Raw genomic sequence first — 57,671 nt, forward strand, 5'->3', positions numbered from 1 at the left:
TGGGACGAGCTGGCGGGCTGGCAGAAGGCGATCAAGGAGGAGCTCGACAAGCTCGACCAGGCCGACGCGCTCGCGCCGCTCGACCTGTGCTCGATGTACTGGTTCGTCATCACCGACGAGCCGAGCGACCAGACCTTCGCCGGCAAGGGCAGCAACATCCTCATCGGCACCAAGCAGCAGATCACCGACAACCTCAAGCGGCTGCGTGACGTCGGCCTGACGATGCCGCTCATCTGGCCGCCCTTCACCGACGTGCCGGTGTCCAAGACGCTCGACGACCTCAAGGTGCTCAAGGAGGAGATCCTGCCTGCGGTCGAGGCCGGCTGACGGGGCGGTCGGCGGGCGGTCGGCGGCGCGGGCGGCGGCGCGGCATACGGCAGGGCGACCTCCACGGTCACGGTCGCGGATAGGGTTGCCCCATGGCTGGTCAGGTGCAGTCGCCCTTCTGGGTCAAGGTCATCGCCACGTTCACCGGGTGTGCGTCGATCGGGGCCCTCGTCGGGCTCCTCGGCGGGGCGCTCACGCAGAACGTCGAGCGGGGGCTGGCCGTCGGCGTCGTCGGAGGCCTCCTCGTCGCACTCGCGCTCGTGGTGCTCAAGCCGGAGCGCATCCGCGGGGAGTGACGGGCGCGAGCAGCCCGCTTTCGGGAGCGTTGTCGGTGCCCTCGAGATAATGAGGTACATGGCCTACGACCACGAGCTTGCCGACAGGATCCGCGAGATCGTTCTCGGCGAGGAGAACCTCACCGAGCAGCGCATGTTCGGGGGTCTGGCGTTCCTCGTCAACGGCAACATGGCGGTCGCCGCCAGCGGCGAGGGTGGTCTCCTCGTTCGCGTGGACCCTGCAACGGCCGACGAGTGGATCGACCAGGACGGCGTGACGCCGATGGTGATGCGCGGGCGCGAGATGCGTGGCTGGCTGCGCGTCCGCGCCGGCCTCGACGCGGAGGGGCTCGACGAGTGGGTCTGGCGGGGCGTGACCTACGCGCGCTCGCTGCCGCCCAAGCGCCCGTAGGGAGTGGGTCAGCCTCGGTCAGCGGGGAGACCGGTCAGCCGCGCCTCGGCCCGCTGTCGCCCGAGGGCAGGGGCGAGCTCAGCCCCTCAGGCGACGGAGCGAGACGGCCAGACCTCCCAGCAGGACGAGAGCGGCCAGCAGTGCCGCCGCGGCGCTGAGGTCGATGTCCTGCTCGGCGACGGTGACATGCTTCGGCAGGTCGGCCAGCACCTTCGTCAGGCCTTGGGCATCCGTCGCAGCGAAGTACTCGCCGCCGGTCCGCTGGGCGACGCCCTTGAGGGCGGCCTCGTCGACGACGAGGAAGTTGCGGCCGCCCATCGTGCCGCCCCCGAAGCCGGAGAGGTCGCGTGCCCGAGGCTGGAAGCCGCCGTACTGGTCGCGTGTGCACGCCATCTGCGTGGGGTTCTTCGTGCCGAAGCCGATCGGGTAGATACGGACCCCGCGGGCAGCAGCCTGGTCAGCGGCCTCGCCCGGCGTCACGCCGCGCGTGTTCGCGCCGTCGGTCAGCAGCACGACGATCTCGGGCGCGACGCCGACCTTTCCCGCCGTCGCTCCACTGCCGGGCCCGGTCCCACCAGTCGGTGTGGGCGTGGGCGACGGTTCGCCCACGCCGGGCCCGTCGGTCGTCGGCTCGTCCACCGCATCCGCCGGGGCGACGTTCGGGTCCAGCTCCGCGATCGCGTCGATCGACCGCAGGATCGCCGCCCCGATCGTCGTCCCGCGGCCCGTCGTCACCGCGTCGAGCGCCGCGAGCAGCTCCTCACGGTCGACCGTCGGTGCGACCGCCAGCTGCGCGAACCCGGAGAAGACGACGAGCCCGACCTTCGTCTGGTCGTCCTGACCCTGCACGAACGACCGCACCGCCGCCTGCGCTGCCGCGAGCCGGTTGGGCACCACGTCCGTCGCGCACATCGATCCCGACACGTCGAGCGCCACGATGACCGTCGAGCTCGACGTCGGAACCTCGGCCCGCACCGTGGGCCGCGCACTCGCCAGCCCCAGCAGACCCAGGGCGCACAGCACCAGCGCCACCGGCACGTGCCGTCGCCACGAGGCCGACCCCGCACCGGCCGCCCGCAGCAGTGCGACGTTCGAGAAGCGCACGGCCTGCCGCCGACGACGACGGAGCTGCCACACGTACACCCCGAGCAGCACCGGCACGCACAGCAACGTCACGAGCAGCAGCGGCACACCGAACGACACGTCAGATCACCCGCCCCTGCCGCAGCACCGACACGGTCGCCCCACCCAGCAGGAGCAGCGCCGCCAGCGCCGCCACCCACGAGGTCACCTCGTGCGGCACCGTCCGCGTCGTCCACTGCAGCTCGATCGCGTCATAGACCGCGGCCAGCGACGCAGCGTCCGAGGCGCGCCGATACGTCCCGCCGGTCGTCTCCGCGACGGCCCGCAGCGGTGCCTCGTCGAGCGCGGTCGCGATGCTGAAGCCGTCCACGGCGATCGTCGTGCCGGCCGGCGTCCCCAGCCCGATCGGCTCGATCCGCACACCCGCTGCCGACGCGAGCTCGGCCGCGCCCGCGGGCCCGTTGTCCGTCGTGTCCTCGCCGTCGGTGAGCAGCACGATCGCGGTGCCGCCGTGGTAGCCGATCGGCGTCTCCTGGTCCGTCCCGCGCTCCGCGTCTCCTGGCGCCTTGACCGGCTTGCCGACGATCGCGCTCAGCCCACCGAGGATCCCGTCCGCGAGCGAGGTGTCGCCGGCGGGCCTGAGGCGCGCCACTGCCGCGAGCACCGCGGCCCGGTCCTCCGTCGGGCGTTGCGTCACGAGCCCCGTGCCGCCGAAGGCGACGACCCCGATGCGCACCGATGACGGTTGCTTCGCGATGAAGGCGCGCGCGGCCGCCTTGGCCGCCTCGAGCCGCGACGGCTTGACGTCAGTCGCGGCCATGCTGTTCGACACGTCGAAGGCGAGCACGACCGTGCCCTCCCGACGTGGCTCCGCGACCGAGGCCACCGGTCGCGTCAGCGACAGCACCATGACGGCGAGAGCAGCGACGAGCAGCACCGGCCCGAGGTGGCGCCACCGCCCGCGCGGGGCCGCCATGACGAGGCCCTGCGCCGCCAGCTCGCGCCGTCGCCGCTCCTGCACCCGCAGCACCCGCCGGTAGCCGGCGACGAGCAGCGGCACGATGAGCAGCCCCGCCAGCGCCCACGGCCAGGTCAGCGACAGCTCACTCATGGCCGCCTCCTCATGGCCGCCACCTCATCGCCGTCTCCGACGCCGTAGCTCGGAGATCCGCAGCAGCGACCGCACGAGGTCCTCGTCGGTCCGCACGGGATAGACGTCGACGCCGGCCCGCCGTGCCCGCGCCTCGAGGTCGGCCTGCCGCGCCTCCGCGGCCGCCGCGAGCCGCGCCCGGAAGGCGACGTCGCTCGTGTCGACGAAGATCTGCTCGCCCGTCTCGACGTCCTCGACGTAGACCCCGCCCGCATCCGGCAGCTCGCTCTCGCGGGGGTCGATCACCTGGATCGCGACGACCTCGTGCCGCCGCGCCAGCCGCGACAGCGGCGCCTCCCACCCGTCCGCGGTGATGAAGTCCGACACGACGAGCAGGAGCGATCGCCTCCGCGCGATGCCGTATGCCGCCGCGAGCATCGTCCCGAGGTCCGTGACCGACCCGGACGGGGCGCGGTCTCCAGCCTGCGACGTCCGCCTGGCGAGGAGGTCGTGGGCGATGCGGAGCACCTGGCCTCGACCCGACGCGGGCGGGATCACCCTGTCGACCCCGGTGTCGAGGACGATCGCCCCGACGCGGCTGCCGCCTCGGGTCAGCACGTGGGCGAGCGTCGTCGCCACCTCGGCGAGCACGAGGTCCTTCTGCCGGTCGACCGGTCCGAAGCCCATCGACGCCGAGTGGTCGAGCAGCAGCCATGCGGTCAGCTCGCGGTCCTCGACGAACTCGCGGACGTAGGGCTCGTCGAGCCGCGCCGTGACGTTCCACTCGATGTGGCGCAGGTCGTCACCCGGCACGTACTCGCGCAGGTCGGTGAAGTCGATCCCCGCCCCACGGAAGAGCGTGCGGTAGTCGCCCTGGAGCCGGCCGTCGAGCCGCCGCACCACCCTCCACTCGAGGCGGCGCAGCAGGCTCTCGGCGCTCAGCCCGGCGGTCGCGCCCACGTCACGTCACCGCCGCCGGCAAACCCACTATCACCGCCACCAGCAAACCCAGCCCCACCACCGAAGCCGCCGGGCCGCTCCCGCAGCGGCGCCGTCGGCACCGGCACCGCCTCGAGGATCGGCGTCAGCAGGGCGTCCGCCGACACGTCTTCGGCAAGAGCCTCGTACGACAGCACGATCCGGTGCCGCAGCACGTCGCGCGCGAGGTCGCGCACGTCGCCCGGCAGCACGTAGTCACGTCCCCGGAGGAAGGCCAGCGCCCGACCCGCCAGCACGAGGTTGATCGAGGCCCGCGGGCTCGCGCCGTAGGTCAGCAGCCGCGCCAGGTCACCCCGGCCCACGCTCGCGGGATCGCGCGTCGCGGTGGCCAGCCGGACGGCATACTCGATGACCGCGGGGTCGACGTAGACGGCGTCCGCCTCGCGCTGGAAGTCGCGCAGCATGTCCGGGTCCAGCACCTTCACCGTCGCCACCGCAGCCGCGATCTGTCGCTCCACGACGACGAACTCCTCAGCGGCAGAGGGGTATCCGATGAGCACCTTGAGCATGAAACGGTCGACCTGCGCCTCCGGCAACGCATACGTCCCCTCCGACTCGATGGGGTTCTGCGTTGCCATGACGAGGAACGGGTCGGGCGCCGGGTAGGTCTCGCGCCCGATCGTCACCTGGCGCTCCTGCATGACCTCGAGCAGCGCGCTCTGCACCTTCGCGGGCGCCCGGTTGATCTCGTCGGCGAGCACGAGGTTGGCGAAGACCGGACCGAGCGAGACCTGGAACTCGCCGTCCTTCTGGTTGTAGATCCGCGTCCCGACGAGGTCGGCCGGCACGAGGTCGGGGGTGAACTGGATGCGCTGGAAGTCGCCCCCGATCGCCTGGGCGAGCGTCCTGATCGCCATCGTCTTCGCAAGCCCCGGCACGCCCTCGACCAGCAGGTGCCCCCGGGCGAGCAGCGCGACGAGCATGCGCTCGACGAGGACGTCCTGCCCGACGATCGTCCGTTTCACCTCGTAGAGCGCCTGCTCGAGCGCGTGACGCCCCGTGGGTGCCTTGCCGTCCATGCCGTCCTCCTGCGTGACCACGCCTGCCGCTCCTGCCGATCCTGCCGATGCTCCTGATTCCGTATGCCGTGTGCTGCGCCCGCGCCGCGGCGCGGGCTCACCGTGGCGGGCTCCCCGCTGCGCCGCCCGCCGTCGCGATCGGAACCGCGAAGCCGATGCCGACGAAGAGGCTCTGGTCGGTGGGGTTGGCCAGTCCCGTGACGATGCCGACGACCTGCCCGGCCTTGTTGAGCAACGGGCCGCCGGAGTTGCCGGGGTTGACCGCGGCGTCGAACTGGATGAGGTGCTCGAGCTTGCGGGTGCCTTCGACGGTGACCGTCCGGTCGAGCGCCGACACGACGCCGGCCGAGAGCGAGTCGGTCAGGCCGAGCGGGTGGCCGACGGCGAAGACGGGCGCCCCCACCTGCACCGCGCCGCCGAGCACCGCCGGCACGACGGTGTCCGGCAGGCGGTGCGGGCGCAGGGTGGCGATGTCGCTCGCCCGGGTGCTCTGGGCGATGTCGGCGCCGGCGTTGGTGCCGTCGCTGAACGAGATCGTGATCGACTCGGCGCCGTCGACGACGTGCAGCGCCGTGAGGACCGTCCCGTCGGCATTGATGACGACGCCCGCACCGGTGCCCTCGCGGTCACCACTCAGCCGCGTCGTGATGAGCACGAGCGAGGGCTCGATGGCCGCGTGGGCGAGGGTCGCGTCGGCCGGCTTGGCCGCGTCCTGCTCGGCCCGGCGCTCGATGCCCGCCTGCACGTCCGCCGCGACGTCGGCCCGGGTCAGCGCCGCAGGAGGTGCTGGGCGGGTCAGCGCGTAGGAGATCGCGAGCGCACCCACTGCGAGGACGGCGATCGAGGTCCACCACAGCCGAGCCGGGATCCGGCGCAGCCGTGCGACCAGCCGGCGCGGGCCGCGGGGCGGCTGCGCGGCCGGTGAGCCTGCGGGGTCCGGTGAGCTCGCGAAGCCTGGTGAGCTCGGTGAGCTCGGTGAGCGAGGACCGACCACGTTGAGCAGCGCCGACGATGCGGGCGCAGGTGGCTGGGAGGCACCGCCCGACGGGGCGGCACCGGGCTCCTGCGGAGCGGTGACCCGTGCCACCTTTTCGACTGTACGTTCCCATCGGCCCGAGCGGCAGTGGTCAGAGAAGGTCTGCCGTCGCAGCGCACCCTTCGGCGCGGGGGTCAGGCAGTGACTCAGCCGCCCGCTTCCTATAGAACTAGGGGGTGCCGACTGCTGCGACCCTGCTTCACGACCGGCTCGTCGAGCAGCAGCGCGCCCTCGTCGAGGCCGAGGCTGCGGTCCGCCGCCGCGAGCCCGAGGGCATCCACGACCTGCGCGTGGCGATGCGACGCATCCGGTCGGCGCTCGCGAGCTTCCGCCCCGTCGTCGACGCCGGCGTCACCGACCCGCTGCGTGACGAGCTGAGGTGGGCGGCGGGCCGGCTGGGGGAGGCACGCGACGCCGAGGTCGTCGCCGAGCGCATCGTCACCCTGCTCGACGAGGTCGCAGCCGACACCCCGCCCGAGGTCCTGGCCCGCCTGCGCGATCGCGTGCACGCCGATGCGGCCGCCGTGCGCGACGTCGTCGACGAGACCCTCGACAGCGCGCGGTATGCCGAGGCCCTCGTCCTGCTCGACAGCGTCGTCGCGCGCCCTCCCTTCACGGACGAGGCACAAGGCAAGGCGCGCCCGCTCGCCCGGCGACGACTGCGCCGCGAGGCCGACCGGGTCCTCGGTCTCGCCGAGGAGGCCTGGGCCACCACCGAGCCCGAGCAGCGAGCCGCGCAGCTGCACGACGTGCGCAAGCGCGCCAAGCGACTGCGGTATGCCGCCGAGGCCTGTGAGCCCGTGCTGGGCGACCGCGCCACGAAGGTCGCCGGTGCGGCCCAGCAGATCCAGACGACGCTGGGCACCCACCACGACGAGATCGTCACGCGGGCAGCGCTACGCCGCATCGCCGAGGCCGACGACGGCGACGAGGCGGGCGCCTTCCTCCTCGGTCGCCTCGACGCCCTCGAGGAGCTGGCCGAGGCGCGTGTCGAGCACCAGGCCGCGAAGGACATCGCGAAGCTCGAGCGCGTCGCCGCCAGGCAGCTCGGCTGACAGCTGCTCGGCCGACAGCGGCTCCTAGGTCGCGCTGCCGGCCTCGCGGATGTGGCGTGGCACCTGCTGCTCCGGGTGCGGCTCGTCGCCGACCTCCTTCTGCGCCAGCCACATCCGAGCCTCGAGGTCGTCGCGCACCGCGGCGTAGGCCGGGTCGTCGGCCACGTTGACGAGCTCTTCGGGGTCGGCCTCGAGGTCGTAGAGCTCCCACTCCTGCGCGAAGCGCCGGTCCGAGCAGCCCGGCAGCCCCAGCCCGTCGTTGTAGAAGAAGATCAGGGTGTAGCGGTGCGTGCGGTAGCCGTAGTGCGCCCCGACCTGGTGGCTGCGGTCGTCGTGCATCCAGTAGCGGTAGTAGAAGCCCTCGGACTCCCCTCGCCTGTCTCCATCCCGGTCCCGGTCGCTCTCTCGATCGGCTTGCGCCTCAGCCGTGCCCGTGAGCTCGCCCCAGAACGACCGCCCCTGCATGCGGTCCGGCACCTCGACCCCGGCGGCCTCGAGGAGGGTCGGTGCGATGTCGACGTTCGTCACGATGCGGTTCGTCGCCTGCCCGGCCGGGACGGCTCGGGGATAGGACAGCACGAAGGGCATCCGGATCGACTCCTCGTACATGAAGCGCTTGTCGAACCAGCCGTGGTCGCCGAGGAAGAAGCCCTGGTCGGAGGAGTAGATGACGATCGTGTCGTCGAGCTCGCCCCGGTCGGCGAGCCATGAGGTCAGTCGCCCGACGTTGTCGTCGACGGAGGCGACGCACGCGAGGTAGTCCTCCATGTAGCGCTGGTACTTCCACAGCGCCTCCTCGTCCGGTGAGAGGCCTTGCGGCACAGGCTGCTTGAGGTCCTCGGCCGTGAGGTGGTCGGCGACACGCATGGCTGCCCGGCGCGCGGTGTCCGAGCGGCCCGCGAGGTCGTCGGTGAACGTCGCGGGCACGGGGATCGGAGCGCCCCCGAGAGGGCCGTCGGCGGCATACAGCCCGGCGTGGGCGGCGTCGGGCTCCCACGGACGGTGCGGCGCCTTGTGCCAGACGAGCACGCACCAGGGATCACCACCGCCGAGCGACTCCACCCAGTCGATGGCGAGGTCGGTGATGAGGTCGGTCGCGTAGCCGGGCTCGACGCGCAGCCCGTCGGGCGAGCGGAAGCGCGGGTCGTGGTACTCGCCCTGGTCGATGAGGGCGTCCCACCGGTCGAAGCCCTGCGGGTCGTGCTCGACGCCGTCGGTCGATCCCTGGCCCATGTGCCACTTGCCGACGAAGGCCGTGCGGTAGCCCGCCTCGCGCAGCGCCGTGACGAAGGTCGGCTGCGAGGCGTCGATGAAGGTGTCGAGGGTCGTCACGCCGTTGACGTGGCTGTAGGTGCCGGTGAGGATGGACGCCCGGCTCGGCGCGCACAACGAGTTCGTCGCGAAGAGGTTGTCGAGGCGCGCGCCGGCCGTCGCGATGGCGTCGATGTGCGGCGTGCGGTTGACGACCGACCCGTAGGTGCCGATGGCGTGAGCCGCGTGGTCGTCGCTCAGGAGGAAGACGATGTTGGGCCCGCGCGGCGGGTCCACCGCCGTCGGCTCCGTCGATCGGGATGGCTCGCCTGTCGTCGCGCTCACCCCGCCACGCTAGACGCCACCCCCGCAGCGGGTCGAGGTATGCCGCCCGGCCCGGTCGCCCGGCACGCGCACTCCCCGGTCGCCCGGCACGCGCACTCCCCGGTCGCCCGGCACGCACACTCCCCGGTCACCCGGCGCGCGCACCTCCCGCACGGCCCCCATCCCCAATCGAAAGAGCACTCCGTCGGGTCCTTGAAGATTTGAACACCCGACGGAGTGCTCTTTCGATTGGGGGGCAGGGTGATCGCGGCGCGCCTATTGTTCGAGGCGAGGGCCGTCGGCCGAGTCGCAGCGAGGAGGGCACGCGATGGTGGAGGACGAGGGTTCCGGTGCATCGGAGCACTCCACGCGTGCCGATCCTCGCGGTCGCACGGGCGGGCTGGGCAGGATGTTCCACGACCCGCCGAGGATGCTCGACCGGTTCGAGCTCGTGCTGCTCTTCGTCCTGGCGACGATCGCCGTGCAGGGTCTCGTCGACGTGCGCGGGTCGGTCTTCGCCGAGCTCTTCGCGCACGCGATCACCGGTCTCGCCCTCGTCGCTGCCGTGCGCGCCTCCGGCACGCGCCGTCGGTGGCGTCGCGCAGCCGACGTGCTCGTCGTCGTCATCCTCGTCATCAGCGTCGCGACGGTGACGTGGCGCCGTGAGGAAGGCACTCTGGCCGTGCCGCCCGAGACGACCTGGCTCATCGCAGCGGCGATCACGCCGGTGCTCATCGCCCGACGAGTGCTCCAGCACACCGTCGTCACCCTGCAGACGATCATGGGCTCGGTTGCGGCCTACCTGCAGATCGCCGTCGCCTACGCGTTCCTCTTCCAGACCATCGACGCCTTCACGTCCTCGCAGCCCTTCTTCGGCAAGGAGGTGTCGACGACGGTCTACATGTACTTCAGCCTCGTCACCATCTCCACGGTCGGCTTCGGCGACTTCGTCGCGGTGACGAGCCTCGGTCGGCTCGCCTCCGGCAGCGAGGCGGTCATCGGGCAGGTCTTCCTCGTGACCTTCGTCGCCCTCATCGTGTCGCGCTTCGCAGCCGCCATGCCGCTGGGGCGCGGCGCTCGGGGGCAGGCGCAGCCGGACGAGCCCGAGCCACCGCGCACGCTGCAGGAGGCGATGAGCCCCACCCAGTCCGAACCACCCCCACCTCCCGACCCCGACCGCCCCGAACACGCAAACCGCCCCGACCCGTCGGACCGGCCGGGCTCCGGAGCTCTCGGAGGCGGCTGAGCATCAGGTCGTCGTGCCGACCTCGATGCGCTCACCCACCGAGCGCTCCACGACGATGTCGATGTTGGGGGGCAGCTGGGCGCTGAGGTCTGCCATCAGGCTCGAGATGGGCGGCAGGTCGCCCGGCGCGGACACGTGGATGATCGCGGTGAAGCCCTGGTTGTCGACCTCGACGACCTCGGCTCCGGGCACCGACGAGATCCACCGCTCTGACACCTTCGCGACCCGGTCGTCCAGCTGCGCGTAGGCGTAGCCGAGCGTGGTGTTGACGACGAGCGGCACGATCACGAGCAGGACGAGCAAGCCCAGGGTCACCTGCGTCGAGCGCCGCGACCGGCCTGCGCGCTCGCCTGCCTCGGTCGTGTAGCCGAGGCCCGTGAAGACGATGCTGCCGGCGAAGACGAGCGCGAGGAAGTTCGAGAGGAAGAGCACGAGCGCCCCGAAGGCGAGGCCGAGCTCACCCTCGCCCAGGCTGATGCCGACGACCCCGAGGGGCGGCACGAGGGAGATCGAGATCGCCACGCCCGGCAGGATCGCGGCGACGTCACGGCGCGCGAGCGCGATGGCCCCGGCGAGGCCCGTGGCGAGCGCGGCCACGAGGTCGACGAGTCGCGGGCTCGTGCGGCCGGCGATCTGGCTGTTCTCGAGCAGCACGGTCGTGCTCGGGACGACGAGCGAGAAGAGCAGCCCGATGGCGATGACTGCAAGGGCACCGAGGACGACGAACTTCACGCCGCCGGTTCTCTCGCGCTTCACGAGGGCGAGCGCTGTGCCCATGATCGGGGTCGAGAGCGGGGCGATGATCATCGCCCCGATGACGGTCGCGGTGGAGTCGGCGATGATGCCGGCGCAGGCGATGCACGCTGCGAGCACGAGCATCGTCCAGAAGGCCGAACGCTTGGCCCGGACGTCGCCCTCGTTGAGGTCGAGCTCGGAGGTCAGCTCGTCGAGGGTCCGCCGCTGGTTGTCCGGGAGCACCCGTGCCCTGAGTCCGATGTCCATGGCGTCAGTGTGTCGGAGCGGGGTCGGCCCGGCATGGGGTTCACGCGGTGGCGCCGATCCGTCCTAGCATCCGGGAATGCCCGTTCGCCAGGTCCGTGACGCCACCGCCGCCGATGCGCGGGCGTGCACGGGCATCTACGCCCCCTACGTCACCGACACCGCCGTCACCTTCGAGGCGGACCCGCCGAGCGTGCCGGAGATGGCGCTGCGTATCGAGGGCGCCCAGCGTCGCCACGCCTGGCTCGTCCTCGAGGAGGACGGCGAGGTCGTCGGCTACGCGTACGCCGGGCCGTTCAAGGAGCGAGCAGCCTACCGCTGGTCGTGCGAGGTGTCGGTCTACCTCGCGCCCACCCGGCACGGCACCGGCGGCGGGCGCGCGCTCTACGAGGCCCTGCTCGCACGGCTGACCGAGCGCGGCTATCGCATGGCGGCCGCTGGGATGACACAGCCCAACGAGGCCAGCGCCCGGTTGCACGCGGCGCTGGGCTTCGAGCCGGTCGGCACCTTCCGCGCCGTGGGCTGGAAGCACGGCGCCTGGCGTGACGTCACGTGGGTCCAGCGGCCCCTCCGCGACGCGACCGCCGCCCCGGGCGCCGACCCCACCTGACGCATACGCCAAGAAGTGGCCACTCGAAGTCGAGTGGCCACTTCTGGTCGGGTCCTCGAAGTCGAATGGCCAGTTCTCGTCGGGTCATCCCTGTCGAGTGGCCACTTCTCGTCGGGTCCTGCCTGTCGAGTGGCCACTTCTCGACGGGTCAGGTGAGGGTGGGGTAGTCCGTGTAGCCCTCGGCGCCGCCGCCGTAGAAGGTCGCCTGGTTCGGCTCGTTGAGCGGGGCGCCCTCTCGCCACCGGCGCACGAGGTCGGGGTTGGCGAGGAACTCGCGACCCACCGCGACGAGGTCGCCGAGGTCGCGCTCGAGGATGTCCTCGACGTCGGCCAGCTGGGTCACCGAGCCGAAGCCCGTGTTGAGGATGACCGGGCCGTCGAAGCGCTTGCGCAGGTGGCGGACGAGGTCGGACTCCGGGTCGCCGAGGATGCTGAGGTAGGCGAGCCCGAGCGGAGCAATGCCCTCGACGAGCGCCTCGTAGGTCGCGGCGGTGTCGGCCTCGTCCTGCTCGAGCACGCCCTGGATGTTGTGCGACGGCGAGATGCGGATGCCGACGCGGTCTGCGCCGATCGCCTCTGCGACGGCCGTGGTGATCTCGACCGTGAGGCGCGCCCGGTTCTCCGGGGAGCCGCCGTAGGCGTCGGTGCGCTGGTTGCTCGACGGGGCGAGGAACTGGTGGGGGAGGTAGCCGTTGGCCGCGTGCACCTCGACGCCGTCGAGGCCCGCAGCCACGGCCTGGCGAGCAGCGTGCACGAACTCGGCGACGAGGGAGGGGATCTCGTCGGTCTCAAGCGCGCGCGGCGTGGCGAAGTCCTGCTGCCCGCTCGGCGTGACGATCTGGCCCGCCGCGGCGATGGCGCTCGGGGCGACGCTCTCGAGACCGTTCTTGTTGTCAGGGTGCGCGATGCGGCCCGCGTGCATCAGCTGCACGACGACGTGCCCGCCGCCCGCGTGCACGGCGTCCGCCACGAGGCGCCACCCGGCGACCTGCTCGTCGGAGTGGACGCCGGGGGTGTCGAGGTAGCCCTGGCCGACAGCGCTCGGCTGCGTTCCCTCGGTGATGATGAGACCGGCGCTCGCGCGCTGGCCGTAGTACGTCGCGTTCAGCTCGGTCGGCGCCTGGCCCTCGCCCGCGCGGTTGCGCGTCAGGGGGGCCATGACGAACCGCTGGGGAAGGTCCCAGCGGCCGATGCGGATGCTCTCGAAGGCCTTGGACACGGGCCAGCTCCTTGGGGGTCGGAAGTTCTTGGTGATGCTTCAACTACCCAATGGACAAGCGAGGGCCACGGCCGCGCATTCCCGAACGTTCGCGAGGTGGGCGGGCGATGAGCGCGCGGTGGGTCCGGACGGAGGGGACGGCATACGCCGACGGCCGCCGACGCGGGAGGCCTGGAAGGACCACCTGCGTCGGTGAGGGCCCGCCGTTCTCGGGGGACGACGAAGGGCGGGGGATGGCAACCATCCCCCGCCCTCGCGAGAACGCCGCGTCAGATCACGGAGCGTAGATGTAGCGCATGCCTGGACCGTTGGTCAGCGTGCGCGTGTTGTAGTTGTACGGGCCGGCAAGGGCGTTCATCTCGATGATGGTGACCTTGTTGCCGCTGACGCCCGTCACCCAGGCGACGTGGCCGACGCTGGAGGAGCCCTGCACGCCGGGCTGCATCACGAGGATGGAGCGCGTGCGCGGGACGCTGCTCACGGTGTAGCCGGCAGCAGCGGCACCGGAGCCCCAGACCATCGCGTTGCCGGTCCAGCCGCCGGGGTAGTACCCCTCGGACTGGTACCACTTCGCGAGGGCGCCCCACGTGCACTGGCCCGGGGTGGCCCAGTTGTGCGAGGAGCGGGTGCCCGAGGAGGCGCTCGGCGCGGAGGCGTTGGTCGTCGACTTCGTCGCCGAGGTGCTCGAGGTGAGCGAACGACGGGTCAGGTCACGCGACGCCTTGGCGGCGGCGGCCTTGCGAGTGGCGGCAGCCTTGGCCGCAGCGCGCTCGGTCTTGACCTGGATGTCCTCGATGACGACCGGCTTGGCCGGAGCCTTGCGAGCCGCGATCGCGGCCTGCGGCTGGGCGGAGAAGCCGATGGTCGTCAGGGCCGAGGCCGCTGCCGGAGCAGCTGTGGTGGCCGGGCCCACGACGGCGGGGGAGGCCTCGGTGGCCGCCTGGGGGGCGGTGCCGATGTTGGCGACGTTGGCAGCGACCGGGCTGGAGCCGCTCACGGTCTCGGCGCTGGCCGAGCCTGCGAAGCTGGCCACGAGGCCACCGGTGGCCGCGACGACAGCCGCGCCCTTCATGGCCGGCTGGGCCGACTCACGGGCGAGAAGCTTGAGTTCGTTCAGGGGGTTGTGACGCCCGGGCGCACGGTGGCGTCCGCGGATGTTCTCGATGCTCACACTTGCTACCTCTCCGCGCCTACGAAGTTAGCTGTCGGGTTCGGGCGGGGAGGTTGATGCCCGGTTCTCGCCCCGTTCGTGCTGCGCACGATCTGGGTAGGAACTTCACCCCAAGGGAGTCCGAAGTCGTTGCGTCGGACACCCGGAGAAACCTGTGGTTCCTCCGCTCCTGTCACAAGGTCTGCTGTGCCCCGCGAGGTGGTGACAGGACTAGGCGGTCCACCTCACGAGTGTCCGAACCGGATGGCCGGACGATGGAACGATAGACGAGTCAACTGCCCAATGTCACGTCGCGGTAACGGCGACGCGCGGAGTTGGCGAGTGATATCCCTTTTCTTCCGCGTGACCTGCCCTTTGCCAACGCTTTACTGAGACGCAGGTCACAGTGTGGCCCGGGTGTGGGGCGCGCGCGGGAGCCCCCCGATGCGGTATGCCGTCCCGCTCGGTCACCGGGTCCGGTGCGGGGAGCGCTGGCCCGCCCCCGCGGCCTCCAGCGTGCCTCGCAAGGGCGCCGGGCGGCATACCTGCGTGGCGTGGCGGGGGTGGACGGGGTGGCGCGCGGCGACTCCCCTCCTGTCGCCGCGCGCCACCTGTCTGGGGGAGTCCGTCGGAGCGGCTGCTAGCTCGTGCTCGTCAGGTGCCCGAAGACCACGACGTTGTCGCGGTACTCGTTGCGGCTGTCGACCGGCCCGCCGCACGTGACGAGACGGATCTCGCTCCGCGTGAAGTCGCCTTTGTAGACGAGGTCGGTCGGGAACGCAGCCTTCGGGTAGGCCTTGACGCGGTCGACGGTGAACGTCGCCGTCGTGCGGTCCTTGCGGGTGATGGCGACGGTGTCGCCGGGGCGAACCTTGCCCAGGCTCCAGAAGATGCCCTTGCGGCCCTCCGGTGAGTCCACGTGTGCCCCGAGGACGGCGGGGCCGAGCTGTCCCGGCGTGGGACCTGCTTGGTAGAGGCCGACCTCGTCCTCGGTGCCGGGCACCGAGAGGGCCCCGTTCTCCTGCACGGCCAGGTCGACGAAGGTCGTGGACGTCAGCCTGATTGAGGGGATCACGATCTTCGTCGGCTGCGAGGCGGGCAGGAAGTCGCCGAACGATGCCTCGCCGGTGGGTGTATCGGTGGGTGTATCGGTGGGTGTGGTCGTGGGAGACGGCGACGAATTCGCCTCGTGCTCAGTGCTCGTCGACGACAAGCCCCCTGTCGTCTCGGGCGACCGACCCGTCGACGCGGCGGCGACGGGCCCGGGAGGGAAGTCGTGTCCGCGGTCGCCACGGAAGCCCAGGAGGAGGGCGACCCCGGCGACGACGAGCAGGACCAGCGTGGCCGCCGCGGCGACGATGACGCCGCGGCGGCCTCCGGTCGTGCCGGTCGTGCTGGTCGTGCTGGTCGGGCTGGGACTCATCAGCCCCGGGCGCGCTGACGGCGCGCGGCAATGGCTCCGGAGCCGGCGGCGGCCACGAGGGCGGCTCCGCCGACTGCGAGGAGCATGCCGTTCGTGTTCGTGGTGCCGGCCATGCCGCCACCGGTGTGCATGCCGCCGGTGGGGGCGGCGACGAGGACGCCACAGAGAGCCGGGTCGGTCGCCTCGGTGGGCAGGCTCGGGTCGAGGTCGCTCTTGGTGCTGCCGGAGTACTTGCCGTCCTTGTTGTAGTCGACACCGTGGATCACGATGGCTGCCTCACCGGAGGCGACCTCCTTGGCGACTGCAGGGGTGACGTTGATGCTGCCGCGCTCGTAGCTGATCTTCCCGCCGGGGGCGGTGTCGAAACGGTCGACCGCGAGACCGCTCTTGGGGCTCGTGTCACCCGTCTTGGTCAGGGACACGACGATGTCGCCGTAGGCGGGACCACCCTCGGTCGTGTTGAGGTGGTGGTCGCCGTTCGTGTCGTCGCCGAGGGTCGGGCACTCGTGCCGGGCGGTCTCGCCGTAGTGGATGTGAGCGGCGTGGGGCTGGTCGGGCAGGAGGCCGGTCGCAGCCATCTCGACCTTGATCTGGGTGCCGGAGACCGTGACCTGGGCGGTGCCGCTGCCCTGCACTCCGTTGCCGGCGACGGGCTTGAGGTTCGCGCTGACCCATGAGTCGGCGGCGAAGGCGGGGCCGACTGCGAGAGCCATCGCGGCGGCGGCCGCAATGCTGGCGCCTGCGATTCGGGTGGTGGTGCGCATCTGTGTGCTCCTTGAGGCAGGAGACGAACCGTCGCGCGACCGCTGCTTGATCACCGTGATGACGGGGTCCGTTGACCATCTCCGGGCAGTGGTTCGGAGGCCGAAGGCAGGCAGATTGGACCATCCGTCCGCAAGGGCTCCCCATGACCCCCGGTTCGAGGTGATGCCGGGAGCCACGTGGGGTCCGCGATCACCTCGAACCAGGAGTGGGGTGCGCGGCGAATCGGCGCGGGGACTCTCCCCATCCACCCTTCGGTTCGAGGTGATGCCGGGAGCCACGTGGGATCCGCGATCACCTCGAACCGGGAGTGGCGTGCGCGGCGAATCGGCGCGCGGGCTCCCCATTCACCCCGATTCGAGGTGATGCCGGGAGCCACGTGGGGTCCGCGATCACCTCGAACCGGCAGTGGGTTCGGTGGGCGCGGGGTGAGTGGTGGGTCAGCCGCGGGAGCGGAGGCGGAGGCCCGGCAGCTCCGGGGCTGGGAGCGTCTTCTCCCAGGCGTCCGGGAACGGCCCGAAGTCGTCGTGCTCGCCACCGCCTCGCGTCTCGCGGGCCTGCTGCCACCGCTCGCGGTAGTCGACGATGTCGTCGTGGCTGCGCCCGATGAAGTTCCACCACATGACGATCTGCTCGCCGAGCGGTGCGCCGCCGAGGAGCAGCAGCCGGGTCGGCTCATCGCCCGCCTCCACGGTGATGGACGAGACGCCGGTCGGCACGAAGACGATCTCGCCGGGCTTCGCAGTAGCGGACCCGACGCTGACCGTTCCGGTGTCGCAGAGGAAGCCGTGCTCGTGCCCCGCGTCGACCCCGATGTCGAGCGAGCCACCGGCGGGCAGCGTCACCTCGGCCCCGACGAGCTCGGTGTGCATCGACACCGGTGAGACCTGACCGAGGAGGCTGCCGAGGAAGACGAGCACCCGGGCGCCGTCGACGTCGACGACGGGCGGGGCGTAGTGCTCGAAGCCCGGCTCGGCGAAGCGGTGGGCCTCGGGCAGCGCCACCCACAGCTGCGCACCGTGCAGCGTCGTCGTCTCCGGAGTGGAGTACTCGGAGTGCGCAATTCCTCGACCGGCGGTCATGAGATTCACCTCGCCCGGTCGGACAACGGCATGAGCGCCGGTCGTGTCGCGGTGTTCTATCTCTCCGGAGAAGAGCCACGAGACGGTCTGCAGGCCGGTGTGCGGATGGCCCGGCACGACCATTCCCCCGGTGGTCGACACATCGGCCGGGCCGTAGTGGTCGACGAAGCACCAGGCCCCGATGAGGGAGCGTTCGCGTTGGGGCAGGCTCCGCCGCACGAGCATCGCCCGTGGACCGCCCAGCGGCACATCGCGGCTCGGCAGCACGACCGGACCGTGCCGGCCGTCCTCTCGTCCGTCGCAGGTCACCTCGGTGGGCTGGCGGTCGGGGTTGCTCACCCTCGCGAGCGTAGTCTCCGACCCTCTCTCGCACCCGGACGAAGGGCACGGTCTCCCTGGCGGCCGGGCCGCATCCGCCCGGTCGCCACAAGATCGCCAGCCATTCACCCGGTTGTCCAGACAATTGCAGCCCGTACCCATTTCAACGCGCGCATTCTTCGTGGCCGTCTTAGCATCGAGCCACTATTGGTCGGGGGAAGACAGGGAAGGTCAGTGCATGTATTTGACGCACCGACGGGGGCGCTCGGCGCTCGCCGTCAGCTCGATCGCGACGGCTTCGGTCGTCGCCGCGATGGCGGCGGTCCCGCTCTCGCTTGTCTCCCCGGCGGCCGCCACCGCGGCCGGCTCGGGCACCCAGGGCTACATCGTCCAGATCGCGGCCGCTCCGCTTGCCAGCTACACCGGCGGCACGAAGGGACTGGCCGCGACGAAGCCGCAGGCCGGCAAGAAGGTCGACACGACCGGTCCCGCGGCCCGCGCCTACGAGGCCCACCTCAAGGCTGCCAGGGAGGCCGCCATGCGCTCGGCGGGCGTGACGCCCTCCCGCGCGACCAAGACCTACGACGTGGCCTTCAGCGGCTTCACCGCCTCGCTGACTGCCGACGAGGCGGCCCGGCTCGAGAAGACCCCGGGCGTGCTCAACGTCTGGAAGGACGAGATGCGCACGGCCGACACGGTGTCGACCCCGAAGTTCCTCGGGCTCGACGGCGCGACCGGTGTCTGGCAGGGGAAGTTCGGCGGCAGCAACCACGCCGGCGAGGGCATGATCATCGGCGTCATCGACTCGGGCATCTGGCCCGAGAGCGCCTCCTTCGCCGCACTGTCCGAGCCTCGGCCCGACGCCGCGACGATCGCGGCGAAGTGGAAGGGCACCTGCCAGGCCGGGGTCGCGACCAACGGCGCGCCCGTCACCTGCAACAACAAGCTCATCGGCGCGCGCTACTACGACACCGGCGCCGCGGTGGAGCCCTTCGAGTTCCGCTCCCCCCGCGACTACAACGGCCACGGCAGCCACACCGCCTCGACGGCCGGTGGCAACCACGGCGTCCCGGCCACCATCAACGGCGGGGCGGTCGGCGACATCAGCGGCATGGCCCCCCAGGCCCGCATCGCGGCCTACAAGGCGCTCTGGGCGACCCCGACCGGCACGGCGTCGGGCTCGACGTCGAACCTCGTGGCCGCCATCGACGATGCCGTCTCGGACGGCGTCGACGTCATCAACTACTCGGTCTCCGGCTCGAGCTCCTACATCGTGACGGCCGACGAGCTCGCCTTCCTCGGCGCAGCCGACGCAGGCGTCTTCGTCTCGACGTCCGCGGGCAACAGCGGTGACACCGTTGGCGCCTCGAGCGTCGCCCACAACTCGCCGTGGACGATGACGGTCGCGGCGAGCACCCACGACCGCGGCGCCACGAAGACGCTGACCCTCGGCAACGGCGCGAAGTACACCGGTCTCGGTGTCGGCGCCGGCGCCGGTCCGGCACCACTGGTGCTCTCCTCGTCGGTGGGCCTCGCCGGCCAGAGCTCGACCGCGGTCGTGCTCTGCGCCCCGGGCAGCCTCGACCCGGCCAAGGCGACGGGCAAGATCGTCGTCTGTGACCGTGGCGTCTACGACCGCGTCGCCAAGAGCGCGGCCGTCAAGCAGGCCGGTGGCATCGGCATGGTCCTGGCGAACACCTCGGCTGCGCAGTCGCTCAACGCGGACTTCCACTCGGTGCCCACCATCCACGTCGACAACGTGGCGGGCGCCGCGACGAAGGCCTACGTCGCCGCCGCGGGAACCGGTGCGACGGCCACCATCTCGGCCGCCGACACGACTCCGGTTCGTGCACCGGAGATGGCGGGCTTCAGCTCCTACGGTCCGGCCATCGCCGGCGGTGGTGACCTGCTCAAGCCCGACATCACGGCTCCCGGCGTCGACGTCATCGCGGCGGTCTCGCCGGCGGGTGACGCCAACGGCAACTCCTTCAACGCCGAGTCCGGCACGTCGATGTCCGCCCCGCACATCGCCGGCATCGCCGCGCTCGTCATGCAGGCACACCCGACGTGGTCGCCGATGTGGGTCAAGTCGGCCCTCATGACGACGGCGACGACGCTCGACAACCAGGGCAAGCCGATCCAGCGTGCCGGCAAGGCCGCGACTCCGCTCGACTACGGCTCCGGCCACGTCCGCCCGGCCGAGGCGTTCAACCCCGGTGTCGTCTTCGACTCCGACGTCAGCGACTGGATCGCCTACGGCTGCTCCATCGGCCAGATCCAGCTCATCACGGAGGCCGGCTACTGCGACCAGCTGCCGGCCATGGACCCGAGCGACCTCAACTACCCGAGCATCTCGGTGGGCCAGCTCGCGGGTTCGCAGACCGTCACCCGCACGCTGACCAACGTCGAGGGCCGCGCCTCGCAGTACGCCCTCTCCGTCGACGCTCCCGCCGGCTTCACGGCGTCGGTCAGCCCGTCGAAGGTCACCATCCCGCCGGGTCAGTCGCGCTCCTTCAAGGTCACGCTGACCCGGACGGCGGCACCCTTCGGCACGTGGGCCTTCGGCTCGCTCACCGCGAGCGGCAACCGTGGCCAGGAGGCCAGGAGCCCGATCGCGGTCAAGCCGGTCGCCGCCGCGGCTCCGGCTGAGGTGACGATCCCGCAGTCCGGTGGCTCGATCACCGTGACGCCGGGCTACGCCGGCACCCTGTCGACCTCGGTCAAGGGGCTCGCCCAGGGTGACGTGCAGACGGTGCCGACGACGAAGCCGGTCAACACGACCGCGACCGTGACCATCCCTGCAGGCACGACGGTGGCCCGCTTCGCGACCTACGACGCCGACTACCCCGCCGGCACGGACGTCGACATCGAGGTGCGTCGTGGGACGACCGTCGTCGGCTCCAGCGCCGGTGGCACGGCCGAGGAGTCGGTGACGCTCGACAGCCCGACCGCTGGCACCTACACAGTGACGATCGACTACTTCGACGGCGCCCCGGCAACCCTGCCGGTCAAGCTCGTGTCGTATGCCGTCCCGTCCAGTGCCGTCGGCAACCTCACTGTCGACCCTGCGAGCCAGGCGGTGTCGGCAGGTCAGCCCGCGACCGTCCAGCTCGTGACGTCCGGTCTCACGGCGGGCACCCGCTACCTCGGCCGGGTCGACTTCTCCGACGGCACGTCGGACGTCGCCCGCACCCTGGTGGCCGTCAGCCCCTGACGCCACAGCGGCACAGCACCACCAGCACGACCAGCACGATGGCGGGGCCGACCCACGAGGGTCGGCCCCGTCGCTGGCGTCCGGAGTGTCTCCTTGAGGGCTGAAAGGGCCAGCAAGGAGGCCGCCAGGGGGCAGGCTGGGTAGGTTGACCGGAGTGACAGACCCCCAGGCCCCCGGCGACGGCGCCCCGACCACGCAGGACGCCGCCACTCCTGCAGCCGCCCCCGCCTCAGCCGCAAGCCACCCCGCCACTACCAGCGGGGAATGGTCCGCCTGGCGGGTCGTCTGGTGGTTCGGCTTCGTCAGCCTCGCGGCCGACATGGTCTACGAGGGGGCGCGCTCGGTCTACGGCCCGCTGCTCGCCTCGCTCGGTGCGACGGCCACGGTCGTCGGGCTCGTCACCGGCGCGGGCGAGGCGATGGCACTCGTCCTCCGGCTCGTCTTCGGCCCCCTCGCCGACCGGACCGGCCGCTACTGGAGCCTCACCGTCGTCGGCTACGGCATGACGGCCGTCTGCGTGCCGCTCCTCGCCGTCACCCCCTTCGTCGGCGCGGCCGGGCTCGTGCTGGCCTCGGTCCTCATCCTGCTCGAGCGCGCCGGCAAGGCCGTGCGCAGCCCCTCGAAGTCGGCCCTGCTCGCGCACGTCGCGACGGCGGTGGGCCGTGGCCGTGGCTTCGGCGTGCACAAGGCGCTCGACCAGGTCGGCGCCCTCGCGGGCCCGCTGCTCGTCGCCGCGGTCATCGCCGCTGCCGCGGGAGCGATCTGGCCCGCCATGGCCGTCCTCGCAATCCCGGGAGCCGCCGCGATGCTCCTCCTCGCCGTGATCCGCTCCCGGGTGCCTGATCCCTCGGTCTACGACGGCACAGAGCCCAGGCCGGAATCGCCTGCAGCACAGACGAACACGCGTGGTCCTGGCCTCCGAGGATGGTTCGCCGACGCCGTCGGTGCGCACCTTCCGCGCACGTTCTTCGGTTACGCGCTCGCCGCGGGCCTCACCACCGGCGGCCTGGTGACCTTCGGCATCATCGGCTTCCACCTCACCGTGGCCGGGCTCGTCCCCGTGGCCGGCGTCCCCCTCGTGTATGCCGCCGCGATGGGTGTCGAGGCCCTCGCCGCGCTCGGCGTGGGCCTCGTCTACGACCGTCACGGGGCCGCGATCCTCTATGCCGTTCCCGTGCTCGTCGCGCTCGTGCCGCCGCTCGCGCTCGCGGGCCAGCTGTGGGTCGTGCTGATCGGCGTCGCGGTCTGGGCGCTGGCCTACGGCGTGCAGGACTCGACGGTCAAGGCACTGGTCGCGGAGGTCGTCGAGGCACCGAGGCGGGCGACGGCATACGGCGTCTTCGCGGGCATCCAGGGCGCCTTCGCCATCGTGGGCGGCGTGTCGGCGGGCTGGCTCTACGAGCGGTCGCTCATCGCGCTCGTCATCGTCGTCGCGGTCACGCAGCTCGTGGCCCTCGTGCTGCTCGCGCGCACGATCGGCTCCCTGCGGCGGCGCCCCACCCCCGTCTGACAACTCGAGTGGCCTCGTCGTCACAGTCGATCTGGCCCGGCAACAGTCGAGTGGCCCCGTCGTCACGTGACGACGAGGCCACTCGAGTGGGTGGTGGTGGTGCGGGGCTGGTCAGCTCACGGCGTCGAGGGCGTCGACGACACCCTCACCGAAGAAGCTGTTGTTCTCGATCGGCCCGACGCAGAGACGACCGCTGCCGGTCGTCGTTCCGCACGCCTTGTCGTCGGCCTGCTGGCGCAGCTTCTCGATCATCTGGGTGGGCGTCCACGTCGGGTGCACCGACTTCATGAGCGCGAGCACCCCGGCGACGTGCGGCGACGCCATCGACGTGCCGCTCTTCGTGCCGTAGCCGTTGTTGGCGACGACCGTCGAGAGGATCGACGATCCGGGAGCGGCGACGTCGATCTTGCCGAGGCCGCGGTTGCTGAACGACGACAGGCGGCTGTCCATGGTGCCGGCCGGGAAGCGCTGCATCGAGCTCACCGTCACGACGCCGTCGAGCTCGGTCGGGATGTCCTCACACCCGCTGTTGAGCGTGCGCTTGACGTAACCGGCCGACGTCGGCTGGTCGTCGGGGCTCGTCTCGTCGAGGAACGACGACTTGTCCGACAGGTCGCGAGCCGAGTTGCCCGCCGCGGCCGCGTGGACGACGCCCTGCTTCGTCGACCAGGTGACCGCGCGACGCACGGCCTCCTTTGCGGCGTACTGGTCGGGCTGGTCCTCGCAGTAGAACTCGAACGGGTCGACGTAGTAGCTGTTGTTCGTCACGTCCATGTGCTTGAGGCCGGCCTCGACGAAGCCGCACACGGCGTACTCCGGGTAGATGAACCCGTCGTCGTTGACGACCTTGACCGAGGCGATCCGCACGTTGGGCGCGACGCCGACGATGCCGACCTTGTTGCGGGCGGCCGCGATGGTGCCGGCGACGTGGGTGCCGTGGTCGCTCGTGGTCGGCTCCCAACCGGTCGTGCTGGGTCGGCCGGCGTCGCTGCAGTTCACCGAGTTCGCGACGTCGAGGTTGGCCACGAGGTCGGGGTGGTCGGCGTCGATCCCGCTGTCGAGCACGCCGACGAGCACGTTGCGCGAGCCGTCGGTGATCGCGTGGGCCTGGTCGGCCTTGATCATCTTCATGTCCCACTGCTCGGCCTCGCGCGGGTCGGTCCCGTCGGCGGGCGTCGTGTCGGCCTCGACGTCACCGTTCCATGCCTTCTTGGCGCCCTTCATGTAGCCGGAGGCCCCGCGGCCCCACGTCGCACCGGCGGCCTCGGGGGTGCCTTCGGTGACGGCGACCGTGCGGCTCGCGCCGACCGACTCGACGGCGTTGCCGCCCTTCGCGACGACATCGGTGCGGAACGTCGCCACCTTCGAGTGGGCGACGACGACGCCGATCTGCGGCCAGGACTGCACGACGACGCCGCCGGCAGCCTTGACCGCGGTCTCGACCAGGCGCGTCTGGCCCGGGTTCGCGATCCGGGCGTTGACGATGTAGCTCATCAGCAGCCCGTCGGGAGTGCTGATCGTCACCGGCGTCGAGACGGGCTCGGAGCTGGTGGCGGCAGAAGCCGCCTGACCGCCGCAGACGGCCGCGGTGGCCAGTGCGACGGCTGCCACGGCGATGGTGCCGCGGCGGCGGATGAAGGTGTTCGGCATAGGTCTACTCCATGGATGGTGTGAGTGATCCCGTGCAGCGATGGGCCGCACCTGCACATCCTTGGCCACAATCGCCCGTCCTGCGCGCCGGAGCACCCACCATTTTCACGCCGGCCACTTCGCGCCGGCCCCTCCCAGAACGGGCTCAGGGTGTGTGCTGCGGCTCCCGGGTCGAGTGGGTGAGCGGTGCGAGGGCGATGAGCAGCACGAGCGCGCCCAGCGGCTCGAGGCCTAGGGGAAGGGCCAGCATCGCACCCGCCGCACCCGCGAGCGCGAGGGAACCGGACGGCATACGCCCCTCGGCGGTGTGCACCACGAGAGCGAGCCCGAGGGCGAGGGCCGTCACCACGGCCCCACCGGTCGCGAGCCCCGAGGGCAGCGGGTCGACGAGCCAGCCGGTCGATCGGAGGGCCCAGACGGCGGCAGCAGCCCCGGCACCGAAAGCGCCCAGCAGGGTCACCAGTACCGCGAGCTCCGACCGGCCGCTGCGCGACGCGAGCGTCCCTGCGAGAGAGGCGAACCCAGCCACACCAAGCACGAGTATGCCGCCCGCGACGACCGCGAGCACGCTGCCTCGCGCCTCGGCGGGGTCGGCGGGGTCGGGGACGCCGATGGTGTCGACCCACACGAGGATGCCGTGGGTGAAGAGCAGGAGCGGGGCGACGAGCGCGAGCTGCGGGACTCGATCCGTGGCCACCGCGGCGCGAGCTGCCACCACGGGGGAGTCGACGCGCGGAGCAGTGGCTCGGGTCGGGAGGGTGCTCGTCGTCATGTCTCCAGCGTGGCGACCGGGGGCGCTGATGCCCATCGGGGTCGACCCGGAGCGACCCCCGAGTCACCCCTGAGTGCAGCGACGCCAGCGCCGATCAGGTCGGGAGGTTGCAGGGCGCCTGCTGGCCCTGCAGTGCGACGGCGCTCCACGGCGGCAGGGTGGCGAGGCCCTTCTGCCAGAGCACGCGCCACGCCGCCTCGGCCGCGGCGGGTGTCATGCCGCCCGCCTTGAAGTGCGACTGGTCCTTGAGGTGGGTCTCCCACGGAGCGATCGCGACGCGCGCCTTGGCGAGCACGCCGTCGACGGTCTTCATCGAGGCCGCGCACTGGCGCACCGCGTCGGCCTTGGGCCCCGCGGCCGCGGCGTCGACCGCGCACTTCTCCTGGGAGGCGGCGAGCGCCTTGTCGGCGTTGCGGAAGGCGACGATGTTCTCTGCCGCCTGCTCTGTCGTCTTGGGCCACGCGGCCTTGGCCTGCGCGAGCGTGATCTTGTTGGCCTGCAGGTCGTTCATGATCTTCAGGTGCGCGTCCCACTGGCTCAGGGAGCGGTAGGCGTCGTTGCGCGCGGTGGCCTGGGTCGTCCAGGCGGTGCGGCACGACGCGACGGCGGCGGCGAGCGAGTCGGTCTCGGTGGTCGGCGGCGCCGTCGTCCCGGTGTCCGAGCTGGCCGAGGGTGTCGGGAGCGAGGTCGACGGGACCGCTGAGCTCGTCGCGCCGGCGATGGCGGAGGGCGACCCGGTCGGCTCGCTCGAGGTCAGCAGGCCCTTGCCGAACCACACCGCGGCGGCGATCACCGCGATCGCGAGCAGGCCGATGACGGCAGGGACGAGCCACCCCCGAGGTCGCTGTGCCTCTTTCACCTCACGCCGCGTCTGCGGTTGCTGGCCCATGGGCCCCCCTCGCTGTGACCGTCGCGCAGACGTCACGGCCCCCACCGCCCTGCGTGACTCGGCTCAACGATATCCGCAGGTCGTGCACAGTGTGACCGATCTGCGGCCTTGATCCGGGTGCACTCTGTGGTCACTCCGGGTGCGGCATGCCGGTTCGGCGCTATTCTCCGAGCGAATCCAGTTGGGTCCTGGTGACGGTGACTCTCGGGGAGTTTGGGCTGGTGATCGCCATGGGCGTGCTGCCTTCCGGCGACGAGCCCGCGTCAGCGGGTCGCGCCGCCCGCTCGCCGCGCCGCTACGACGACTCCCTCAGGCGGTATGCCGTCAAGCGGGCCCAGGAGCCCGACGCCCGGCTCGCCGACGTGGCGAGTGAGCTCGGGGTCAGCGCCAGCACGTTGCGCCGGTGGGTGCGGACCGCCGATGCAGACGACCCGGGGGCTGCCGCCGTGGGCACAGCGAAAACCACCGATGCCGACGATGAGCAGACCGCCGACGCGGCAGGTGCCGAGACCGTCGCCGGCGATCCGGTCGTCGTCGGGTCGGCGCGGGCCGGTCCGGAGGTGCCCGCACTGCTCGTGGCAACTCCGTCGGCGGCGCCGGTTGCAGTGCCGGGTGCACTGTCCGAGGCGGCGGCGAGCACGGCCAAGGCCACGGGTCACGACGAGCGCCACGTGCTCGCCATGCTCGACGCGATCCTCGACATGTTCCCCCGACCGGGGGCGCTGCCGCTCGAGGTCGACCTCTCGGAGCCGGGCCCGGAAGCCCATCGCCAGGTCGAGGCGCCGGCCGACCGCATCCCGTTGCACCCGGGCGACGACATCTTCCCGTCGATGTCCGCGTTGCTGCCGGCCTACCGGTTCCCGATCATCCTCGCCGGGCTCGTCGCCGCGCTCTGGGTGTCGACGATCGTGCCGGCCACCTACGAGCTGCGCCCGGTCGCGCAGTCGCTCCACGTGCTCTCGCTCGTCGTGGCGTTCGGTGCGGTGCTCGTCATCGACTGGCACGGCCTGCTCTGGCTCGCCGGGCGTCGAGGTCTCACCGAGTCGACCCGTCTCGCGGCCGGTGCGGGCCCGCTCATCTGGGGCGGGCTCGCCGGCCTCATCGTGACGGGCGCCCTCCTGCACCCGAACCTCCACTCACCCCTGACCGTGACCAAGCTCGTGCTCGTGCTCGCCGTCGCCTGGAACGGCGCCGCGATGTCAGCGCTGCGGCGACGGATGGCCCAGCTGCCGGCATACGTCAAGCCTGCCGACCTGCCGCGTCGCGACTGGCGCCTCATGATGACGGCGACCGTGATCTCGCAGCTCGGCTGGTGGGGAGCGATCATCATCGGCTTCGTGAACTCCTCGAGATGACGAGCCGCTCGCACCGCACGCGCGGGCTGTCGCCGTCGCTCACGCCGTGGGTCGCGGTGATCACCGGGGTGCTCGCGTGCGTCGTCGCAGCCCGGTCGACCGGGGCGATGGACCCCCTCGTCTTCGTCGAGGACGCCGGGCCGCTCGTGCGCTGGTCGGTGCCGATCGTGCGGGTCGGTCACGACGTGGCGGCGGCCGTGACGCTGGGCGCGCTCGTCTTCGCCGCGTCGCTGGTCCCCGACGCCGGACCGACCCGCCGCGGTGGCCGGGCCGGCGACAGCGGCCCCGACGTGTCGGCGACCACGGCACCCGCCATGCGCCTCGCGACGATCGCAGGCGTCGTCTGGACGCTCACCGCGCTCGCCGGGGTCGTGCTGACCTTCGCCGACGCTGCTGGCCTGCCCCTGACGAGCCCGGCCCTCGGCGCGCAGCTCACGAGCCTCGTCTGGCAGATCGATGCGACCCGGGTCGGACTCATCAGCGCTGCCTGCGCGCTCGTCGTCACGAGCGGGGCGGCGCTGGCCCGCAGCCGCGTCACGGCGGCGTGGCTGGCGGCGCTCGCGGCTGCCGGAATCGTCGTGCTCGGGCTCGCCAGCCACACCGGCACCTCCGACGACCACGAGACGTCGGTCAACGCGATGGGGCTGCACCTCATCGGAGCCACGATGTGGGTCGGCGGGCTCATCGTCCTCGTCACGCTGCACCGCACCTTCGCCCGCACCCTCGCCGTCGTGGCGGCTCGCTACTCGACACTCGCGCTGTGGTCCTACGTCGCCGTTGGCGCCTCGGGCGTCATCGCCACGACGACCCGGCTCGGCGCGTGGTCCGACCTCGGCACGCCCTACGGCCTGCTCATCGTCGCCAAGGTCGTGCTCTTCGTCGTGCTCGGAGCCGCGGGCTGGTGGCACCGGCGCTCGACCATCGCCGAGCTCGGGGCGGGCGTGCGAGGCCGCCCGTTCCTGAGGCTCGCCGTCGCCGAGGTCGCGCTCATGGGGATGGCCTTCGGCATCGCGACCGCCCTCTCGCGCAGCGCCCCGCCGGTGCCGGAGGACTTCCCGGACCCGACCCCGACCCTGCAGATCACCGGCTTCCCCGCGCCGCCCGACCCTGCCACCACCGCCTGGTGGGAGGTGTGGCGCGCCGACTGGCTCGTGCTCGTCGCCGTCGTCGTCGCCCTCGGCCTGTATGCCGGTGGCGTCGTCGCTGCCCGCCTGGCCTCCGCGCAGGCCCTCCGCGCGTCCCGCGATGCACCCGAGGCTGCCGCCGCGGGCCGGGAGCCGGGGGCGGTGTCGACGGCCGCCGAGCTGCGCTGGCCGCGGCGGCGCACCGCCTCCTGGGTCCTCGGCTGGCTGCTGCTCGCGTGGGTGACGGGCGGGCCGATGGGTGTCTATGCCCGAGTGTCGATCTCGTGGCACCTCGCGCTGCAGCTCGTGCTCGTCTTCGTCGTCGCTCCGCTTATCGTGGCCGGCAGCCCCGTCACCCTGGCGGAGCGTGCGCTCGCCGCCCGCGACGACGGCACGCTCGGGCCGCGCGAGCTCGTCCTGGGAGTGGTTCGCTCCCGAGCCGCGCTGCGGCTGCGCCGGCCGGTCGTGGCGACGGTGCTGCTGCTCGTGACGCTCGTGCTCCTCACCGCGACCGGGATGCTCGAACTGGCCCTCACCACCCACCCCGGGCACCTGACGATGCTCGGCGGTTCGCTCCTCATCGGGATCGTCTGGTCGGCCGCGATCCTCGCCCCGACCGAGGCGGCTCCCCGCCAGGCGCTGATCTGCCTCGGGGTCGTCGTCGCAGCGGCCTTCGCGGCGGCGCTGTGGCTCGCACGCACGTCGGTGCTCCTCGCGGGAGACGTGTTCGCCCGTCTCGACCTGCCGTGGCTCACGGCCCTTGCCGCGGAGCAGGCCCGGGCGGGCGCCGTCGCACTCTTCGTCGTCGTGCCGGCCTGCGCGGTTCTCGCCCTCGTCGTCAGCCTCCGTTCCCGGGTTCGCGAGCCCTGACTCCACTCCGCAACCCTGCGATCGAGGGAGCACTCCACAGCCACGGGGGCTGCTCCTCCGATGGGGATGGGGCTCGGCCACGCGCGAAACCCGCGTTACGCACCAGCCGGGCCGGACGGCATACCGGCGCACTCTTGCGGAGGTGAGGGGACGAAGGGCACGTTACGCTGCACCCACGCTGTGTGACCGGGGCCAGCCGGGCCCGCGCCACGCCGCGGCTGATGCGCGATGATGCCCGCGGGGGTGGGCCACGAGGCGTGGCGAGGGGACCTGCCGTGACCATTCGTTTCAACCCGCCGCCGGGGTGGCCCGTGCCCCCGGCGACGTGGCTGCCCAGCGACGACTGGCTCCCCGACCCCGCCTGGCCCGCGCCGCCCGAGGGCTGGTCGTGGTGGACCGTGACCGCGCGCCCGGCGACGCGCACCGACCAGCCGGCGGGCAGCCGCTCGTCGCGCCCGTCGTTCCCGGTCGCGACCCGCGCCGCGCAGTCGACGGTGTCGCTCGCGGCGCTCTTCCCGGAGCGCGCTCGCGAGGGCGCGTCCTACGGCACCGGCCCGACGGGGTATGCCGCCGAGCCGGCCCACGCGCCCGAGCTGCGCACCAAGGCGGGCCGGGAGTACTACGTGCCCGCATCGGCGCGCGCGGAGTCCAAGCTCGACGAGTCGGGGCCGCACCAGCTGGCGGCCGGGGCGCTCGACGAGGGAACGGTTGCGCATGCTGCGGCCGATGTCGCCGCGGCGAGCGACGAAGCGGCTGCTGCGCCACCCGGCATCCGGCTCTCACCCCTGCTGCGGCTCGTCGGCGACGGGTCCGGTGTGCGGGCGCAGTTCAGGATCGGCGGAGCGGCTGCGCTCGCGCTGTCGGAGGTTCTCGCGCCCTCGGTCGAGGCTGCTGTCGGGCACTCCGGCGGTGGCGACGTCGGTGCCGGTGGTGGCGGCGGGACGGGATCGGGCGGGGGGTCTGGTGCCGGGCGGCGGGGGCTCTTCCGGTGGCGCGGTGCTCGCGGCGGGAGCAGTGGCTCGGCTGGCGGCGGTGGCGCAGCCGGTGAACGGGTCGTCGGAGTCGAGGTGGCGAGCCTGACCAAGCGCGCCCTCGATGCCCGGCGGGACCAGGATCTCGACGCCGGCGCGTCCGTCGAGAGCGATCTGTTGTCGCTGCACCAGCGGTCGTTCCCCTCGATCCGTCGTCCGGTCGTGCCGCCGCTGCCCCCGCTCGACCCGGCCGAGGAGGCCGCCGTCCGCCAGCGCTGCCTCGAGTCCGCGCTCGGGGGTGTCGAGCGGCCGTCGCGGGGAGAGCTCGCAGCGGCCAAGGCGGCCGCGGCCGAGCCCGCCGAGAAGCTCCTGCAGGCGAGCCGGGTGGCGCGCGATGTGCACTCGCAGCGGCGCCAGGCGCTCGCCGATGCGGCGTGGCTCCTGCTGTCGGCCCACGACCCCGCGACGGTGGTCTCGGTCGTCGACGAGGCGCTGCGACTCAGCCGCGCCGATCTCACCTGCCTCGACGCCGGCACCGATGCGACGACGCAGCGCGCCTACGTCACGGTGCTGCTGCGCTTCGCGCCGATGGTCGTCGTCACCGACGAGGTTGTGGAGGGCGGCAACGGGCGCCGGACTCGCCGCCCACGCACTCCGCGCGAGCGCCAGCAGGTGTATGCCGCCGGGCTGGCCTCGGCGGTGCTCGCGGCCACGAAGCAGGTCGACAGCGTCGCGCCGGGGGCCGATGACGTGAACGTCGTCGTGGTGCGGCCGACGCGCAACAACGCCGGAGTCGAGCCGATCTACGTCGGCACGCTCGACCGCGAGGACGTCGCCCTGCGGCACCCGGAGGCCGACCCGGTGCCGCTGCTCGTGGGCTCGGCGGCACCGGACGGCATACGGCTGCTCGGGCCGGACCGCGAGGTCACTGCGCTCGACCCGGCCCGCGACGTCGACCGCTCGCTGCACGAGATCGTCGCGGCCTGCCGGTCGGCCCTGACGCCGGCGACGTCCTGAGGATCAGGCCGACCCGAGCATCGAGCCCGACGTCAACTGGGCGATCAACTCGTCGTTGCTGCTGTCAGGGCAGCACCTCACACCAGTTGATCCACCCGTTGATCGGCCAGTAATCCGCCGGTTGATGTGGAGCGGGGATGAGGGCGGATCAAGCGGTGTGAGGCAGCGTTTGGGGCGGGTGTCAGGGGCGGACGAGGCGGGTCAGGGCGAAGCGCGCGACCGGGGCGTAGCCGACCACGAGCGGCACCGGGCCGATGATCGTCAGGTCGGTGCGGCACCCTCCGCCCTCGGGAGTGACCGAGTGCTCCAGCGTCAGCTCCGCGAGAACCGCCCGCACCCGCCAGGTCCACGTCATCGCTGCCTCGTCCACCTCGAGCACCTCGAAGGGCACCTGCACGCCGACCGGTCCGATGACGACGCCGCGAAGGCCGGGCGTGATGCGGCGCGGAGCCGGGTCGGTGCCCGGTGGGGGCGGAGCCGGCGCACCCTCGTCGAGGGCCTCCTGCTCGCCGTCCGTGTCGTCGTCCGCATCGTCCGAGCCACCCACGTCGCGCACCGGCCCGGTGTCGACGCGCTGGATCTGCGGCGACCACTGCGTCCAGGCGTCGAGGTCGGCATAGCGCTCCCACGCGGTCGCAGGATCGGCGTCGCCGGAGACGTGCAGCGAGAGGTGCACCGGTCAGCCCGCCGCGGGCGCGGGGCCGTCGACGTTGACGGTCGGCGTGCCCGACCCGCAGCGCACGACGACGGCCCGGGACGCCTCGTCACCGGGGTTGGACTCGCGGTGCACCGCCCCGGCAGGCACCCGGAGGAAGTCGCCCGGGCCGGCCTCGACGACGTGCTCGCCGCCCGGCCCCGACTCGAGGCGCATCCGACCCGAGACGATGTAGAGCGTCGTGTCGTGGTCGCCGTGGTGGTGCCAGCCGGTGACCGCCCCCGACTCCGTGTCGACCGTGCCCGACCACATCGCCTCGGTGTGCAGGGCGACCTGCCGGCTCATTCCCGGGGTGGGGTCGGCGGGGGTCAGCGCATCGGCGGCCACGCGGGTGCACGGCTGGGCCGGGTCAGGGCTCTCGGTCATGTCCCCATCCAACCCCCACGCGGCGGTCCGTGGGGCAGGCGACACTGCTGAGCACACGTCGACCCCGAGTGACGTCGCGATGGCGATCGAGAGCGTGCCCTCCACCGTGGCACGCGACCGGGCGGTGGATGGACTGCTCCCTCGATTGCGAGCCACGGGATCGCGGGTCGTTCTAGCCTCTTTGGTGGGACCCATCCGAGCGGCGTCGTGAGGCGAGGGGGCGGCATGTCAGCACAGCGTCAGGGGCGGGTCGTCGTCGTGGGCGGCAGCGTGGCCGGGTTGCTCACGGCCCGGGCGATCGCCCCATACGCCGAGTCGGTGGTCGTGCTCGAGCGAGATCGGCTGCCCGACAGCCCGGCGCCGCGGGGGCGTGTGCCGCAGGGCCGCCACCTCCATCTCCTGCTGTCGGCGGGGCTCGACCGGCTGCGCGACTGGTTCCCCGGCATCGAGGCGGAGCTGGAGAGCCGCGGAGCCGTTCGCGTCGACGGCACGGGCGCCTGGATCCACCAGGGCGGTGCCTATCGGGCGCGTGGTGACTGGGGCCGGCCGGCACTCTCCCAGACCCGGCCGCTGCTCGAGCACGTCGTGCGCTCGCGGGTCGCGGCGCTGCCCGGGGTCACGGTGGAGCGCGGCGTGACCGTCACGGGAGTGACGAGGTCGGGGCGACGCGTGACGGGCGTCGTCGCCGACGGGAGGGAGCGACCCGCTGACCTCGTCGTCGACTGCTCGGGTCGCAGCTCGCGCATCGCCCACGACCTCGCGCAGTCGCACGTCCTGGAGCCGCCCGTGACCCACGTCGGCATCGACATCGGCTACACGTCGTTCACGATGCGCCGCGCGGCGGATGACTTCGAGGGCCAGTTCCTCGTCTGCAGCGACAACCCCGGCTCGTTCCGCGGCGGCGCCGTGCTGCCCGTCGAGGACGACCGGTGGCAGGTCACGCTCGCGGGGGTCCACGGCGACGTGCCGCCGGCCACCGACGACGGCATCGCCGACTTTGCGGCCAGCCTGCCGACGCCCGCCGTCGCCCAGCTTATCGAGCGGTGCGAGCGTCGTCTCCGACGTCGCCACCTACCGGTTCCCGTCGAGCCAGCGGCGGCACTACGAGAAACTACGCGACCTTCTCCCCGGGCTCGTGACCCTCGGGGACGCGTCGAGCAGCTTCGACCCCATCTACGGGCAGGGGATGACGTCGTCTGCGCTGCAGGCAGCCGCCCTGGGTGATGTCGCATCGCGGGTGGGCATCCTGTCGCCGGATCTGCCGAGACGCTTTCACCGCAGGGCAGCTCGCATCATCGACGCACCGTGGCGGATCGCAGTCGGAGGAGACTTCGGGCATCCCGAAACGGTCGGGCCGAGGCCGCTCGGAACAGCCGAGCTCAACGGCTACCTCCAGCGGGTGATGCGGGCCTCGCACGTGTCGGTGCCCGTGGCGCGGGCCTTCAACCGCGTGCTCAACCTCGCAGACCCGCCGACCGCACTCGTTCACCCTGCGCTGGTCGTGGCCGTGCTGCGTGCATCGCGGCACTCTCCGGTCTCGACCGGCGCCGAGGTGCGTCACCCCCGAGTCGGACCGGCGCGACCCATCTGAGACGGTCCACCGCGCTCTGCTGCGGGCACGAGCGGCCGATGGGCTGGGGATGAGGGTGACCGCATCGTGGGTACGACGGACTGAGGGGCGCGCGAGCCATGCCGGACGGCATACGTTGGTGGGCGCCGCCACCGACCCCCGAGCGAGGACATCGATGCTGAGGACCGACCACTTCATCCGCTTCGAGCGCGTCACGAGCGTGCGCGAGACCGACCGCGGCATCGAGGCCGACGTGCACGGCGAGCGCTTCCGCGTCGAGGTGTGCCGTCCTGACGTCGTGCGCCTGCGGATGAGCCGCGGCGGCGCCTTCGACGACATGCCGACGTATGCCGTGTGCGTCGACCCGCTCGCCGCCGACGTCACGTGGTCGGCTGAGCCGGGCGAGCAGGTGTGGCGCGTCGTCACCGACGAGCTCACGGTGTCGGTGTGGCTCGACCCGTTCCGCGTCGACGTGCACCGGGCCGACGGCTCCGTGGTGCTGGAGACGGCCGCCGACGACGAGGGGCGCTACTGGACCTACGCGACGCTCAACGACTCGTGGACGACGCGGCGCGTGTGCGGGCCCGACGACGCGTTCTTCGGGCTGGGAGAGAAGGGTGGCCGCCTCGACCGGCGCGGCCGCGACTTCACGATGTGGAACACCGACGTCCTCAACGAGCACGCCACTGCTGAGTTCCGGGCCGGCCTCGAGCAGGCCGACCCCAGGTCCGACATGTCGAGCACCGAGTTCGACCCCTACTACGTCAACATCCCGTTCCTCTACCACCAGAGCAATCCCTCTGCGGCCATGGGCGGTTCGTTCGTCGACAACGGCTACCGCGGCTACTACGAGCTGAGCCGCGAGGTCGACTTCGGCATCGCCTTCGCCGGGGGTCAGTGGACGGAGTACGTCCTCGCCGGGCCCGCGATGCCGGCGGTGCTCGAGGCCTACACCTGGCTCACAGGACGCGCCTCGATGCCGCCGCTGTGGGCACTCGGCTACCACCAGTGCCGCTGGCACGCCTACTCGCAGGACGGGCTCGAGACTCTCGGCGACCGCCTCCGCGCGGAGGACTTCCCGTGCGACGCGCTGTGGCTCGACATCGACTACATGGACGGCTACCGCGTCTTCACGTGGAACGAGGACCTCTTCCCCGACCCCGCAAAGATGCTGGATCGCCTGGGAGACAAGGGATTCAAGGTCGTCACCATCGTCGACCCCGGGGTCAAGCACGACCCCGGGTATGCCGTCTACGACGACGGTCTCGAGCGCGACGTCTTCTGTCGCACCGAGGGCGGAGACACCTACATCGGTCAGGTCTGGCCGGGCAACACGGCCTTCCCCGACTTCGCAACGCCCGAGGCGCGGGAGTGGTGGGGAGAGCTCAACGCCGCGCATGTCGAGTCGGGTCTCGCCGGCATCTGGAACGACATGAACGAGCCCGCGACCGGTGAGATCCCTCCTGGGGCAATGCGATTCGATCGTGGTCGGGCGTCACACGAGCGCTACCACAACCAGTACGCGCTGCTCATGGCGATGGGGACGCACGAGGGGCTGACCCGGGCTCGGCCTGGCGAGCCGACCTTCATCCTGTCGCGGGCCGGCTTCGCGGGCATCCAGCGCTATGCCGCCAACTGGATGGGCGACAACCAGGCGCGCTGGGACCACCTGTGGCTCAGCGTCCCCATGGCGTGCGGCTTCGGCCTGTCGGGTCAGCCCTTCGTCGGGGCCGACATCGGCGGTTTCCAGGGCGACAGCAACCCCGAGCTCTTCGCCCGGTGGATGCAGGCCGGCACGCTGACTCCCTTCTGCCGCAACCACGCCGAGACGGGGAAGATCGACCAGTACCCGTGGTCGTTCGGCCCTGAGGTGCTCGCCATCGCGCGCGAGGCCGTGCAGCTGCGCTACCGGCTCATGCCCTACATCCACGCTGCCTTCGAGCATGCCGTCGCGACGGGGGAGCCGGTGCAGCGGCCGCTCGTGCTCGACCACCAGGACGACCCGGATGCCGTTGCTGCGGACGACGAGTACCTCTTCGGCCGCGACCTGCTCGTCGCGCCGGTCTACGAGCCCGGTGTGACCTCGCGGGAGGTCTACCTGCCACGAGGCCACTGGTACGACTGGCACACCGACGAGCTCCACGAGGGCGGTCGGACGATCACGGCGGCGGCCCCGCTCGACCGGATCCCGATCTTTGCCCGGGCCGGCTCGCGGATCCCGATGTGGCGCCAGGCTCCCGCCTCGACGGGGGACGCGGACCTGACTGACGTCGAGTGGCGCGAGTTCGCGGAGGTGCAGGGCTGATGTCCACGTCTGAGCAGGGCGAGAAAGGCGAGCAGGGTGGTGGCAGCGAGAGCGTGCTCACCGTCGTCGTCGCGCTCGTCGCCAACGCCCTCATCGCCGTCGCGAAGTCGATCGTGGCCGTCATCACCGGCTCGGCCTCGATGGTCGCCGAGGCCGCGCACTCGTGGGCCGACGCCGGCAACGAGATCTTCCTGCTCATCGCCGAGCGCCGGGCCGCGAAGCCGCGTGATGCAGGGCACCCCTTCGGCTACGGGCGCGAGGCCTACGTGTGGTCGATGTTCGCCGCCTTCGGGCTCTTCGGAGCCGGTGCGGTCGTCTCGGTGTGGCACGGCATCACGGCGCTCGGCCACGAGGAGCCGGAGACGTCGTACTTCTGGGCGTATGCCGTGCTCGCCATCGCCTTCGTGCTCGAGAGCGTCTCCTTCGTCCAGGCGACCCGGCAGACCCGGGCCGAAGCGCGGCGGCTCGGGCTGCGGCCCCTGAAGTTCATCGCCAACACGTCGAACCCGACCCTGCGCGCCGTCTTCGCGGAGGACGCTGCGGCGCTCGTCGGTCTCGTCATCGCCGGGCTCGGCATCTTCCTGCACCAGATCACGGGCAACGCGGTCTACGACGCCATCGGCTCGATCCTCGTCGGGCTGCTGCTCGGTGTCGTCGCGATCTTCCTCATCGGTCGCAACCGTGATTTCCTCGTGGGAGAGACGGTGCGCCCGGAGCTGTGGCGCCGGGCCTACGACGAGCTGCACGAGAGTGGTGAGGTCGAGCGTGTCACCTTCCTGCACCTCGAGTTCGTCGGGCCGAGCAAGGTCTTCCTCGTGGCGGCCGTCGACCTCACCGGTGACGAGACGGAGACGCAGGTCGCGAGCCGTCTCGCGGAGCTCGGTCGCCGACTGGAGCGCAGCGAGCTCATCGAACGAGCGATGATCACGCTGTCGCGCAGCGACGCCCCGGAGCTCGACCTCGGTGACGGCCCGCTGACGCACGGGGGAAGGGTCAGCGCCGACCCCGCCTGACGGCGCCCCACCTCGGGTCGCCACCCCGAGGCGGCGTCCTCGGCCGCGGTGCAGGCCGAGACCCAGATGGTGGCGACGTGGACGAAGGCCGCCGTGCGGCGTGGCCTGGCTACAGGTCGCCTTCGAGGAACTGGGCGCGGCCGAGGCCGAAGGACCAGTCGGCGGGTGTGTTCCCGACGACGGAGATGACGAGGTCGGTCGGGGCGAGGCCGCAGCGCGTCTCGAGCTGCTCGGCGAGGGCGGCGTAGACCGCCTTCTTCTGCTCCTCGTCGCGGCCCTGCTGCGTAATCTGAATGACGACCACCTCGTCGGTGCGCTCGAAGCCGAGGCCAGTGTCGAGGGCGATGATGCGACCGGGCCGGTGCTCGTGGATGACCTGGTAGCGGTCGCGCTCCGGTGCGGCGAAATGCTCGACGAGGACGTCCTGGACGGTGTCGGCGAGGCGGCGGAGGTCGTCGTCGGACCGTCCTTCGATGACGTCGATGCGCACGAGAGGCATGGCGGCTCCTTGGATGGGTGGGGTCGCCTCCATTCGTACCCGACGACCCTGCGAACGGCTCCCAGTCCGATGAGAGCCTGACGGGGGCATGCCGATGTCCCCGCCGGTGCCGGCGGGGATTCGGGGCGGGTGAGTCAGGTGTGCCAGGTGACGCCGGTGTCGGTCACGGTGGCGGTGAGGATGCGGTCGTGGACCACGGTGTGGTGTCTGGGGCAGAGCAGGGCGGCGTTGAGCAGGTTGGTCGGGCCGCCGGAGGCCCAGTGGGTCACGTGGTGGGCGTCGCACCAGCTCGGTGGCATGGTGCAGCCCTCCCAGCTGCAGCCCTTGTCGCGGACGGCGAGGGCCAGGCGTTGGGATCGGGTGAAGAGGCGTCTGCGCCGAGCCACGTCGAGCGGCTTGCTGTCGCCGCCGAGGACGAGGGGGATGATCTGGGCGTCGCAGGCCATCCGGCGCACGACGCCGGGGGACAGGACGTCGCCGGACAAGGTGGTGCCGGTGCCCGCTCCGGCGCGGTGGCCGGCACGGCCGCGGCCACCCGCACCCGAGCCGGTCGCGGCCCCGGGCTTGCGCCGGAACGCGTCGGGGATGTCGTCGCCCAGGTCGGTGAGGAGGGTGTCGAGGTCGATGAGGACGACGACCTTGGCCTTGTCCGTGGTCGGGACGCCGTCGCCTGATGCGACTGCGCGCTGGAGCATGGCGAGCAGCGCGTCCATCCGGCGGTGTGCCGGGGTGCGGTCGTCCGGCGCGGTGGTGTGACCGTGCTTGTCTTTCTCGGGCCGCGGGAGGGAGAGCGGGTCGATCGCGGACTTGATGATGGCTGCGCCCTCGGGGTCGAGTACTCCTCGCATGCCGACCATGCCGGTGGCGTTGGGTGGGGTGAACCACAGCCCGCGCGCGTTGCGGCGACCCTTGTCCAGCGCGTCCTCGTCACGAGGCGGCTTGATCTGCTCCGTGTGGTGACGGACGAGCCGGGCGAGCTCTTCGGGCCGTAGCTGGCGGGCCTGGTCGAGCAGGTCGCCCAGGGCGGTGGCGAGGTCGTCGGGGTCGGCGACGGGTGCGGTGCGTCCGTGGAAGTCGATGATCTGGGCGGCGTTGCCGACGGTGACCTGCTGGGTGGCGACGAGCACGCGAAGCCTGGCCCACCTCGGATCAGCCAGTGCTGTGCCGACCGTGACGAAGGCCTTCGCCTGCCCGGCCGTCAGCGAGGCGTCGTGGTGGCGCAGCCAGTCGGCGCGCGACAGCCCGTGGGGTGCGTCGACACCCCGGACCACGAGCTCGGAGACGATGGTGACGAGCGTGACCTCGTGGGTGCGTCGCTCGAGGGCGGCGCGTTCGGCGGCCGCAGTGAGGGCTTCGGTCGGGTGCCGGAAGAGCGGAAGACCGGTGACGGCGTCGACCATGATCGCCTGCTGGAGGTCGCTCTCGCCGCAGTCGCTCGGCGCTGCTGCAGCGCGAGCCGCGGTGGCCTCGATCCACTCCGGGTCATCGATCATCGCGAGCCACTCGGCCTCGCTCAGCGGCTCGACCTCGTAAGGGTCGAGGGCCTCCAGCTCGTCCGCTGACAGCTCGGACCACGGCCCGCACGGCGAGCTGACCGGCCGTGCGTCAGGCGCAACCCGGCGGCTCGCCCGCCGTCGCCTCTGCCCGGACGGTGCTCCAGGCGCGGACGACTCGTCGGACGCGGACGAGCCGGATGCGGACGTGCCAGACGCGGACGAGCCGGATGCGGACGTGCCAGTCGGCGTACCTCGGGCGATGCGCTGCCAGAAGTCACTCGCGGACGTGCCGCCGCTGGAGCGCTGCCGCGTCTCCATGTCGGCGAGCCGGCTCCTGAGGAGCTCGAGCACGTCTGCGTTCTCTGCCATGAAACGACACTAGAGGCGACCACCGACAGTGCCCTTCCTCGCGGACTCGCACCGAGACCCTCCTCTGGACAAGCCCCGACGCGCCCAGGCGAAAGCCGCTCAGCCCAGAGGGCGGATCGACTCCCGCACCTGCAGCGGCATCTCGACAAGGTGCTCCCCCGGAGAGTCCTCAGGTCGCAGCAGCAGCTCCATGGCCTGACGGCCCATCTCCTCGTAAGGCAGACGTGCCGTCGTGAGCGCAGGCCGCATGTAGGAGGCGATCTCGTCGTCGTCGAAGGAGGCGATGGAGACGTCGTCGGGCACGCGCAGCCCGCGCTCTGTCAGCGCCTGCTGCGCACCGAAGGCAACGCGGTCGTTGAGGCAGATGAGCCCGGTCACAGGAGCACCCGACTCCAGCACTCGCTTCGTCGCGTCGTAGCCGTGCCACGGCTCCCAGATCTCGAACTCCTCGACGGCCACGGGTGTGACACCGGCTTCCAGAAGCGCGCGGTGAATCCCGTTGAAGCGACGGTCGATCGTCACCGAAATGTGCGGATCCGACTGCGCCACAGGCGCATTGCCGATGATCGCCAGCCCCGCGCCATGGCCGGCGTCGAGCAGCTGGCGGGTGACGGCATACCCCGCTTGCTCCTCGGAGGGGAGGACCGCGGTGGGCACGGTGGGGCTCACGCAGTTGACGGTGACGGCGCGCATCGACTCGGGGAGGGTCGGCAGTTCGAGCAGTCGGGCGGTGAGGGCGCCGAAAACCAGGCCGTCGACCTGGCGGTCGACCATGAACTCCAGCGCCTTGGCGAGCTGCTTGGGGTGGTTGCCGGTCTCGGCGATGAGCACGCCGGTCTCCTGCTCGTCGGCGATGTCGAGCAGGCCGCGGATCATGGCGGACGCAAAGCGGGTGATCGTCACCTCGTCGGAGATGAAGCCGACGGTGCCGGTGCGGCCGAGGCGCAGCGACCGCGCGGCGGCATTCGGCCGGTAGTTGAGCTCGCGCGCGGCCTCGTGGATGCGCGCGACGGCATCGGCCGACAGCCGCGAGCCCGGCCGGTCGTTGAGCACGAGGCTCACCGCCGTCTTCGACAGCCCTGCGCGCGCGGCGACGTCGGCGAGCGTCGGTCGCTTGGTCACGTCCACCCCTTCGTGCGGGCCCGAGAGCAGCCCGTATGCCGTGGGGCGTCCGTTCGCGACGCCCGTCGTCACCCTAACCCACCGCGAAACGGACATCACCACGTCGTCGCAGGTGAAAAGGTTTTAGCAACCTCTTGTGGACGCGGTCAGAAGCCGCTACGGTCTCGTGCTGAAAGGTTTTAGCACTGGCGCTGACCTTCCCATCACGGAGGAACCGATGAAGCTCACCTCGACCACCAAGCGCGTTGCCGTCGGCCTGCTCGCGGCCGCGCTCCCTCTCTCCATGGCCGCCTGCACCAAGGGCAGCAGCAGTGGCTCGTCCGACGCCGCCGGCGGCGAGCTGACGATGTGGACGCACAACGCCGGCAACAAGGCCGAGCTCGGCGCGATCACGGCGATCGTCAACGACTACAACGCGAGCCAGAGCAAGTACAAGGTCAAGATCCAGGCCTTCCCGCAGGACTCCTACAACCAGTCCGTCGTGGCGGCAGCCGCGAGCAAGAAGCTTCCCTGCATCCTCGACATCGACGGCCCCAACGTGCCGAACTGGGCCTGGGCCGGCTACCTCGCACCGCTCGAGGGCCTCGACAGCACGCTGGCGAAGTACCTCCCGACCGTGCTCGGCAAGGTCGACAACAAGATCTACTCCTACGGCTACTACGACGTCGCGCTCGTCATGGTCACCCGCAAGACCATCCTCGACAAGTACGGCATCCGCATCCCGACGGCCGACCAGCCCTGGACCAAGGACGAGTTCGACGCGGCGCTGAAGAAGATCAAGGCCTCCGGCGACTTCCAGAACCCGCTCGACATCGCGACGAGCTTCACCGGTGAGTGGTGGCCCTACGCCTACTCGCCGATGCTCCAGAGCTTCGGCGGCGACCTCATCGATCGCAAGGAGTACAAGAGCGCCGAGGGTGTCCTCAACGGCCCGCAGGCAGTCGCCTGGGCGACGTGGTTCCGCAGCCTCGTCACCGACGGCCTCGTGCCGCTCAAGTCCGGCGCCGACCCTGCCAAGGACTTCATCAACGGCAAGTCCGCGATCCTCTACAACGGCACGTGGACGGCCGTCGACACGCGCAAGGCCTTCGGCAAGGACACCCTCTTCCTCCCGCCGCCGGACCTCGGCAACGGCCCCAAGATCGGTGGCGGCTCGTGGCAGTGGGGCGTCTCGACGAACTGCGCCAACACCGCCGGCGCGATGGACTACATGAAGTTCGCGGCCCAGGACAAGTACGTCGCGAGCGTCGCCCGTGACACGAACAACATCCCGGCGACCGACGCCGCGGCGGCCCAGGTCAAGGGCTACGAGCAGGGCGGGGAGAACCAGATCTTCCTCGACTACGCGAAGAAGTTCGCGGTGCTCCGCCCCGTGACCGCTGGATACCCCTTCATCGCAACGGAGTTCACGAAGACCGCGCAGGACATCCTCAACGGCGCCGACCCCAAGCAGGCGCTCGACGCGGCGGTCAAGAACATCGACGCGAACCAGAAGTCCAACGGCTACTTCCAGTGAGCATCTGACATGACGACCATCACTGCGGCGGAGCACGCGAATGCTCCGGTGGCCTCGACGCGGAAGCGCAAGCCCATCAAGGGCTCTCGCTCATCGACGACGACGGCGCTGCTCATGCTGGCGCCGGCGGCGGTCCTGCTCATCACCTTCCTGCTCATCCCGATCGGCCTGACGTTCGGGCTGGCCTTCACCAATGCACGGCTCATCTCGCCGCGCCCGGCGGAGTTCGTCGGTGTCGACAACTTCACGCGGCTCTTCGACGACGAGACCTTCTGGGCGTCGCTGCGAAACACGATCATCTTCGCGGTGGTCATCGTGCCGGTGCAGTCGGCGTGCGCCCTCGGGCTGGCGCTGCTCGTCAACGTGAAGATGCGCGGCGTCAACTTCTTCCGCACCGTCTACTTCCTGCCGGTCGTGACGTCGATGGTCGTCGTGTCGATGCTCTGGCTCTTCCTCTACCAGCCGAACGGCCTCATCAACCAGGCGCTGGCCCGCTTCGGCATCCAGGGCCCGGACTGGCTCGGCGACCCGAAGACGGCACTGCTCGCCATCATCCTCATGTCGGCGTGGCAGGCGATGGGCTTCCACATGGTCATCTGGCTGTCGGGGCTCCAGACGATCCCCGGCGAGCTCTACGAGGCGGCCGAGCTCGACGGCGCGGATCGGTGGCAGCAGTTCCGCTACGTCACGTGGCCCGGCCTGCGGGCGACGAGGACCTTCATCCTCATCACCATCACGATCTCGGCCTTCGCGCTCTTCACCCAGGTCAACATCATGACCCAGGGCGGGCCGCTCGACTCGACCTCGACCCTGGTGCTCATGGCGGTCCGTACCGGCTTCCAGCAGCAGCAGACCGGCTACGCGTCGGCGATCTCACTCGCGTTCTTCGTCCTCGTGCTCGCCGTCACCTTGGTCAACCGTCACTTCACCCGAGACAAGGACGTCGTCCGATGAGCGCCACGACCGCACCCGGGCTCGGCTCGGACCACCTCGCCCACATCGCGGACGCACCACCTGCGGAACCGCGGCGGGGCGGGGAGGGGCGACACGGCATACGCCATCTGCTCGGGATCCTCCTGCGCATCGCGCTCTGCCTCGTCTTCGGGCTGCCGCTGCTCTTCATGATCGTGTCCAGCTTCAAGCCGGACCTGCAGATCTTCGATGACCTCGGCAGCATCAAGGCGTTCCTGCCCACCGGCAGCATCTCGGCCGACAACTACACCGGCGTCTTCGGCCGAGTCCCGTTCGCGCAGTTCATGATGAACTCGGTCATCATCACCGTGGTCACCGTCGTGCTGGGCATTGTCGTCAACTCGATGGCCGCGTTCGCCCTGGCTCGGATCGGGTTCAAGGGCGGTGGCATCGTCCTCGGGATCATCCTCGCGACGCTCATCGTCCCGTTCGAGACGCTCGCGCTGCCGCTGCTGTGGTGGTCGAACAAGCTGCCCTTCATCGGGCCCGACGGGATCTCCGAGGGGTGGCTCGACACCTACCAGGTGCAGATCATCCCCTTCATCGCCAACGCCTTCTCGATCTTCCTCTTCTACCAGTACTTCGACTCCATCCCGAAGGAGCTCGACGAGGCGGCGAAGGTCGACGGCGCGGGGTGGTTCCGCATCTACCGCAGCATCGTCATGCCGCTGTCGGGGCCGGCCATCGCCACCGTGGCCATCCTCACCTTCCTGCCCATGTGGAACCAGTACCTCTGGCCCCTCATGGCTGTGCAGACCGAGGAGCTGCGCCCGGTCATGGTCGGCATCGACTACTTCAAGCAGCTCAACACCTCGTGGGGGCAGATCATGGCGTACGCGACGATGATCACCGCGCCCGTGCTGATCCTCTTTATCGCCTTCCAGCGATCGTTCATCAACTCCATCGCCTCATCCGGCGTGAAAGGCTGATCCGTGTTCAAGCTTCCTGAGGCATGGGTCTGGGACTTCTGGCTCGTCGACGACGGTTCTGACTACCACCTCTTCTTCCTGTATGCGTCTCGCGCGCTTCGCGACCCGCACGCCCGGCACTACCGCGCCTCCGTCGGGCACGCTGTGTCGTCTGACCTCGTGCACTGGGAGCGGGTGGTCGATGCGCTCGTGCGCTCGGACGCGCCGGCGTTCGACGACCTCGCGACGTGGACCGGCTCGGTCGTGCGGCACCCGGACGGGCGGTGGTTCATGTTCTACACGGGCGCGTCGCTCACCGCCGACGGGGCCAACGTCCAGAGCATCGGGTATGCCGTCTCGTCTGACCTCTACGTGTGGGACAAGGCGCCCGGGCCTGTGCTTCGGGCGGACGGCGAGTGGTACGAGAAGTACGCGCCTGCGCCGCAAGGGAACTGGCACGACGAGGCGTTCCGCGACCCGTGGGTGGTGGCCGACCCCGAGGGGGACGGGTGGCACATGCTGATCACGGCCCGGTCGGCTGTCGGGCCGGCCGGCGACCCGGGGGATCGGGTCGACCGCGGCGTCGTGGGGCACGCGTGGTCGGCCGACCTGGAGAGCTGGGAGCTGCGCGAGCCGCTGTCGGCGCCGGGCGCTGGCTTCGGGCAGCTCGAGGTGTTCCAGACGCACGTCGTGGACGGTCGCCAGGTGCTCCTCTTCAACTGCGCGGTCGGGGACATGCCCGAGGCAGCGCGGAGGGCCGGCATCACGGGTGGCGTGTGGATCGCCTCGGCCGAGTCGGTGGTGGGGCCCTATGACCTCGCCGGCGCTCGAGAGATCGACGACCCGAGCCTCTACGTCGGCAAGTTCATCGACGACCGCGAGACGGGCGAGACGAAGTTCATGGCCTTCCGCAACGAGACCGGTGGCTCTTTCATCGGCGAGATCACCGACCCCTATGTCGCGAGCTGGGCGGGCGACCGCCTCGTGCTGACGCCTGCGGCCAGCGAGACGTCCAGCGAGGCGGCGCTCGAGGACAGCCTGACGAGCTGAGGGGCTGAGGGGCTGAGGGGCGCCGTCGACGGGGTCAGGGCTGGGCGGCGCGGAGGGCCAGGCCCTCGTCTCGTCGGCGAGCGAGGTCCTGGCGGTTGGCGCTCGTCAGCCACTCCGGGTGCTCGAGGGAGTCGGTGAGGGCATAGGGGTCGAGCCCGACCGCCCGACGGAGCACCTGGGCCCGACTCGAGGCGCTGGCAGTGACGCCGAAGTACGTCCAGACCTCGCCCGCGAGCATGCCGTCACCGCCCCGAGCGACGACGCCGTTGAAGCGACCGACGAGCCACACGATGGCCGCCGCCGCGCTCGCCGTGGAGCCGCGGCGTCGGAAGAGGCCGGGGTCACCTGCCACGACGGCGGCGAGGAAGCGGCGGCAGGCGGTGCGGAACTCGACGTCGAAGCGCTCCGTGGCGAGCTCGTCGATGGGCTGCAGGGTCTCGGACACGGGTCCGTGGATGTCGGACGGGACTGTGCTCCAGTCGAACTCCTCGTCAGGCAGCGGCTCGAGGTCGAGAGCCGAGAGAGCCTCGCGCCCGCCGACCTGCTCGGCGGCGCGGTCGATCATGAACTCCGCCCAGGCGAAGTCGCTCTGTGACTCCATGACCGGGAGGATCCCTACAGGATCGCCGAGGAGGGCCGCATAGTCCTGGACTGCCTGGCGGAGGCGGGTGGCCTCGAAGGAGGTCACGATGGCGATGTAGTCGGGGCCACTGCGGTCGACGGCATCGCGGACGGCGGCGATCTGTTTGGGCGACGCCCCAACTTCGGCCAGGCACCACGCGGCAAACACCTTGAGCAGCTGTGGAACTCGCTTGGCAACGGTTCGGTCCACGAGCGTCGTGCGCGGGAGCAGCCCGAAGAGGAGCAACTCGACGCGCTCGGGGGACCACTTGAGGAAAGCCTTGTCGTTCATGGACTCGCTGGCGCAGAGAGTGAGGGCCAGCGCCATCCGGTCCGTGCCGTCGGGCCTGAGGTCGAGGCCCGCGGCGGTGGCCTCGGGGGATGCGGCGAAGCGGTCGACGAGCTCGCGCCGCGACGAGAGCAGCTCCTCGGCGAGTCGTGAGCTGACGGACCGGGAGTCGGTGTCGAGGTCGTCGAAGTCCTCAAAGTCCTCGAAGTCTTCGTGCTCGGCCCAGCCCAGGCCGCCCTCCGGCATCGTCTGCAGCAGCCACCGCAGAATCGGGCGGCTGGCTGGCCAGGTGTCCGACTCCGGGTCCCAGTCCTCTTCGTCGCTCTCGTCGAGAGCCTCCTCGACGAGGCTTCGGGCCTCGGCCAGGTCGAGCTCCTCGATGTCGAAGTCAGGGGCGCCGGGCCCTTCCTGGCCTGCCGTGTCGTCGAGCCGGCTGAGGACCTCCTCGATCGGGGCGGGCACCGGGAACGCGTCGCGCACGACCGTGCCACGCGCGTGGTCGACGTAGACGAGGAAGGTCGCCCCATGGCCGCCGGACCAGTCGAGGCCGAGGACGACGTTGGCGCCGCGGTCGCCGTCGGCCGCCATCAGATGGGCCTTGGTCACTCGCGTGTCGCGAAGGTCCCTCAGCCACAGCGGCATCGGCTGACGGCGGTGGGCCAGCTCGGCGTCGATGTCGCCGACCATCTCCGCGTCGCGCACGAGCACGGCGAGGGCGTTCAGTGCCGCGGTCGTCTCGGCGAGGTCGATGCCGATGAACGACTCGACGACCGGGGCCAGGGCGGCGGCTCCACCCCCTTCCGGCCAGCCGCCGGTGTCGGGGATGTCGTCGGCGGGGCCAGGACCGCTCTCCGCGACCTCGACCAGGGTCGACACGAAGGCGAGGAACGACCACGGGTTGTCATCGCGCAGTCTGCGTCGCAGATCGACGACCATCGGCTGAATCGCGTCGCCGGGCACCGTCGTGCCGCGCTTCGGCTGGGCAGCCCCGCCGTGCACGATGCGCAGCCGCGCGTCACCCCTGCCCCGCTTGCCTGCTCGCCTGCTCACGTGCCTCGTTCTCCCGATGCCGTATGCCGTCCGGTGCGTCTTGGCGCGCATCCTCCCATTGCCGGCCGGAGCGTTGGGGCAGGCGTGGGCGCGATCGTCCTGAGCGCCGGCGAGCGCTTCGGCTGGAGGGTGTCGCGGCGGCCTCGCCAGGTGCACGCGCGGATAGAGTGGGCCGGTCATTGCGGACCGACGGGCTTCCCTCCGGACATGCCCCCACACCGCACGAGTCACTTCGTGCTGCCAGGGGACCTGTTCGTGCACCTTCTTCGCACCTCCGTTCGCGGATTTTCCGCGTTGGAGGCCCACCTCGTCGACCGCCTCACTGAGCAGATGAGCATCCAGACCGGTCATCGCCCTGCGGCCAGCGAGTCGCGTTCTTGGGAGCGAAGCCTGCCGGCCCTTCGCGCTGACCTTGTCTCGGCCGGGCTGGACGATGTCGAGATGCTCATCGAGTACCAGTTGCCGTTGACCAGCAAGCGCGCGGACGTCGTCCTCGCAGGCACCCATCCGAAGACTGGGCTCCCGTCCTACGTCGTGGTGGAGCTGAAGCAGTGGAGTGCCGCCGAGAGCTTTGAGGGAAGCGACACCCTGGTGACAGTCGAGCAGTACGGCCGCCGCGCGGTCACTCACCCCGCGCTGCAGGTCGCGGACTACGGTGACTACCTCTCGTCCTTCACCGCGATGCTGGCAGAGCAGCCACACTCGCTCGCCGGTGTCGCCTACTTGCACAACGCCACCGACCTCGGGGTCGCAGACCTCCTGGACAGGCCGAGCACGAAAGAGGGGTCGCTCTTCACCGGCCAGCGCCGGGGAGCGTTTGTCGACTATCTGCGATCGCTCCTCGCCCCGGGAGAGGGTGGAGCGGCCGCTGCGGACGCCCTTCTGAGAAGCAAGATTCAACCGAGCAAGCAGTTGTTGGCCGTGGCTGCCGAAGAGGTCCAGAACAGGGAGCAGTTCGTGCTCCTCGACGAGCAACGTGACGCCTACGAGCACGTCGTGCATGCCGTCGAACGAGCTCGGCGGTCCAACACCAAGACTGCCGTTGTGGTCAGCGGCGGGCCGGGCAGCGGCAAGTCCGTGATTGCACTGTCGCTCGTGGGCGAGCTTTCGCGGCAGGGGCGCTCCGTCATGCATGCGACAGGATCGCGTTCCTTCACCATGACCCTGCGCAAGGTGGCAGGTAAGCGAGCTCCCCGCGTGCAGAAGCTCTTCACCTACTTCAACTCGTTCATGACGGCCGAGCCAAACGACCTCGACTGTCTCATCCTCGATGAGGCACACCGTATCCGCGAGACCTCCGTGAGTCGCTACACCCGGAAGGAGTTGCGGAGCGTCGGACGGCCCCAGATTCACGAGCTCCTCTCTGCCGCGAAGGTGCCGGTGTTCCTCCTGGATGAGCATCAGGTCGTGCGGCCCGGGGAGATGGGAACGGTTGAGGACATCGAGGCTCATGCCGAGGCCATGGGTCTCAAAGTCGAACACATCAACCTCAACGACCAGTTCCGTTGCGGCGGCTCCGAGGTTTTCGTGGACTGGGTATTGCGCCTGCTTGGTCTGAAGCCAGGCGGCCCAGTCGAGTGGCGAGGCGATGACGGCTTTAGCGTCTCAGTGGCCGACACCCCGGAGGAGCTCGAGCACGTTCTCAGGACGAGGCAGGACGACGGCTATTCGGCGCGGATGGCGGCCGGCTACTGCTGGCCGTGGAGCGATCCCCACGCCGACGGGACCTTGGTCGACGATGTGCAGATCGATGGCTGGTCTCATCCGTGGAATCTGCGCGGCGATCGATCCGTCGGCGGCGCTCCGCCTGCTGCCCTGTGGGCAAGCGACCCCGCTGGCTTCGGCCAGGTCGGGTGCGTCTACACAGCCCAGGGCTTCGAATACGACCACGCGGGCGTCATCATCGGGCCGGACTTCATTTGGCGAGAGGGAAGGTGGCTCTCCGTGCGAGAGGCCAACCGAGACCCCGACTTCAAGAACCGCACGAAGGTGCCTGACGCGCACTTCGACCGCCTGGTGCGCAACGTGTACAAGGTCCTCCTCACGCGTGGCATGCAAAGCGTCACCATCTACTCAACGGATCCGCAGACGCGCGAGTTCCTGCGAGACCTGGTTAACCACTGAGAGCTCGAGACCGGCACCGCCAAGGCCGTTCGCTGTCCTGTGGCAAACGCGTCGAAGTGGGTCACTCTCTGCGCCGATCGGTTGACCGTATGACGGCCATACTTCTCAGATGAATAACCCCAACGGTCGGCGTACCCCGCTCGTGGTCACGTTGAGGGACTCTGCCGACGCGCGCCTGTTTGTAGAGCTGTCGAGCTACGGGTCGGACCTCACCGAGGCTCGCCACGCCTTGGACCTCGCGGTGCAAGGTAAGGAGGAAGGCTCCCCGTTGGCAGAGGCTGCGCCGTACTTGGTCGGGTTCGCCGTGGTGGCCTATTGCCGCACGATCCTGCACTCGAACGTGCGGGGCCGGCTGACGGATCACGTGACTGTCCCTGCAGAGCTCAGCGTGGTCCACGACCAAGTCCGGGCTTTCCGCAACGCCACGATCGCGCACTCACAGTCTGAACTCGCCGTCACGTACCCGACCGCTCTTCTGGACGCTGACACGCTGGAAGTGCAATACGTAGGTGCAGCAACAATGATCAGCTCGCTTCCCTCGCCCTTGGTGGGGAGGTTCCGAACGTTGGTGGCGGTCATGGAGGAACTGCTTGATGTCGCCATCCAGCCCGTGCGAGCGCGGCTTGAAGCTGCACTCCGAGCGATGGACCCTCGGGAGCGTGCTACAGGTGCGCTCCCTACCGTGCAAGAAAAGCTCGCCAATGAGTTTGAGCCCCGGACGAAGCGTCCGCCCTACCCGACGTCCCACACGATCTATTGGGAGCCGGGCGCAAGTACCGACGATAGCGACGGCGCCCAACCTCGGACAGCTCCTTGAGGCGCCGCCGCTTGGTACCAACGCGGCGAAGTGGGTCACGTAATACCTCGTCCGCTCAAGCGGACCTCGGCGAGAACTCATACGGGGGACGACGAAGGTGTGTGTTGGATTTCGCGAGGTGTCCCGATTGTGACGCGTCGGGTGCGGTGTTCGTAGATACTCGTCACTCGGACATGGGAGACGGGTTTCGGGGGCCGCATGCAAGAACACGTGGAGATGGTCCGCGTCGGCCAGGCCGCCCGGTGTTCGTGTGGCGAAGGTTTGCGCCCGGGTGAACGCGCTGGACGGCTCGGGGGCGGCTCTGAGCTGTTGTGTCTGTGGTGCCTTGCCGACCTGCAGGCAGGACGACGGCGACCTCGCCCAAGGCGCACGCAGACACCGTGGCCCGAACCGGTTGTCTCGCCGCGAGCCGCAGCTTCGACGACGCGCCGAGCCGCTACCACTGCACGACGCCGCGGCTCCACGGTGGTGCCGGTGGTGATCGCGCTGCTTGTCGTAGCGGCCGTTCTCTATGGGCGATTGGCAGTGTTCGAAACGGGCGGGGATGGTGCCGCCCTTGGCGGGGTGCCCATCTTGGGGCGTGACGTCACCAGTTGGGGCTACGGCACGCGGCTCACGGGTGGTGATCCTAGGGACACCAGTGGCATCTGGCCCCCTGCACCGCCGGACGCTCGAGCGGAGCCGCTTGGCACGCCGCCGCCGAGTGCCTCGTCGTCCACCGACTACGCCTTCATGCACACGATTCCCGAACTCGGCGGTCAGCCGGTGCGGTGGGACCCGTGCCGCCCGATCCATCTGGTCCTCCACAACGCACAGGCGCCTGCGGGGGCTGAGCAGCTGCTTCGTGAAGCGGTCGCCTTGGTGTCCTCTGCCACTGGACTGCAGTTCGTCATCGACGGTGTGACTACGGAGACACCGACAAGCAAACGGGCGCCGATGGTGCCTCGGTATGGCGACCGATGGTCGCCAGTGCTTGTCGCGTGGACCGACCCCTCGGTCATGCCTGATCTCCACGGCCCAGTAGCTGGGGTCGCCGGGCCGGCCGGGGCCCCGCACTACACCTCTGATCAGCAACACTGGGTGAGCGGAACCGTCTACCTCGACGGGCCCCAGTTCCGGGCGCTTCTCCAGTCGGTCGACGGCTCGGCCGCGGCTCGCGCCATCGTCATGCACGAGTTCGGTCATCTCGTCGGCCTCGCGCACGTGCCCGCGCAGGACCAGCTCATGTATGAAAGCAACATAGGCCAGCGTGGATTCGGCCCCGGCGACAAGGAAGGCCTCAGACAGCTCGGCCTCGGCCCATGCTTCACCGGCTAGCACCCCGAGGCCGCGGCCAGCTGCGCCATGCAGACGAAAGGCCCGACTGGCTGCGAAGTGGGGCGCCCAGTTAGAGACGGCAGCGGTCGGCGATTACCCCGGCTTGAACGCGGTTGTCGACGCCGAGCTTGGTGAAGGCGCTCTGCAGGTGCGTCTTGACCGTCGTCTCGCTGACGTAGAGTTCGCGCGCCAGATCGGCGTTTGTCAGCCCGCGCGTCAGACCCGAGACCACGTTGCGTTCCCGTGTCGTCAACGTCGCCATCAACCGTCTGGCCGCATCGCGTCGCGTCGCCGCTGGGTCATCTCGCACCTGTGTGAAGAGCTGGGCGGCAGTCTTCGGTGACACGGCGCCGAGCCCCTCGGCGACGTTGCGTATCCCGCCGCAGATCTCCTCGGGCGAGGCGGTCTTGAGGAGGAAGCCGTCGGCGCCGGCGCGGATCGCCCGCTGAGCCACGTCGTCGTGATCGAAGACGGTGAACATCAGCACCTTCGGCGCTTCCGGCCGCGCCTTGACCGCCGCAATGGTTTCGATGCCACCCATGCGGGCCATGCGAACGTCGAGGACGATGACGTCGGGCCGGTGAGCCTGCACCGCCGCGACGACTTTGTCGCCGTCACTCACCTCGGCCACGACCTCGAGGTCCGACGCCGCACCGAGCATGTGCCGCAGGCCCATCCGCACCATCGGATCGTCGTCGACGAGCATCACGCGAACCCTCTGCACAGAGGTGCCGCCACTCATGTTGTCCATGGGGCTCCCTTCGTCGACTCAGTGGCGGGGGCACGCCACGGCAGGCGGATCGACACCCTGAACGCGGCATCGTCTCCGACTCCCGACTCCATGTCCCCGCCGTAGCGTTCGACTCTCTCCCGGATGCCGATCAGACCCATCCCCGCTCGCCGCTCGACGGTCACACCTGAATCAGACTGCGAACCGACAGGTGGCGAGAGGTGGTTTGCCGTGGCGATCACGAGGTGTCCTTCCTCGGCTCCGCCGGTAACCGAGAGCCGAACGCTCACGGATGGCGCGTGTTTGCGAGCATTGGTCAACAGCTCCTGCACGATCCGATAGGCCGCTCGTGCAATGTGCGGATCCAAGGTCTCGCCATCCTCGACGAAGACCGTGGCCACCAAGGGCATGCCAGCGCTCACCGAGTCATCGATGAGCTCACGGACGTGGCGCAGCGTCGTCGTCGGCGCCGCGACGTCGGGGTCGCCGGCGTTGCGGAGCAGGTCCAGCAGGCTGTGCAGCTCGGCAACCGACCGAGCGGCGGTCTCACGAACCACCTGCGCCGATTCCCTCATCTGCAGTGTCGCGGGACCGCCGGGCGTGGCACCCGCGGACGTGTCAGCCATGGCCTGAAGTGCCCCTGCATGCACCGACAGAATCGAGAGGTTGTGGCCCAGGCCGTCATGGATCTCGCGGGCGAGGCGCTCGCGCTCGGCCTGGCGAGACAGCTGATCGGTGAGCGACGAGACCGCGGAACGCTCCTCGGCCACGACCACCTGAGCGGTCTGAAGGTCCGCTCTGGTCCGCATCCAAACGCCAATGCCGACGAAGGCCCCGAAGACGAGGATGGTCAACACAATCGGCACGTACCACGCGATCGGCTCGACCCCCGGGCTGAGAAGGCTCCCCCAGAACGACATCGACCGCGGCTCCATGTGCACATCGCGCCAGGTCGCGAGTGCGGTGGCAACAAATACGAGGGGACCCAGACGCCACAGGTCTGAGCGTGGTCGCCACATGATGACTGAGGTGAGGCCGATCAGGGCCACAGTGGGGCCGAGGACGAGAACGGCCGCGAGCGCACCGGAGATGGTGAGAGCCACGGGGAGTCGGCGGCGCCAGATGACAGCCACGGACAGTCCTACAGCCACGAGGGACAGCAGGCCGGCCAGATTGCCCATCGACCGAGCTGGCATCGTCGAGGTGCCGTCGGCGAGCGCCTGCCGCATGTCGAAGGCGGTCACGGTGAAGGCCATGTCCACGAGGGCGAGGCAGACGAGGCCCAAACTGCGCAACCGGCGCGCCGCAAGGTCGCGGCGCGCAAGATCGCGCATCCACGAGGGCAGACCGGACGGCATACCCCAGAAGGTATGGCATTGCCCCGACGGGACTGTCACCCACCCGGTCAGTCCTGTCACCGGCTTCTCATCCTTTCGGTCGGCGGATCGGGCTGCCCGACCGAGGCGCGGTGGCACACGCTCGCGAGACGGTCTCCCTCATCACGTCAGCACTACCGAGGAGATCCACCATGAGCACCAACAGCCCGCAGCCGCCCGCCCCGGACGCGTGGCAGCCCCCTCACGTGCCGGCTCCGCCGGCGCCGTCCGGACCTGCAGCGCCGGAGCCGCCGCGCAAGAACTGGTTCGCGCGCCACAAGATCCTCACTGGACTGCTGGCTCTCGTCCTCTTCGGTGCGATCGCATCTGCTGTCAACGGGGGAGGCAGCACGCCTGCAGCCACGAGTTCCCCCGCGGCAGGTCTGGCTTCCGCCGAGGACGCCGGCACCGCCCCCAGCGAGCAGCCGAAGGAGGAGACGAAGCAGGAGGCGCCGTCTGAGGCGAAGATGGGCCAGAAGGTCCGCGATGGACAGTTCGAGTTCACCGTGACCAAGGTCAAGTCCGGCGTCAAGAGCGTCGGTGACGAGTACGTCAACCAGAAGGCACAAGGGCAGTACGTCCTCGTCAGCATCACCGTGAGCAACATCGGCGACAAGGCGCAGATGCTGGCCGACTCGTCGCAGAAGGTGCGCGACGCCAAGGGTCGCGAGTTCTCCACCGACACGGCCGCGGCGATCTACATCAAGGACAACCAGGTCTTCATCAACGAGATCAATCCGGGCAACTCCGTCAAGGGCACGCTCGTCTTCGACATGCCGAAGGGCACCGCCCCGGCCAGCATCGAGCTGCACGACTCGCCGTTCTCCGGTGGCGTCACCGTCAAGCTGAGCTGAGCCGAGCTGAGCCGAGCTCTCGTATGCCGGTGGTGGGCGTCACGCTGTGACGCGGGGCGCGGCGCCCACGACCGCGCTTGGGACTGGGGGTAGCTCCGCGGCCCTCGTCGCGGGACCTGGACTTCGTCGCCAGGGCGCGAATCGGACCAGCGGCTCAGGCGCAGTTTACGCAGACGCCCGAGAGTGGCATCTCCATGAAGCACGTCGGACACACGGCTCCGCGCCGCACCTCTGCAGCCGCGACGCGTGGCTGGCGCTCCCGGACCTCACGCGTCCGAGCGCTCAGCGTGGGCTGGGCGTCCGCCGGGACGTCGGCTCCCCAGTGCCGGTAGCACTCCAGCCGCGAGGCCGCCGCGTGCATCTCCCGCTCGAGCTGGTCGCCGATCGGCTTCTGGCCGTAGACGCGCAGCACCTCGTCGTAGGCCGAGCCCACCTGGCCGTCATCCTTGTGGACGACGAGAGACATGAGCGGCGGCTCGTTGCGCACATGGTTGACCTTGACGAGGTCGGCCAGCAGGCCGCCGATCCAGTTGCGCATCGCGGAGTGTGTCCACAGTGATGAGCGGCGTTGCACCTCCTCCGCGAGCTCGGAGTAGGTGATGACGGCGTTGTAGCGACCCGCGGTCTCCACCAGCACCTCGTAGGCATGCTTCGCCCAGTAGGGCTGTGCCACCTTGGGCGTCACATAGGTCTCGCTGTCAGACACGGCTGGCCGTTCCCTTCCTCGACGCTCGACACAGACAGTCTCCACCGTCGCAGGTGCGCCGCCGCCGCGACCCCTGCTGCCAGCCCCGATGACGTATGCCGTGTCACCGGCCCACGTCGCACCTGGGCTGGGGACAACGCGGAGGCCGATTGCCGGATCTGCGGTTGAGTCATCGGAGACGTCACCGAGGAACGGAGTCTCCCTTGTCAGCCGCCCGCAGGCTCGTGTCGCTACTCGGTGCAACAGCGGTGACCGCCGCCGCAGCCGCCGGCTGCTCCATGACAGGGGACTTCACGTCGCCCACGTCGAGCGCAGTCTCGCGTCCGGTGACCGCTGCTCCCCAGCCGACGTCGACCGGCACGGACACGGCGGCGGCCTCACCGGGCCGGGCGGCCTCGACGGTCGCCTGGCGTTCGCGAGAGCCCGGCCCCGACCTCCTGCACGACCACACGTGGGCCGGTGCGGAGGCCTACGTCGAGGACTACCTGGTGCGTCTCAACGACGCCTGGACCACGCCACAGCCGTCACTGCTCGACAACCGTGCGAGCAAGTCCTGTGGCACGTGCGCCAACTTCCGCGAGGCTGCGGCGTACCTCGCTCGGAAGGGTCAGCGGCACGAGGCGCCCATGCTCGTCATCTCCGACGTCTCCGTGACGATCTGGCGGCCCACCGTCCGCATCACCGCGGACCTGCGCCAGCCTCGTCACCACATCGTCGACAAGCGCGGCCGCAAGGTTCAGCGCATCGAGCATGCTCGTGCCTACTTCTACGTGGAGCTCGCCTACCGTGGGCGGTGGTGGATCGAGAAGGTCGGCATCGAAGCGGTCAACGATGACGGAACCTATCTCGAGCGGTAGCAGGCCGCTGCCTCGGGCAGGCCGTCTCAGGCGCTGGCCGCGTCGGCCTCCGTCAACCAGTCGATCATCTGGTCGGTGGTGGTGACCTGTGCGAAGAGCGCACCGACCGTCGCGAGCGACGCCCGCTGGACCTCCTCGATGCTGAGGCCCGGCACGCCACCCGTCGTCATCGCGTCGCTGATGAAGAACGCACGGACATCGCGGACCATCGCCTCACGAGCTGTGGTCTCGCAGCAGACGTTGGTCTCGATGCCGGTGATGATGATCGTGTCGACTCCGAGCCTCTCGAGCCGATCGAGCAGGTCGGTGTCGTGGAAGGCGCCGAAGTGCGGCTTCTCGAGGAACTGGTCGCCGGGCTCGATGACGAGGGACTCGTGGAAGGCCGCCGTCTGCGAGGTGCGCTCGAGCATTCCGTCACGCCCCGACGGGAACAGCTCGCCGAGCAGGCCGGTGTCGGCGCCGGCAGGGTGGGCGTGGCGCACGTGGATGACCGGGATGCCGACCGAACGACACACAGCAGCAAGGCGGTTGATCCGATCGACGACCTCGAGTGAGTTGGCCGCCATCTCGACGAAGACGTTCTGGATGTCGACGTTGAGCAGGGCCATGCGCCGCGGGTCGACCTCGAGCTCGATCATGGGCCGGCCTCCTCAGGTGCTGACGCGACCACGCTACTCAGGACGGCGCTCCCGCGTGAGCGGATGCGCAGGGCATACGGAAGCGTCGTCAGGACCACACGCCATCGATGGCGGCAACGACCCGATCGAAGGTGACACGCTCCTGCTCGAGACGGATCGACGTGCCGAGCTCGTGGTCGCGCAGGGTGCGATAGACCTCCGACTCGGGCGCCGTGAGCCGCTCGAGCGTGGCACGTGACGGGCTGGGGTCGATGGTCCACTGGCTCGCGTGAGCGGTGAGGGTGTCGAGGTCCATGAGAATGCTCCGCACCTCTGGGAGCTGGCCGCGCAGCCGGTCGAGGATGACGAAGCCGTGCGTGTCGAGGTCGCCCCAGTAGACGACGTCGCGGTCGCGCAGCCAGGGGAGCCGCCCGAGGCGTAGCACGTCGAAGCCGGCCCCGAAGAACGCGACGGCGTCAGGCACTGGCGGCAGAGCGAGGAAGGTGATCTCGTTCTCCACGACCAGCACCCGCCGGGCCGCCAGCTCGAGACGGGCCAGCTCGTCGACCCGGACGACGGCATCCGTGAAGCCGCCGACGACCGGCCTGCCGTCGAGCGACCGCACGCGGGTCATGGCCGGCTTGTCGCTGAAGCCGTAGCGCCGCGCGAAATCCTTGCTGGCAGAACGTGATTCATCAGCCACGCCGAGAGCCAGGACGTCGAGCAGCTCGGCCAGGAGCGTCCGATGGCCCTCGATGAACTTCGTGTCGACGCCCGGCACGTCGATCTCGCGCAGGTATGCCGCCGTCCCCACCTTGTCGCGCAGCCACAGGGCCGTCGCGGTGACCTCGCGCCACAGTGCGGCGTGAGCGAGCGCTCGCAGGGGGTGCTCGGCCACCCACGTGGCGATTGCCGGGTCGGCAGCGAGCGACACGGCATACAGGCCCTCGGCCGTCGAGACCTCTCCGGCCACGCGGAGGAGGCGCCACGCCTGGGCCGGCTCGTCGATCCATGCGGCGACGGGGAGGGCGTTGGTGCCGACGAGGCGACCGCCGACGTTCCTGCTCTCGAGGCGGAAGCCGGGCCGGGCGCCGCCGGCGTCGCGGTGCAGCTGTGCCGCCCAGTCCTGCACGGCCCCGAAGTCGGAGGCCAGCTCACGTGCCGTCGGGGCCTTGAGGGGCACCCGGATCGGCTCCCACACCTCCTTGTCGAGGTGCGCGCGGAGAAGCTCGCCGCGGTCCCAGCGTCGGCGCAGTGCCGCGCGCACGTCGTCGGTCGTCGACCAGGCGAGCCGCCCCGACGCCCGGCCCGACGTCCGGCCCCGCGTCTTGGGTGATGCGCCGGTCGACTTTGCGGGTGA

50 protein-coding genes and 1 riboswitch (2 of these 51 cut by a window edge) are annotated in these 57,671 nt (G+C 70.6%); of the genes, 24 read left to right on the plus strand and 26 right to left on the minus strand.

Annotation, left to right across the window (positions count from 1 at the left end):
* The 3 genes from FHX52_RS11595 to FHX52_RS11605 all read left to right on the plus strand — a co-directional run.
* Positions 1-327 carry the final stretch of an LLM class flavin-dependent oxidoreductase gene (locus tag FHX52_RS11595; protein ID WP_141822256.1) on the plus strand. The gene continues 666 nt to the left of window position 1, outside the view, so 327 of the gene's 993 nt are visible here — the last part of the coding sequence; its start codon lies beyond the left edge, outside the window; the stop codon is at positions 325-327.
* Positions 328-419: 92 nt separating this feature from the next.
* Positions 420-623, plus strand: coding sequence for a hypothetical protein (locus tag FHX52_RS11600; RefSeq protein WP_141822257.1), 204 nt, complete (start codon positions 420-422; stop codon positions 621-623).
* 58 nt (positions 624-681) lie between these two features.
* Entirely contained in the window at positions 682-1,014 is a 333-nt protein-coding gene (locus tag FHX52_RS11605; RefSeq protein ID WP_141822258.1) for a TfoX/Sxy family protein, read from the plus strand.
* 78 nt (positions 1,015-1,092) lie between these two features.
* Here the strand turns inward: FHX52_RS11605 and FHX52_RS11610 are convergent, their stop codons facing one another.
* From FHX52_RS11610 to FHX52_RS11630, 5 genes are all read right to left on the minus strand, one after another.
* The gene (locus FHX52_RS11610) at positions 1,093-2,217 is read right to left on the minus strand and encodes a VWA domain-containing protein (RefSeq protein ID WP_141822259.1); all 1,125 of its coding nucleotides are present in this window, start codon (positions 2,215-2,217) and stop codon (positions 1,093-1,095) included.
* A gap of 1 nt (position 2,218) precedes the next feature.
* The gene (locus tag FHX52_RS11615) at positions 2,219-3,208 is read right to left on the minus strand and encodes a VWA domain-containing protein (RefSeq protein WP_141822260.1); all 990 of its coding nucleotides are present in this window, start codon (positions 3,206-3,208) and stop codon (positions 2,219-2,221) included.
* A 24-nt stretch (positions 3,209-3,232) separates the two neighbouring features.
* Entirely contained in the window at positions 3,233-4,147 is a 915-nt protein-coding gene (locus FHX52_RS11620; protein ID WP_141822261.1) for a DUF58 domain-containing protein, read from the minus strand.
* Positions 4,126-5,226 carry an AAA family ATPase gene (locus FHX52_RS11625; RefSeq protein WP_246069937.1) on the minus strand — a complete coding sequence of 367 codons (1,101 nt, stop codon included), beginning with the start codon at positions 5,224-5,226 and terminating at the stop codon, positions 4,126-4,128. Before FHX52_RS11625 ends, FHX52_RS11620 begins: the two co-directional genes overlap by 22 nt.
* A 76-nt stretch (positions 5,227-5,302) precedes the next feature.
* Complete coding sequence (locus FHX52_RS11630; RefSeq protein WP_246069938.1) at positions 5,303-6,292, minus strand: S1C family serine protease; 990 nt, start codon at positions 6,290-6,292, stop codon at positions 5,303-5,305.
* Positions 6,293-6,417: 125 nt separating this feature from the next.
* Between FHX52_RS11630 and FHX52_RS11635 the strand changes: the two genes are divergently transcribed.
* On the plus strand, positions 6,418-7,296 hold the full coding sequence (locus tag FHX52_RS11635; RefSeq protein ID WP_141822262.1) for a CHAD domain-containing protein: 879 nt from the start codon (positions 6,418-6,420) through the stop codon (positions 7,294-7,296).
* A 24-nt stretch (positions 7,297-7,320) separates the two neighbouring features.
* Here FHX52_RS11635 and FHX52_RS11640 read toward each other — a convergent pair whose 3' ends face one another.
* Entirely contained in the window at positions 7,321-8,892 is a 1,572-nt protein-coding gene (locus FHX52_RS11640; protein WP_246069939.1) for a sulfatase family protein, read from the minus strand.
* 307 nt (positions 8,893-9,199) lie between these two features.
* On the opposite strand from FHX52_RS11640, the gene FHX52_RS11645 reads away from it, so the two are divergent.
* Entirely contained in the window at positions 9,200-10,117 is a 918-nt protein-coding gene (locus FHX52_RS11645) for a potassium channel family protein (protein ID WP_141822263.1), read from the plus strand.
* 3 nt (positions 10,118-10,120) lie between these two features.
* On the opposite strand, the gene FHX52_RS11650 is transcribed toward FHX52_RS11645, so the two are convergent.
* On the minus strand, positions 10,121-11,119 hold the full coding sequence (locus FHX52_RS11650) for a TIGR00341 family protein (RefSeq protein ID WP_141822264.1): 999 nt from the start codon (positions 11,117-11,119) through the stop codon (positions 10,121-10,123).
* 76 nt (positions 11,120-11,195) lie between these two features.
* Between FHX52_RS11650 and FHX52_RS11655 the strand changes: the two genes are divergently transcribed.
* Positions 11,196-11,726: a GNAT family N-acetyltransferase gene (locus tag FHX52_RS11655; RefSeq protein ID WP_141822265.1), complete on the plus strand. Its 531-nt coding sequence runs from the start codon at positions 11,196-11,198 to the stop codon at positions 11,724-11,726.
* A 148-nt stretch (positions 11,727-11,874) separates the two neighbouring features.
* Here FHX52_RS11655 and FHX52_RS11660 read toward each other — a convergent pair whose 3' ends face one another.
* The 5 genes from FHX52_RS11660 to FHX52_RS11680 form a co-directional block, all read right to left on the minus strand.
* Complete coding sequence (locus tag FHX52_RS11660; protein WP_141822266.1) at positions 11,875-12,945, minus strand: alkene reductase; 1,071 nt, start codon at positions 12,943-12,945, stop codon at positions 11,875-11,877.
* A 274-nt stretch (positions 12,946-13,219) separates the two neighbouring features.
* On the minus strand, positions 13,220-14,116 hold the full coding sequence (locus FHX52_RS11665; RefSeq protein ID WP_141822267.1) for a CHAP domain-containing protein: 897 nt from the start codon (positions 14,114-14,116) through the stop codon (positions 13,220-13,222).
* Positions 14,117-14,312, minus strand: a riboswitch (cyclic di-AMP (ydaO/yuaA leader).
* A gap of 423 nt (positions 14,313-14,735) precedes the next feature.
* Positions 14,736-15,518 (minus strand): sortase domain-containing protein, encoded by a 783-nt coding sequence (locus FHX52_RS11670; RefSeq protein WP_141822268.1) that lies wholly within the window; start codon positions 15,516-15,518, stop codon positions 14,736-14,738.
* Complete coding sequence (locus tag FHX52_RS11675; protein ID WP_141822269.1) at positions 15,518-16,282, minus strand: CHRD domain-containing protein; 765 nt, start codon at positions 16,280-16,282, stop codon at positions 15,518-15,520. Before FHX52_RS11675 ends, FHX52_RS11670 begins: the two co-directional genes overlap by 1 nt.
* A 438-nt stretch (positions 16,283-16,720) precedes the next feature.
* Complete coding sequence (locus FHX52_RS11680) at positions 16,721-17,701, minus strand: pirin family protein (protein WP_221630582.1); 981 nt, start codon at positions 17,699-17,701, stop codon at positions 16,721-16,723.
* Between the two features lie 217 nt (positions 17,702-17,918).
* Between FHX52_RS11680 and FHX52_RS11685 the strand changes: the two genes are divergently transcribed.
* Together FHX52_RS11685 and FHX52_RS11690 are read left to right on the plus strand one after the other, a co-directional pair.
* Positions 17,919-20,894 (plus strand): S8 family peptidase, encoded by a 2,976-nt coding sequence (locus FHX52_RS11685; protein ID WP_141822271.1) that lies wholly within the window; start codon positions 17,919-17,921, stop codon positions 20,892-20,894.
* 154 nt (positions 20,895-21,048) lie between these two features.
* Positions 21,049-22,404 carry an MFS transporter gene (locus tag FHX52_RS11690; protein ID WP_141822272.1) on the plus strand — a complete coding sequence of 452 codons (1,356 nt, stop codon included), beginning with the start codon at positions 21,049-21,051 and terminating at the stop codon, positions 22,402-22,404.
* A gap of 111 nt (positions 22,405-22,515) precedes the next feature.
* On the opposite strand, the gene FHX52_RS11695 is transcribed toward FHX52_RS11690, so the two are convergent.
* The 3 genes from FHX52_RS11695 to FHX52_RS11705 form a co-directional block, all read right to left on the minus strand.
* A complete protein-coding gene (locus tag FHX52_RS11695) occupies positions 22,516-24,054 on the minus strand; it encodes a S8 family peptidase (protein ID WP_141822273.1) in 1,539 nt (512 codons plus the stop codon).
* A 145-nt stretch (positions 24,055-24,199) separates the two neighbouring features.
* A complete protein-coding gene (locus FHX52_RS11700) occupies positions 24,200-24,826 on the minus strand; it encodes a hypothetical protein (RefSeq protein WP_141822274.1) in 627 nt (208 codons plus the stop codon).
* 94 nt (positions 24,827-24,920) lie between these two features.
* Positions 24,921-25,715 carry a hypothetical protein gene (locus FHX52_RS11705; protein ID WP_141822275.1) on the minus strand — a complete coding sequence of 265 codons (795 nt, stop codon included), beginning with the start codon at positions 25,713-25,715 and terminating at the stop codon, positions 24,921-24,923.
* A 230-nt stretch (positions 25,716-25,945) separates the two neighbouring features.
* Between FHX52_RS11705 and FHX52_RS11710 the strand changes: the two genes are divergently transcribed.
* The 3 genes from FHX52_RS11710 (at position 25,946) to FHX52_RS11720 (ending at position 31,052) form a co-directional block, all read left to right on the plus strand.
* On the plus strand, positions 25,946-27,070 hold the full coding sequence (locus FHX52_RS11710) for a transposase (protein WP_185747253.1): 1,125 nt from the start codon (positions 25,946-25,948) through the stop codon (positions 27,068-27,070).
* On the plus strand, positions 27,067-29,064 hold the full coding sequence (locus FHX52_RS11715; RefSeq protein WP_141822277.1) for a cytochrome c oxidase assembly protein: 1,998 nt from the start codon (positions 27,067-27,069) through the stop codon (positions 29,062-29,064). Before FHX52_RS11710 ends, FHX52_RS11715 begins: the two co-directional genes overlap by 4 nt.
* 275 nt (positions 29,065-29,339) lie before the next feature.
* A complete protein-coding gene (locus FHX52_RS11720; protein WP_185747371.1) occupies positions 29,340-31,052 on the plus strand; it encodes a hypothetical protein in 1,713 nt (570 codons plus the stop codon).
* A gap of 181 nt (positions 31,053-31,233) precedes the next feature.
* Here the strand turns inward: FHX52_RS11720 and FHX52_RS11725 are convergent, their stop codons facing one another.
* A complete protein-coding gene (locus FHX52_RS11725) occupies positions 31,234-31,728 on the minus strand; it encodes an SRPBCC family protein (RefSeq protein WP_141822279.1) in 495 nt (164 codons plus the stop codon).
* 3 nt (positions 31,729-31,731) lie between these two features.
* Positions 31,732-32,133, minus strand: a complete 402-nt coding sequence (locus tag FHX52_RS11730; RefSeq protein ID WP_141822280.1) for a cupin domain-containing protein — start codon at positions 32,131-32,133, stop codon at positions 31,732-31,734.
* Between the two features lie 225 nt (positions 32,134-32,358).
* On the opposite strand from FHX52_RS11730, the gene FHX52_RS11735 reads away from it, so the two are divergent.
* The 4 genes from FHX52_RS11735 to FHX52_RS11750 all read left to right on the plus strand — a co-directional run bounded on the left by FHX52_RS11735 (position 32,359) and on the right by FHX52_RS11750 (position 37,021).
* A complete protein-coding gene (locus tag FHX52_RS11735; protein WP_141822281.1) occupies positions 32,359-33,357 on the plus strand; it encodes an NAD(P)/FAD-dependent oxidoreductase in 999 nt (332 codons plus the stop codon).
* The gene (locus FHX52_RS11740; RefSeq protein WP_141822282.1) at positions 33,320-33,724 is read left to right on the plus strand and encodes a hypothetical protein; all 405 of its coding nucleotides are present in this window, start codon (positions 33,320-33,322) and stop codon (positions 33,722-33,724) included. Before FHX52_RS11735 ends, FHX52_RS11740 begins: the two co-directional genes overlap by 38 nt.
* A 154-nt stretch (positions 33,725-33,878) precedes the next feature.
* Positions 33,879-36,008, plus strand: a complete 2,130-nt coding sequence (locus FHX52_RS11745) for a glycoside hydrolase family 31 protein (RefSeq protein WP_141822283.1) — start codon at positions 33,879-33,881, stop codon at positions 36,006-36,008.
* Positions 36,008-37,021, plus strand: a complete 1,014-nt coding sequence (locus FHX52_RS11750; protein ID WP_141822284.1) for a cation diffusion facilitator family transporter — start codon at positions 36,008-36,010, stop codon at positions 37,019-37,021. Before FHX52_RS11745 ends, FHX52_RS11750 begins: the two co-directional genes overlap by 1 nt.
* Positions 37,022-37,130: 109 nt before the next feature.
* Here FHX52_RS11750 and FHX52_RS11755 read toward each other — a convergent pair whose 3' ends face one another.
* The 3 genes from FHX52_RS11755 to FHX52_RS11765 form a co-directional block, all read right to left on the minus strand.
* Positions 37,131-37,520, minus strand: a complete 390-nt coding sequence (locus tag FHX52_RS11755; protein WP_141822285.1) for a tautomerase family protein — start codon at positions 37,518-37,520, stop codon at positions 37,131-37,133.
* 134 nt (positions 37,521-37,654) lie between these two features.
* Entirely contained in the window at positions 37,655-39,385 is a 1,731-nt protein-coding gene (locus tag FHX52_RS11760; protein ID WP_246069940.1) for an HNH endonuclease signature motif containing protein, read from the minus strand.
* A 99-nt stretch (positions 39,386-39,484) separates the two neighbouring features.
* On the minus strand, positions 39,485-40,603 hold the full coding sequence (locus tag FHX52_RS11765; RefSeq protein WP_141822286.1) for a LacI family DNA-binding transcriptional regulator: 1,119 nt from the start codon (positions 40,601-40,603) through the stop codon (positions 39,485-39,487).
* A gap of 121 nt (positions 40,604-40,724) precedes the next feature.
* On the opposite strand from FHX52_RS11765, the gene FHX52_RS11770 reads away from it, so the two are divergent.
* From FHX52_RS11770 to FHX52_RS11785, 4 genes are read left to right on the plus strand one after another with little or no spacing between them, the layout of a single operon-like run.
* Entirely contained in the window at positions 40,725-42,023 is a 1,299-nt protein-coding gene (locus tag FHX52_RS11770; RefSeq protein ID WP_141822287.1) for an ABC transporter substrate-binding protein, read from the plus strand.
* A gap of 9 nt (positions 42,024-42,032) precedes the next feature.
* Positions 42,033-42,977: a carbohydrate ABC transporter permease gene (locus FHX52_RS11775; RefSeq protein WP_141822288.1), complete on the plus strand. Its 945-nt coding sequence runs from the start codon at positions 42,033-42,035 to the stop codon at positions 42,975-42,977.
* Positions 42,974-43,924 carry a carbohydrate ABC transporter permease gene (locus FHX52_RS11780; protein WP_141822289.1) on the plus strand — a complete coding sequence of 317 codons (951 nt, stop codon included), beginning with the start codon at positions 42,974-42,976 and terminating at the stop codon, positions 43,922-43,924. Before FHX52_RS11775 ends, FHX52_RS11780 begins: the two co-directional genes overlap by 4 nt.
* Before the next feature lie 3 nt (positions 43,925-43,927).
* Positions 43,928-44,953 (plus strand): glycoside hydrolase family protein, encoded by a 1,026-nt coding sequence (locus FHX52_RS11785; RefSeq protein ID WP_141822290.1) that lies wholly within the window; start codon positions 43,928-43,930, stop codon positions 44,951-44,953.
* A 34-nt stretch (positions 44,954-44,987) separates the two neighbouring features.
* Here the strand turns inward: FHX52_RS11785 and FHX52_RS11790 are convergent, their stop codons facing one another.
* Complete coding sequence (locus tag FHX52_RS11790) at positions 44,988-46,913, minus strand: DUF6398 domain-containing protein (protein ID WP_141822291.1); 1,926 nt, start codon at positions 46,911-46,913, stop codon at positions 44,988-44,990.
* Positions 46,914-47,243: 330 nt separating this feature from the next.
* On the opposite strand from FHX52_RS11790, the gene FHX52_RS11795 reads away from it, so the two are divergent.
* From FHX52_RS11795 to FHX52_RS23865, 3 genes are all read left to right on the plus strand, one after another.
* Entirely contained in the window at positions 47,244-49,037 is a 1,794-nt protein-coding gene (locus FHX52_RS11795) for a DUF2075 domain-containing protein (RefSeq protein ID WP_141822292.1), read from the plus strand.
* Between the two features lie 109 nt (positions 49,038-49,146).
* On the plus strand, positions 49,147-49,854 hold the full coding sequence (locus FHX52_RS11800; protein WP_141822293.1) for a hypothetical protein: 708 nt from the start codon (positions 49,147-49,149) through the stop codon (positions 49,852-49,854).
* A gap of 999 nt (positions 49,855-50,853) precedes the next feature.
* Positions 50,854-51,171, plus strand: coding sequence for a matrixin family metalloprotease (locus FHX52_RS23865; protein WP_342777965.1), 318 nt, complete (start codon positions 50,854-50,856; stop codon positions 51,169-51,171).
* A 70-nt stretch (positions 51,172-51,241) separates the two neighbouring features.
* On the opposite strand, the gene FHX52_RS11810 is transcribed toward FHX52_RS23865, so the two are convergent.
* Together FHX52_RS11810 and FHX52_RS11815 are read right to left on the minus strand one after the other, a co-directional pair.
* Positions 51,242-51,922 carry a response regulator gene (locus FHX52_RS11810; protein ID WP_221630583.1) on the minus strand — a complete coding sequence of 227 codons (681 nt, stop codon included), beginning with the start codon at positions 51,920-51,922 and terminating at the stop codon, positions 51,242-51,244.
* On the minus strand, positions 51,910-53,259 hold the full coding sequence (locus FHX52_RS11815; RefSeq protein WP_141822295.1) for a sensor histidine kinase: 1,350 nt from the start codon (positions 53,257-53,259) through the stop codon (positions 51,910-51,912). Before FHX52_RS11815 ends, FHX52_RS11810 begins: the two co-directional genes overlap by 13 nt.
* Positions 53,260-53,429: 170 nt before the next feature.
* Between FHX52_RS11815 and FHX52_RS11820 the strand changes: the two genes are divergently transcribed.
* Positions 53,430-54,131: a DUF4352 domain-containing protein gene (locus FHX52_RS11820; protein WP_141822296.1), complete on the plus strand. Its 702-nt coding sequence runs from the start codon at positions 53,430-53,432 to the stop codon at positions 54,129-54,131.
* Positions 54,132-54,285: 154 nt separating this feature from the next.
* Here FHX52_RS11820 and FHX52_RS11825 read toward each other — a convergent pair whose 3' ends face one another.
* Entirely contained in the window at positions 54,286-54,837 is a 552-nt protein-coding gene (locus tag FHX52_RS11825; RefSeq protein ID WP_141822297.1) for a hypothetical protein, read from the minus strand.
* A 326-nt stretch (positions 54,838-55,163) separates the two neighbouring features.
* Here FHX52_RS11825 and FHX52_RS11830 point away from each other — a divergent pair, with 326 nt between their 5' ends.
* Positions 55,164-55,694, plus strand: coding sequence for a hypothetical protein (locus FHX52_RS11830; RefSeq protein ID WP_141822298.1), 531 nt, complete (start codon positions 55,164-55,166; stop codon positions 55,692-55,694).
* 26 nt (positions 55,695-55,720) lie between these two features.
* Here the strand turns inward: FHX52_RS11830 and FHX52_RS11835 are convergent, their stop codons facing one another.
* Together FHX52_RS11835 and FHX52_RS11840 are read right to left on the minus strand one after the other, a co-directional pair.
* Complete coding sequence (locus FHX52_RS11835) at positions 55,721-56,332, minus strand: isochorismatase family protein (protein WP_141822299.1); 612 nt, start codon at positions 56,330-56,332, stop codon at positions 55,721-55,723.
* Between the two features lie 88 nt (positions 56,333-56,420).
* Positions 56,421-57,671, minus strand: the 3' portion of a protein-coding gene (locus tag FHX52_RS11840; RefSeq protein WP_141822300.1) for a Wadjet anti-phage system protein JetD domain-containing protein. The gene runs 24 nt beyond the window's last position; only the last 1,251 of its 1,275 coding nucleotides appear in the window; its start codon lies off the right edge, out of view; it ends in the stop codon at positions 56,421-56,423.

Origin of the sequence: Humibacillus xanthopallidus (assembly GCF_006717145.1) — a bacterium.
Lineage (GTDB): Bacteria > Actinomycetota > Actinomycetes > Actinomycetales > Dermatophilaceae > Humibacillus > Humibacillus xanthopallidus.

Coding starts and splice junctions, on each gene's coding strand:
- FHX52_RS11810 (WP_221630583.1), bottom strand. CDS start 51,922: ATGGACAACATGAGTGGCGGCACCTCTGTGCAGAGGGTTCGCGTGATG.
- FHX52_RS11800 (WP_141822293.1), top strand. CDS start 49,147: ATGAATAACCCCAACGGTCGGCGTACCCCGCTCGTGGTCACGTTGAGG.
- FHX52_RS11820 (WP_141822296.1), top strand. CDS start 53,430: ATGAGCACCAACAGCCCGCAGCCGCCCGCCCCGGACGCGTGGCAGCCC.
- FHX52_RS11775 (WP_141822288.1), top strand. CDS start 42,033: ATGACGACCATCACTGCGGCGGAGCACGCGAATGCTCCGGTGGCCTCG.
- FHX52_RS11795 (WP_141822292.1), top strand. CDS start 47,244: ATGAGCATCCAGACCGGTCATCGCCCTGCGGCCAGCGAGTCGCGTTCT.
- FHX52_RS11815 (WP_141822295.1), bottom strand. CDS start 53,259: ATGCCGTCCGGTCTGCCCTCGTGGATGCGCGATCTTGCGCGCCGCGAC.
- FHX52_RS11745 (WP_141822283.1), top strand. CDS start 33,879: ATGCTGAGGACCGACCACTTCATCCGCTTCGAGCGCGTCACGAGCGTG.
- FHX52_RS11715 (WP_141822277.1), top strand. CDS start 27,067: ATGACGAGCCGCTCGCACCGCACGCGCGGGCTGTCGCCGTCGCTCACG.
- FHX52_RS11735 (WP_141822281.1), top strand. CDS start 32,359: ATGTCAGCACAGCGTCAGGGGCGGGTCGTCGTCGTGGGCGGCAGCGTG.
- FHX52_RS11765 (WP_141822286.1), bottom strand. CDS start 40,603: ATGTCCGTTTCGCGGTGGGTTAGGGTGACGACGGGCGTCGCGAACGGA.
- FHX52_RS11710 (WP_185747253.1), top strand. CDS start 25,946: ATGGGCGTGCTGCCTTCCGGCGACGAGCCCGCGTCAGCGGGTCGCGCC.
- FHX52_RS11615 (WP_141822260.1), bottom strand. CDS start 3,208: ATGAGTGAGCTGTCGCTGACCTGGCCGTGGGCGCTGGCGGGGCTGCTC.
- FHX52_RS11670 (WP_141822268.1), bottom strand. CDS start 15,518: ATGAGTCCCAGCCCGACCAGCACGACCAGCACGACCGGCACGACCGGA.
- FHX52_RS11655 (WP_141822265.1), top strand. CDS start 11,196: ATGCCCGTTCGCCAGGTCCGTGACGCCACCGCCGCCGATGCGCGGGCG.
- FHX52_RS11705 (WP_141822275.1), bottom strand. CDS start 25,715: ATGGGCCAGCAACCGCAGACGCGGCGTGAGGTGAAAGAGGCACAGCGA.
- FHX52_RS11600 (WP_141822257.1), top strand. CDS start 420: ATGGCTGGTCAGGTGCAGTCGCCCTTCTGGGTCAAGGTCATCGCCACG.
- FHX52_RS11645 (WP_141822263.1), top strand. CDS start 9,200: ATGGTGGAGGACGAGGGTTCCGGTGCATCGGAGCACTCCACGCGTGCC.
- FHX52_RS11650 (WP_141822264.1), bottom strand. CDS start 11,119: ATGGACATCGGACTCAGGGCACGGGTGCTCCCGGACAACCAGCGGCGG.
- FHX52_RS11760 (WP_246069940.1), bottom strand. CDS start 39,385: ATGGCAGAGAACGCAGACGTGCTCGAGCTCCTCAGGAGCCGGCTCGCC.
- FHX52_RS11835 (WP_141822299.1), bottom strand. CDS start 56,332: ATGATCGAGCTCGAGGTCGACCCGCGGCGCATGGCCCTGCTCAACGTC.
- FHX52_RS23865 (WP_342777965.1), top strand. CDS start 50,854: ATGCCTGATCTCCACGGCCCAGTAGCTGGGGTCGCCGGGCCGGCCGGG.
- FHX52_RS11700 (WP_141822274.1), bottom strand. CDS start 24,826: ATGACGACGAGCACCCTCCCGACCCGAGCCACTGCTCCGCGCGTCGAC.
- FHX52_RS11685 (WP_141822271.1), top strand. CDS start 17,919: ATGTATTTGACGCACCGACGGGGGCGCTCGGCGCTCGCCGTCAGCTCG.
- FHX52_RS11730 (WP_141822280.1), bottom strand. CDS start 32,133: ATGACCGAGAGCCCTGACCCGGCCCAGCCGTGCACCCGCGTGGCCGCC.
- FHX52_RS11675 (WP_141822269.1), bottom strand. CDS start 16,282: ATGCGCACCACCACCCGAATCGCAGGCGCCAGCATTGCGGCCGCCGCC.
- FHX52_RS11695 (WP_141822273.1), bottom strand. CDS start 24,054: ATGCCGAACACCTTCATCCGCCGCCGCGGCACCATCGCCGTGGCAGCC.
- FHX52_RS11750 (WP_141822284.1), top strand. CDS start 36,008: ATGTCCACGTCTGAGCAGGGCGAGAAAGGCGAGCAGGGTGGTGGCAGC.
- FHX52_RS11780 (WP_141822289.1), top strand. CDS start 42,974: ATGAGCGCCACGACCGCACCCGGGCTCGGCTCGGACCACCTCGCCCAC.
- FHX52_RS11605 (WP_141822258.1), top strand. CDS start 682: ATGGCCTACGACCACGAGCTTGCCGACAGGATCCGCGAGATCGTTCTC.
- FHX52_RS11740 (WP_141822282.1), top strand. CDS start 33,320: ATGACGTCGTCTGCGCTGCAGGCAGCCGCCCTGGGTGATGTCGCATCG.
- FHX52_RS11770 (WP_141822287.1), top strand. CDS start 40,725: ATGAAGCTCACCTCGACCACCAAGCGCGTTGCCGTCGGCCTGCTCGCG.
- FHX52_RS11755 (WP_141822285.1), bottom strand. CDS start 37,520: ATGCCTCTCGTGCGCATCGACGTCATCGAAGGACGGTCCGACGACGAC.